Origin of the sequence: Mediterraneibacter sp. ICN-202921, from assembly GCF_037890075.1 — a bacterium.
Taxonomy (GTDB): Bacteria; Bacillota; Clostridia; order Lachnospirales; family Lachnospiraceae; genus Mediterraneibacter; species Mediterraneibacter massiliensis.
This window is the reverse complement of record NZ_JBBKBE010000008.1, coordinates 1-57,671: the sequence shown is the minus strand read 5'-3', so window position 1 is coordinate 57,671 and position 57,671 is coordinate 1. Positions and strand designations below refer to the sequence as shown.

General features: G+C 41.9%; 63 protein-coding genes (1 of these 63 running past the window's edge). 57 read left to right on the top strand and 6 right to left on the bottom strand.

From position 1 onward, the window contains the following. The 3 genes from WKT01_RS08425 to WKT01_RS08415 form a co-directional block, all read left to right on the top strand. On the top strand, positions 1–214 hold the final stretch of the coding sequence (locus WKT01_RS08425; RefSeq protein ID WP_317246562.1) for a type II secretion system F family protein. 302 nt of this gene lie to the left of the window's left edge; only the last 214 of its 516 coding nucleotides appear in the window; its start codon lies off the left edge, out of view; it ends in the stop codon at positions 212–214. 3 nt (positions 215–217) lie between these two features. Next, on the top strand, positions 218–1,462 hold the full coding sequence (locus tag WKT01_RS08420) for a secretion protein F (protein WP_340312028.1): 1,245 nt from the start codon (positions 218–220) through the stop codon (positions 1,460–1,462). Positions 1,463–1,698: 236 nt separating this feature from the next. Further along, positions 1,699–2,007 carry a hypothetical protein gene (locus WKT01_RS08415; RefSeq protein ID WP_340312026.1) on the top strand — a complete coding sequence of 103 codons (309 nt, stop codon included), beginning with the start codon at positions 1,699–1,701 and terminating at the stop codon, positions 2,005–2,007. A 76-nt stretch (positions 2,008–2,083) separates the two neighbouring features. Here WKT01_RS08415 and WKT01_RS08410 read toward each other — a convergent pair whose 3' ends face one another. Then, positions 2,084–2,341 carry a helix-turn-helix domain-containing protein gene (locus WKT01_RS08410; RefSeq protein WP_340312024.1) on the bottom strand — a complete coding sequence of 86 codons (258 nt, stop codon included), beginning with the start codon at positions 2,339–2,341 and terminating at the stop codon, positions 2,084–2,086. Positions 2,342–2,548: 207 nt separating this feature from the next. Continuing rightward, positions 2,549–2,785 (bottom strand): helix-turn-helix domain-containing protein, encoded by a 237-nt coding sequence (locus tag WKT01_RS08405; protein ID WP_340312023.1) that lies wholly within the window; start codon positions 2,783–2,785, stop codon positions 2,549–2,551. Between the two features lie 117 nt (positions 2,786–2,902). Between WKT01_RS08405 and WKT01_RS08400 the strand changes: the two genes are divergently transcribed. The 50 genes from WKT01_RS08400 (at position 2,903) to WKT01_RS08155 (ending at position 50,713) form a co-directional block, all read left to right on the top strand. Continuing rightward, the gene (locus tag WKT01_RS08400; protein ID WP_340312022.1) at positions 2,903–3,304 is read left to right on the top strand and encodes a hypothetical protein; all 402 of its coding nucleotides are present in this window, start codon (positions 2,903–2,905) and stop codon (positions 3,302–3,304) included. 39 nt (positions 3,305–3,343) lie between these two features. Continuing rightward, positions 3,344–3,655: a DUF5720 family protein gene (locus tag WKT01_RS08395; RefSeq protein WP_340312021.1), complete on the top strand. Its 312-nt coding sequence runs from the start codon at positions 3,344–3,346 to the stop codon at positions 3,653–3,655. Between the two features lie 117 nt (positions 3,656–3,772). Continuing rightward, positions 3,773–4,681: a ParM/StbA family protein gene (locus WKT01_RS08390; RefSeq protein WP_059066783.1), complete on the top strand. Its 909-nt coding sequence runs from the start codon at positions 3,773–3,775 to the stop codon at positions 4,679–4,681. Continuing rightward, positions 4,678–4,953: a hypothetical protein gene (locus tag WKT01_RS08385; protein ID WP_340312019.1), complete on the top strand. Its 276-nt coding sequence runs from the start codon at positions 4,678–4,680 to the stop codon at positions 4,951–4,953. The genes WKT01_RS08390 and WKT01_RS08385 overlap by 4 nt, the downstream gene beginning before the upstream one ends. Before the next feature lie 156 nt (positions 4,954–5,109). Next, on the top strand, positions 5,110–5,586 hold the full coding sequence (locus tag WKT01_RS08380) for a hypothetical protein (RefSeq protein ID WP_340312018.1): 477 nt from the start codon (positions 5,110–5,112) through the stop codon (positions 5,584–5,586). Positions 5,587–5,668: 82 nt separating this feature from the next. Next, positions 5,669–6,958 carry a DNA (cytosine-5-)-methyltransferase gene (gene dcm, locus WKT01_RS08375; RefSeq protein WP_340312017.1) on the top strand — a complete coding sequence of 430 codons (1,290 nt, stop codon included), beginning with the start codon at positions 5,669–5,671 and terminating at the stop codon, positions 6,956–6,958. A gap of 6 nt (positions 6,959–6,964) precedes the next feature. Further along, complete coding sequence (locus WKT01_RS08370; RefSeq protein WP_340312015.1) at positions 6,965–7,924, top strand: amidoligase family protein; 960 nt, start codon at positions 6,965–6,967, stop codon at positions 7,922–7,924. Positions 7,925–7,934: 10 nt separating this feature from the next. Further along, positions 7,935–8,432, top strand: a complete 498-nt coding sequence (locus WKT01_RS08365; protein ID WP_340312013.1) for a gamma-glutamylcyclotransferase family protein — start codon at positions 7,935–7,937, stop codon at positions 8,430–8,432. Between the two features lie 54 nt (positions 8,433–8,486). After that, positions 8,487–12,869, top strand: a complete 4,383-nt coding sequence (locus tag WKT01_RS08360; protein WP_340312011.1) for a SpaA isopeptide-forming pilin-related protein — start codon at positions 8,487–8,489, stop codon at positions 12,867–12,869. Then, positions 12,847–13,635, top strand: coding sequence for a class B sortase (locus tag WKT01_RS08355; RefSeq protein ID WP_340312010.1), 789 nt, complete (start codon positions 12,847–12,849; stop codon positions 13,633–13,635). Before WKT01_RS08360 ends, WKT01_RS08355 begins: the two co-directional genes overlap by 23 nt. 529 nt (positions 13,636–14,164) lie before the next feature. Beyond that, complete coding sequence (gene metK / locus WKT01_RS08350) at positions 14,165–15,325, top strand: methionine adenosyltransferase (RefSeq protein ID WP_340312009.1); 1,161 nt, start codon at positions 14,165–14,167, stop codon at positions 15,323–15,325. Beyond that, the gene (locus WKT01_RS08345; protein ID WP_340312008.1) at positions 15,325–16,293 is read left to right on the top strand and encodes a DUF3991 and TOPRIM domain-containing protein; all 969 of its coding nucleotides are present in this window, start codon (positions 15,325–15,327) and stop codon (positions 16,291–16,293) included. Before metK ends, WKT01_RS08345 begins: the two co-directional genes overlap by 1 nt. Before the next feature lie 5 nt (positions 16,294–16,298). After that, positions 16,299–17,072, top strand: a complete 774-nt coding sequence (locus WKT01_RS08340; protein WP_340312006.1) for a hypothetical protein — start codon at positions 16,299–16,301, stop codon at positions 17,070–17,072. A 27-nt stretch (positions 17,073–17,099) separates the two neighbouring features. Next, entirely contained in the window at positions 17,100–18,134 is a 1,035-nt protein-coding gene (locus tag WKT01_RS08335; protein ID WP_340312005.1) for a hypothetical protein, read from the top strand. An 18-nt stretch (positions 18,135–18,152) separates the two neighbouring features. Next, on the top strand, positions 18,153–18,959 hold the full coding sequence (locus WKT01_RS08330; protein ID WP_445299691.1) for a DNA-methyltransferase: 807 nt from the start codon (positions 18,153–18,155) through the stop codon (positions 18,957–18,959). A gap of 81 nt (positions 18,960–19,040) precedes the next feature. Continuing rightward, positions 19,041–19,367: a DUF7768 domain-containing protein gene (locus tag WKT01_RS08325; protein ID WP_340312002.1), complete on the top strand. Its 327-nt coding sequence runs from the start codon at positions 19,041–19,043 to the stop codon at positions 19,365–19,367. 124 nt (positions 19,368–19,491) lie between these two features. After that, a complete protein-coding gene (locus tag WKT01_RS08320; RefSeq protein ID WP_340312000.1) occupies positions 19,492–19,854 on the top strand; it encodes a DUF3789 domain-containing protein in 363 nt (120 codons plus the stop codon). 21 nt (positions 19,855–19,875) lie between these two features. Beyond that, positions 19,876–20,184 (top strand): plasmid mobilization protein, encoded by a 309-nt coding sequence (locus WKT01_RS08315; RefSeq protein WP_340311998.1) that lies wholly within the window; start codon positions 19,876–19,878, stop codon positions 20,182–20,184. Next, the gene (locus WKT01_RS08310; protein WP_340311997.1) at positions 20,185–21,459 is read left to right on the top strand and encodes a relaxase/mobilization nuclease domain-containing protein; all 1,275 of its coding nucleotides are present in this window, start codon (positions 20,185–20,187) and stop codon (positions 21,457–21,459) included. A gap of 14 nt (positions 21,460–21,473) precedes the next feature. Next, entirely contained in the window at positions 21,474–22,274 is an 801-nt protein-coding gene (locus WKT01_RS08305; RefSeq protein WP_340311996.1) for a PcfB family protein, read from the top strand. Positions 22,275–22,280: 6 nt separating this feature from the next. After that, entirely contained in the window at positions 22,281–23,231 is a 951-nt protein-coding gene (locus WKT01_RS08300) for an ArdC-like ssDNA-binding domain-containing protein (protein ID WP_340311995.1), read from the top strand. An 81-nt stretch (positions 23,232–23,312) separates the two neighbouring features. Beyond that, entirely contained in the window at positions 23,313–23,624 is a 312-nt protein-coding gene (locus WKT01_RS08295; protein WP_340311993.1) for a hypothetical protein, read from the top strand. A gap of 18 nt (positions 23,625–23,642) precedes the next feature. Further along, a complete protein-coding gene (locus WKT01_RS08290) occupies positions 23,643–23,921 on the top strand; it encodes a DUF4314 domain-containing protein (RefSeq protein ID WP_340311992.1) in 279 nt (92 codons plus the stop codon). Between the two features lie 32 nt (positions 23,922–23,953). Beyond that, a complete protein-coding gene (locus tag WKT01_RS08285; RefSeq protein ID WP_445299690.1) occupies positions 23,954–25,681 on the top strand; it encodes a VirD4-like conjugal transfer protein, CD1115 family in 1,728 nt (575 codons plus the stop codon). 8 nt (positions 25,682–25,689) lie between these two features. Beyond that, a complete protein-coding gene (locus WKT01_RS08280; RefSeq protein ID WP_173791244.1) occupies positions 25,690–26,058 on the top strand; it encodes a glutamyl-tRNA amidotransferase in 369 nt (122 codons plus the stop codon). A 63-nt stretch (positions 26,059–26,121) separates the two neighbouring features. Then, the gene (locus WKT01_RS08275; RefSeq protein ID WP_340311991.1) at positions 26,122–26,961 is read left to right on the top strand and encodes a hypothetical protein; all 840 of its coding nucleotides are present in this window, start codon (positions 26,122–26,124) and stop codon (positions 26,959–26,961) included. Between the two features lie 23 nt (positions 26,962–26,984). Beyond that, positions 26,985–27,431, top strand: a complete 447-nt coding sequence (locus tag WKT01_RS08270) for a PrgI family protein (protein ID WP_173791173.1) — start codon at positions 26,985–26,987, stop codon at positions 27,429–27,431. Then, entirely contained in the window at positions 27,424–29,754 is a 2,331-nt protein-coding gene (locus WKT01_RS08265) for a VirB4-like conjugal transfer ATPase, CD1110 family (RefSeq protein WP_379705112.1), read from the top strand. Before WKT01_RS08270 ends, WKT01_RS08265 begins: the two co-directional genes overlap by 8 nt. Before the next feature lie 67 nt (positions 29,755–29,821). Continuing rightward, a complete protein-coding gene (locus WKT01_RS08260) occupies positions 29,822–30,169 on the top strand; it encodes a hypothetical protein (protein WP_340311987.1) in 348 nt (115 codons plus the stop codon). A 28-nt stretch (positions 30,170–30,197) separates the two neighbouring features. Next, on the top strand, positions 30,198–31,907 hold the full coding sequence (locus WKT01_RS08255; RefSeq protein WP_340311985.1) for a lysozyme family protein: 1,710 nt from the start codon (positions 30,198–30,200) through the stop codon (positions 31,905–31,907). A gap of 153 nt (positions 31,908–32,060) precedes the next feature. After that, positions 32,061–32,423, top strand: a complete 363-nt coding sequence (locus tag WKT01_RS08250; RefSeq protein WP_340311984.1) for an MmcQ/YjbR family DNA-binding protein — start codon at positions 32,061–32,063, stop codon at positions 32,421–32,423. A gap of 355 nt (positions 32,424–32,778) precedes the next feature. Then, positions 32,779–33,282, top strand: coding sequence for an RNA polymerase sigma factor (locus WKT01_RS08245; protein WP_340311982.1), 504 nt, complete (start codon positions 32,779–32,781; stop codon positions 33,280–33,282). A 4-nt stretch (positions 33,283–33,286) separates the two neighbouring features. Beyond that, complete coding sequence (locus WKT01_RS08240; RefSeq protein WP_340311981.1) at positions 33,287–34,042, top strand: hypothetical protein; 756 nt, start codon at positions 33,287–33,289, stop codon at positions 34,040–34,042. Next, entirely contained in the window at positions 34,026–34,907 is an 882-nt protein-coding gene (locus WKT01_RS08235) for an ABC transporter ATP-binding protein (RefSeq protein ID WP_340311978.1), read from the top strand. Before WKT01_RS08240 ends, WKT01_RS08235 begins: the two co-directional genes overlap by 17 nt. Beyond that, the gene (locus WKT01_RS08230) at positions 34,908–36,119 is read left to right on the top strand and encodes an ABC transporter permease (protein WP_340311976.1); all 1,212 of its coding nucleotides are present in this window, start codon (positions 34,908–34,910) and stop codon (positions 36,117–36,119) included. A gap of 19 nt (positions 36,120–36,138) precedes the next feature. Continuing rightward, positions 36,139–36,876 (top strand): response regulator transcription factor, encoded by a 738-nt coding sequence (locus tag WKT01_RS08225; RefSeq protein ID WP_340311974.1) that lies wholly within the window; start codon positions 36,139–36,141, stop codon positions 36,874–36,876. A 390-nt stretch (positions 36,877–37,266) separates the two neighbouring features. After that, positions 37,267–37,698 (top strand): sigma factor-like helix-turn-helix DNA-binding protein, encoded by a 432-nt coding sequence (locus WKT01_RS08220; RefSeq protein ID WP_340311972.1) that lies wholly within the window; start codon positions 37,267–37,269, stop codon positions 37,696–37,698. 575 nt (positions 37,699–38,273) lie between these two features. Beyond that, positions 38,274–40,247: an ATP-dependent DNA helicase gene (locus WKT01_RS08215; RefSeq protein WP_340311970.1), complete on the top strand. Its 1,974-nt coding sequence runs from the start codon at positions 38,274–38,276 to the stop codon at positions 40,245–40,247. 179 nt (positions 40,248–40,426) lie between these two features. Continuing rightward, positions 40,427–41,545 carry a tyrosine-type recombinase/integrase gene (locus tag WKT01_RS08210; protein WP_340311969.1) on the top strand — a complete coding sequence of 373 codons (1,119 nt, stop codon included), beginning with the start codon at positions 40,427–40,429 and terminating at the stop codon, positions 41,543–41,545. Positions 41,546–41,563: 18 nt separating this feature from the next. After that, positions 41,564–43,540, top strand: coding sequence for a tyrosine-type recombinase/integrase (locus tag WKT01_RS08205; protein ID WP_340311967.1), 1,977 nt, complete (start codon positions 41,564–41,566; stop codon positions 43,538–43,540). After that, positions 43,537–45,030, top strand: a complete 1,494-nt coding sequence (locus WKT01_RS08200; protein ID WP_340311965.1) for a tyrosine-type recombinase/integrase — start codon at positions 43,537–43,539, stop codon at positions 45,028–45,030. Before WKT01_RS08205 ends, WKT01_RS08200 begins: the two co-directional genes overlap by 4 nt. Next, positions 45,020–45,442 carry a DUF6262 family protein gene (locus WKT01_RS08195; RefSeq protein WP_340311964.1) on the top strand — a complete coding sequence of 141 codons (423 nt, stop codon included), beginning with the start codon at positions 45,020–45,022 and terminating at the stop codon, positions 45,440–45,442. The genes WKT01_RS08200 and WKT01_RS08195 overlap by 11 nt, the downstream gene beginning before the upstream one ends. A gap of 27 nt (positions 45,443–45,469) precedes the next feature. After that, positions 45,470–45,841, top strand: coding sequence for a DUF6262 family protein (locus WKT01_RS08190; RefSeq protein WP_340311962.1), 372 nt, complete (start codon positions 45,470–45,472; stop codon positions 45,839–45,841). Between the two features lie 112 nt (positions 45,842–45,953). Next, positions 45,954–46,139: a Flp1 family type IVb pilin gene (locus WKT01_RS13760; protein WP_445299689.1), complete on the top strand. Its 186-nt coding sequence runs from the start codon at positions 45,954–45,956 to the stop codon at positions 46,137–46,139. A gap of 1 nt (position 46,140) precedes the next feature. After that, positions 46,141–47,511 (top strand): DUF5702 domain-containing protein, encoded by a 1,371-nt coding sequence (locus tag WKT01_RS08180; RefSeq protein ID WP_117974697.1) that lies wholly within the window; start codon positions 46,141–46,143, stop codon positions 47,509–47,511. 93 nt (positions 47,512–47,604) lie between these two features. Beyond that, positions 47,605–48,411 (top strand): pilus assembly protein, encoded by an 807-nt coding sequence (locus WKT01_RS08175; protein WP_117974695.1) that lies wholly within the window; start codon positions 47,605–47,607, stop codon positions 48,409–48,411. Then, positions 48,399–48,830 carry a prepilin peptidase gene (locus WKT01_RS08170; RefSeq protein WP_117974693.1) on the top strand — a complete coding sequence of 144 codons (432 nt, stop codon included), beginning with the start codon at positions 48,399–48,401 and terminating at the stop codon, positions 48,828–48,830. The genes WKT01_RS08175 and WKT01_RS08170 overlap by 13 nt, the downstream gene beginning before the upstream one ends. After that, positions 48,817–49,218, top strand: a complete 402-nt coding sequence (locus WKT01_RS08165; protein WP_117974691.1) for a TadE family protein — start codon at positions 48,817–48,819, stop codon at positions 49,216–49,218. The genes WKT01_RS08170 and WKT01_RS08165 overlap by 14 nt, the downstream gene beginning before the upstream one ends. Further along, positions 49,215–49,988, top strand: a complete 774-nt coding sequence (locus WKT01_RS08160; RefSeq protein ID WP_117974689.1) for a DUF6382 domain-containing protein — start codon at positions 49,215–49,217, stop codon at positions 49,986–49,988. Before WKT01_RS08165 ends, WKT01_RS08160 begins: the two co-directional genes overlap by 4 nt. 128 nt (positions 49,989–50,116) lie before the next feature. Further along, on the top strand, positions 50,117–50,713 hold the full coding sequence (locus WKT01_RS08155) for a rhomboid family intramembrane serine protease (RefSeq protein ID WP_117974687.1): 597 nt from the start codon (positions 50,117–50,119) through the stop codon (positions 50,711–50,713). Here WKT01_RS08155 and WKT01_RS08150 read toward each other — a convergent pair. Continuing rightward, a complete protein-coding gene (locus tag WKT01_RS08150; RefSeq protein ID WP_059067142.1) occupies positions 50,706–51,437 on the bottom strand; it encodes a sensor histidine kinase in 732 nt (243 codons plus the stop codon). The two genes, WKT01_RS08155 and WKT01_RS08150, sit on opposite strands and share 8 nt — an antisense overlap. Before the next feature lie 181 nt (positions 51,438–51,618). On the opposite strand from WKT01_RS08150, the gene WKT01_RS08145 reads away from it, so the two are divergent. Both WKT01_RS08145 and WKT01_RS08140 read left to right on the top strand, forming a co-directional pair. After that, positions 51,619–52,026, top strand: a complete 408-nt coding sequence (locus WKT01_RS08145; protein WP_117974685.1) for an HIT family protein — start codon at positions 51,619–51,621, stop codon at positions 52,024–52,026. A 13-nt stretch (positions 52,027–52,039) separates the two neighbouring features. After that, positions 52,040–52,585 carry an RNA polymerase sigma factor gene (locus tag WKT01_RS08140; protein WP_340311958.1) on the top strand — a complete coding sequence of 182 codons (546 nt, stop codon included), beginning with the start codon at positions 52,040–52,042 and terminating at the stop codon, positions 52,583–52,585. 67 nt (positions 52,586–52,652) lie between these two features. Here WKT01_RS08140 and WKT01_RS08135 read toward each other — a convergent pair whose 3' ends face one another. Then, positions 52,653–53,723: an undecaprenyldiphospho-muramoylpentapeptide beta-N-acetylglucosaminyltransferase gene (locus tag WKT01_RS08135; protein ID WP_117974683.1), complete on the bottom strand. Its 1,071-nt coding sequence runs from the start codon at positions 53,721–53,723 to the stop codon at positions 52,653–52,655. A gap of 284 nt (positions 53,724–54,007) precedes the next feature. On the opposite strand from WKT01_RS08135, the gene WKT01_RS08130 reads away from it, so the two are divergent. After that, positions 54,008–54,904 carry a DUF4367 domain-containing protein gene (locus WKT01_RS08130; RefSeq protein ID WP_340311955.1) on the top strand — a complete coding sequence of 299 codons (897 nt, stop codon included), beginning with the start codon at positions 54,008–54,010 and terminating at the stop codon, positions 54,902–54,904. A gap of 172 nt (positions 54,905–55,076) precedes the next feature. Beyond that, complete coding sequence (locus WKT01_RS08125) at positions 55,077–55,493, top strand: DUF6147 family protein (protein WP_340311954.1); 417 nt, start codon at positions 55,077–55,079, stop codon at positions 55,491–55,493. Positions 55,494–55,910: 417 nt separating this feature from the next. On the opposite strand, the gene WKT01_RS08120 is transcribed toward WKT01_RS08125, so the two are convergent. Both WKT01_RS08120 and WKT01_RS08115 read right to left on the bottom strand, forming a co-directional pair. After that, a complete protein-coding gene (locus WKT01_RS08120; protein WP_117974678.1) occupies positions 55,911–56,618 on the bottom strand; it encodes an MgtC/SapB family protein in 708 nt (235 codons plus the stop codon). 185 nt (positions 56,619–56,803) lie between these two features. Beyond that, entirely contained in the window at positions 56,804–57,385 is a 582-nt protein-coding gene (locus WKT01_RS08115; protein WP_340311953.1) for a 50S ribosomal protein L25/general stress protein Ctc, read from the bottom strand. Positions 57,386–57,671 lie beyond the last annotated feature (286 nt).

Below are 57,671 nucleotides of genomic sequence, written 5' to 3'. Positions count from 1 at the left end.
AGAAATTCAGACATTATTGGCTTCTAAAAAAATGGAGTTTAGAATCATGTGTTTTATCCCATTTTGTATCATATGCTATTTGAAATTGACATTTGGAGAATTTTTATCTGTTTTATATGGGAATACGGCAGGGGGTTTTGTCATGAGTGTATGTTTGTTCTTTTATATGATTGCTTATCAGATGGGAAAAAGAATTATACAGATAGAGGTTTGATCATTGAAAAGAGAAAAAAAGAAAAAGTCTGTCCATATAAAAGTTTGCTTTATCGTTTTTATGTCATTCGTGGTTTCGGGATGTATTTGGTTTACAGATAATAGAAAATCATTAGAAAAAGATGAAAAGGGAGAGGTAATCCTGCAGAGAAATGATCATGGTGAGGGCGATAAAAAAGAGTCATTGAATTTTCAGACAGACGGTATAAATGAGACGATAGAAATTACTGTAGAAGAAAAAGAATATGATGAAGAACAGTTAAAGAAAGTTTTTGAGCAGGCACAAAAAAAACTAGAGACTTATATATTAGGAGAAAATGAAAGTCTTTCGGAAGTACGTTCTGATTTAAATCTAATTACAGAAATTCCAGAAAACAATATCAAAGTATCTTGGGAACTTGATGATTATTCTATCATGGATGTACAGGGAAATCTTAAAGCAGAAAACGTAAGTGATGAAGGGACACTGCTGGGACTTAAGGCATTATTGACATATAAAGAAGAAAGTAGACTTTATGAATTTTACGTACATGTTTTTCCACCTAAAAGAACAAAAGAACAAAAAACAGCAGATAAGATAAAAACTTTAATATATGACGCAGATAAAGAAACAAAAGAAAAAGAATACTTGGTTTTACCTAAGGAAATAGAAGGAAAAGAAATTAAGTGGAGCTATCCTTTGAATTACAGAGCAGTAGCAATTTTAATTTTAAGTCTGCTGATGGCAGTACTTTTCTATTTTGCTGAAAAACAAAAGATCGTCAAAGAACAAAAAAAGAAAAAAATGGAACTGCAAATAGATTATCCTCAAATTATCAACAGTCTGGTTCTGTATATGGGCGCAGGAATGACAATACGGGCAGCATGGTTCAAAACCGTAGAGGAATATAAGAATGACAGAGAAAAAATAGGAAAAAGAGCAGCTTATGAAGAAATGATACATGCAATGTATGAAATGCAGAGAGGAAAGACAGAAAGAGAATGTTATGAAGACTTTGGAAGCAGATGTGATACCTCTTCCTATAGGAAACTTTCCGCAATACTTTCACAGAATCTCCAAAAAGGTTCAAAGGGACTAACAGAAATTTTAAAAATAGAAGCGGCAGATGCATTTGAGGAACGTAAAAATCTGGCACGAAAATCAGGGGAAGAAGCGGGGACCAAACTATTAATTCCTATGTTTATCATGCTGGCAATTGTGATGGCGATCATGATAGTACCTGCATTCTTTTCTATTCAAATTTCATAAAGGGGAAGTATCAAGGCAGTTATAAATGAAAGGAGAGAGTATAGAATGAAAAAAATAAAGAAAAAGATAGATGCTATGCTGATCAAGCGTAAATGTGTGTCTGGTGTGACGGTAATAGAAATGGTATTAATTTTAGTCAAAAATTATACTCCCTAATTTTAGTGGATAACTGGTGTATTAAGTATTGATTTTTAGGAAAAAAGAACGATAAACACATGGAAAGGTGGAAAATGTGTATGAGGTATATGGGAATAGATAACAAAGAAGTGGTCTTGATTCGATACTATAATGTTTTATTTTATTTGACATTTAGAAGTCAGTTGGATGAATATAAGAAGAATATCCTAATTAATCGGATTGATTCTGGAGAAGTATTGTTGATGAAAGACATTTACATATGGTGTGAACAACATCAGATACCAGTTGATATGAAATTTATATATCGTAAGGATTTTCCGGTAACAGCAAATTTGTGGAATTTATATTCTTTTCTTCGATTTCGTTTGGGATTAAGAAGATTAAAAAAAGAGACAGTTTTAGGGTGATTCGCCCTTTGTAAAATGTTACAGAAAATAGCAAATGTATTTGAAAAGAAAAGTCATAGACTTATACACATGAAAGCTATGACTTTTCTTCTTTTCCTTCGATGAGATATTCATAGGAAACATGGAAAATCTCAGTGAGTGCTTTTAATTCGATATCTGTGACGTAACGTTTATTGGTCTCAATTCTGGTAATTACATTTTTATCTATATCATACCCATTGAGCTGAAGTTGATAGGCTAAAAAGCGTTGTGACATATTATGCTGGCGGCGGAGTTCAATAAGTCTTTGGCTGATCAGATTTTTCTCCCCAGTTGATGTTTTCGGTTTTGGCATATCTCTAATCCCTTCTGCAAATAGTGGGGCAGATTTGTCTCACTTTTTGCACTTTTTTATTGATTTTACATGGGATTAGGAATACAATCGGTTGTAAAAGTGAGACAAAAAATATACCAAAATAGAATAATCAAATCAATTAAAAAAAGGAGAGAATAAGAAAGTACGGTATTACAAAAGAATTTAAGAGGTGGATACTTTTCCGGTTTAGAGAAGCCCGGAAAAGAATGCGTTGATATCCGTATGAAAAATCTTGGCAAGGGCAACAAGTTCGGATACCTTGATGTTCATGCGGTTGGTTTCCAGCTTGGCATAGGTACTTTTGGACATGGAGATACCCATCAGGTTTAATTTTGCAATGACTTGGTCTTGCGTAAGTTTATTTTGATAACGGATGGCTTGGATATTTTTGCCGATATCCATGTCTGGTCTGATCTTCTGCATGATAGAATCCTCTCATTTCTCAATGTTTCGTAATAAAGAAACTTTATATTGATTTTACTGATTTCACTTTTTATAATGTTTCGTAATAAGGAATTATTTGTGCAAAGGGGAAGGATTATGCATCAGAGAGATATAGAACGGTTTGCTTTCCTGTTTTTATGCGGAAAGCGTGACAGGGCAATCCTGCTGGGAAAAGAAAAAATGACATTTTCTGATTTGGAAAGGCTGACTTATGTTACCGATTTCCTTGGTCTGACAAGATGGAATCTGGATATCTGGAATCATTATGGAGAGCAGTTCCAAGAACACTTTCAAAGACTGGAACAGATATATGATGAAACCTGCAGCATCGTTTCTTGTGATAAAACCGAAATTGATTTATATTTGCAGGATAGATGGATACAGGAATTTTGTAACAATGTACCAGATAGAAAGATCCGGAAGGAACTAAAAGAATTAGTCAAAAAGATCTATAAGGAAAAGGGAATGGAAATCCCGGAAGAGACAGGCATCATTTAGATGTCTGTCTTTTCTTTTGGAAGGGAGGTGATAGCAAACGTGAGTATCAGTATTCATGAGTTATTGGCAGTAGCCAGGGAGTCGGAGGGTGTGAAGGCAGTACAGGGTGATGCCATGCTATGTGAAAAACGGTTTGCACCGGACACCCGGTATATGGTGGAGTTTTTGGTGTTGAAGCAGACGGAGCAGTTTGGGAAAGTGGGAATATATCATCGTTACTTTTTAACAAAGAAAGCATATTACGAAATGGTGGAGTTACAGAACCAAGGAATCCTTCGTTTTCAAAGACAGGCGCTTGTTTTGGAAGGAACACTGCATTATCTTCCAGTCCAAACATTTTTTCAAGACTAGAAGTAGGAAGAAAAACAGGCTGGAAAGAAAAGAATGCCTGCCGGGGCGCGCCTTTGGGGGCAAGGGCTCTTTCACCGGAAATTTAACATAGAATAGAAAAGAAGGGAGTGGTAAGTGATGATTATCGGAATCGACCATGGATATTACGCCATTAAAACAAAGCAGGTGTGTTTCCCCACAGGGATCATCCGGTATGAGTATGAACCCTATACCATGCAGAATGTCCTCCAGTACCGGGGAGAATATTATGTGTGTGGGACTGGGAGACAGACCTTGGTAAAGGACAAGACTGCCAACGACAATTATTATCTTTTGACGCTGGCAGCACTGGCACAGGAGATTCGAAAGCGAAAGGGGGAAAGGACAGCGAAAGTTGTTCTTGCAGCCGGGCTTCCCCTTACCGGATTTGGAAGGGAAAAACAGAAATTCAAGGAGTATCTGTTTCGGAAGGAACAGCCAATCCGTTTCTTATATGAAGGGGAACGCTATGAGATCCAGATTGAGGATGTAAAACTGTTCCCCCAGGGATATTCAGCCCTGGCTCTTTATCCAGAGTATTTAAAAGATGAGCCTTCTGTGCTTCTTGTTGATATCGGAGGCTGGACGGTGGACTTGATGCGGCTTGATAATGCTGTTCCTAACGCAGCTACCTGTAGAAGCCTGGAACTGGGTGTCATCCGTTGTATGGATGAGATCAGGGAACAGGTAAGGAGAAATACAGGGCTGTCGGTAACGGAGACGCAGATCGAGCGTGTCTTACATGGAAAACCCAGCAGCATGCCTGCGGAAGTGGTGTCTTTGATTGAGAGGCAGGGCAGGCTTTATATTGAAAAAATCCTGTCTGCGATCACCGAGGCAGGCTTTGACCTGCGGGCAGTCCCTTCCGTTTTCATGGGAGGCGGTGCTGCTATTTTTAAACACCGTGTAAGCGAGCAGGACCGCCTGTGTCGCCCAATTTACCTGACGGACGTCCATGCCAACGCTGCCGGATATGAACGGATTGTGGGGCAGATGAGGACGCTGTGAGCCGCCCGGTCTTTTCCTTCCGCCCAAACCTTAAGAACCCGGAACATGAAAAAGCGTGGCAGCTTTTGATGGAAATTCCGACAGGGCAGAGGAACCAGTATCTGGTGGATGTGATCCTGGAACAAGAAGAGAGGGAAACTTTAAAAAGACTCATTCAGGAGGCTGTCCGGGAAGCGTTAAAATGTGGCGATGTGGAACGGATGCCAGCACAGGAAAAGGAAGAAATTCCCGGTCAGATGCTGGATTTTTTATTTCAGATGGAGCAGGAGTAAAGGGGGTGAGGCCTATGGGCAAGGAAAGTATGGCATTGTTGGATATGCTTTGGTTTTGCATACATTTGACATGGATTCTTTAGTGGGTATTGTGAATAGCTTTCTTTCAAATTTTGGAGTATGTTGTGTATAACAAAACGAAAGGGGAAAACGCTTATGGCAGAGATGAAGAACATATGCGGAAAGATCCCGGTGGAATTACATGAGAAGGTACGAGCCGAGATCGAAGAAAAGGAAACGAGTACACAGATATTTATCCGACAGGTGATCGAAGAACACTTTAACAGGTTGGAAGGCAAAGGAGAAGAAAGCATGGAAAAAAGAACATTAGCAGTACAGGTAACAGAGGAATTATTCCAGAGAGTCAAATGGGCAGTCACAAAGGAAGGCATCAAACAGAAAGATTTTATCATCCGCATCATCGAAAAAGCGGTGGAAGAGGTAGAAGCCAAATGGAAGGAACTGGAACAGCCGGAAGAAATCGAAGAAACAGATAATCTGGAAGAAGCGGAAGATCCTAGTGAAGAAGAGGTGGTGGAAGCCGCAGAGGAAGAGACGGATGCAGAAACTTCTGAGGATGCAGAGGAAGAAGAGATTCCAGAATCAGAAGAAGAAACTGAAGAGATCGCATAATGCCAAACAAATAGAACTATAAAACCAGCAGGCAGTGTGGGAGAAAAACCATGCCGCCTGTTTTTTTATTCAGCAAAGGAGGTTGATAGCCGCAACCATTCGATTTTTTGATTTATTCAGCGGGATCGGGGGATTCCGGGAAGGGTTAAGACGTGCAGGCGGTTTTACCTGTGTGGGACACTGCGAGGTGGATGCTTATGCGGATAAGAACTACCGATTGCTGTTCGACACAGAAGGGGAGTGGTTTTGCAATGACGCAAGAACAATCGAAACTGAACGAATGCCGGACTTTGATCTTTTGTGTGCAGGATTTCCTTGCCAGGCATTCTCTATCGCCGGAAAGCGGGAAGGATTTGCGGATGCCAGAGGAACTCTGTTCTTCGAGATTGCCAGACTGGTTGCAGACAAGCGACCTGCGTATTTCATCCTTGAAAATGTTCCCGGACTGCTTTCGCATGACAAAGGCAGGACGTTTCACACCATCCTCAGTACGTTATCTGAGCTGGGGTACGGTGTGGAATGGAAAGTGCTTAACAGCAAGGATTTTGGAGTCCCCCAATCCAGAAAACGGGTGTATCTTGTCGGATATCTTGATCGAAGATGTGCCGGAAAAATATTACCTTTCCCAGCAGCAAATGGAACGTCTCTTGTACAAATCCAAACAGGAAGGCAAGGGGAACGGATCTACAACGCCGAAGGATTAAGCTGTACCCTGACTTCCGGAGCCGGAGGCGTGGGTGGTAAGACAGGGTTATATGAAGTAGGTGTTCCCATCAAGGAGAATACCAAGCAGGGATATAAGATGGCGTATCCGGGAGACAGCATTGACTTAGGATATGCAGACATGAATACCAGAAGAGGGCGTGTGGGGCATCAGATTGCCCATACCCTTACCACAGGGATTCAGCAGGGAACGCTTCATTTTGTGGATCTGTCTCCTCCGCCTCTTGTCACAGAGCAGTGCAGGTGTCTGAATACCAGACAGTCCGGCATCCATAATCATAAAGGGGAATGCTCCGGTGTCTTAAAAGAAGAAGGCGCCAGGGCAGTGCTGACTCCGGGTAGGGAAGAAACCCGGCAGAATGGCCGGAGGATGAAGGGGCCGGAAGAGCCGATGTTCACCATTACTGCCACAGACCGGCATGGAGTTGCCTATCGGGGCAGAATCCGGAGGCTGGTGCCGAGGGAGTGTCTGCGGCTGCAGGGGTTTTATGACTGGCAGATTGACCGCATAGAACAGGATACTTCGGACAGCCAGCTTTATAAACAGGCTGGAAATGGAGTGACCGTCAACGTGATCGAAGCCATCGGAACGCTTCTTCGGCAGGCAGATGCAGAGATCCGGGCAGAGGATGAAAAGACAAAGAGGTAAGGCAGCATGGCAATTGGAATTCAGGATCAGTATTTTGGTACAGAGATTGAGATGACAGGGATCACCAGGCAGAGGGCTGCGGAGAAAGTGGCAGAGCTGTTTGGAACAAGGGCGGTTTGCAATGGCGGATATTATGGCGTCTGGTCGGTGACAGATCAGGAAGGAAAGAAATGGAAGTTCATGTATGATGGGAGCATCTATACGGAACGAAGGGAGCGTGGACGCATGGTTCCTGCCGAAAGAGAATATAGCACCGAAATGGTCAGTCCGAAACTTTCCTATGGAGAAATGGGAAAACTGCAGGAAGTGGTGCGGTGTCTCAGACATCATGGGGCGAAGGTAAATGCATCCTGCGGGCAGCATGTGCATGTAGACGCTTCCAATCACACCCCAAGAAGCCTCAAAAATGCCATGACCATTATGTATTCCAAAGAGGACATCCTGTTTAAGGCATTGAGGGTACAGACATCAAGGGAACAGGAGTATTGCCAGAAGGTGCGTCCCATTGTGTTAGAAAAGATCCGCCGGATGCCAAACAGCACCATTTCCATGGAACAGTTGAAACGGGTATGGTATGGGGGCAGGGATAGAAGCCATGATCATTATGACAGTACCCGGTACTATGCGTTGAACCTTCATGCAGTGTTTTCCAAAGGAACTTTGGAGTGGAGATGTTTTGAGAGTACCCTCCATGCAGGAAAAGTGCGGGCAAATATCACTTTGGCTCTTGCCATCTCTGCCCAGGCCATCAATCAGAAATGCACCCAGATGCGGAAAACGGAGATCACGGAGAATCCGGCATTTACCTTCCGTACCTTTTTATTGCGGCTGGGACTCATTGGACCGGAATATAAGAATGTCCGGGAACATCTGCTTGCCAATCTGGAGGGTGACAGAGCATGGAGATATGACCGCAGTACCTATGAATGTTTGAATCGAAATCATCGGGCAGAGGATGCCCGTTAGGAGGTAAGAGATGAAAGAAACCTATTATTTTGCCTATGGCAGCAACATGAACTTAGACCAGATGGCGTACCGCTGTCCGGCAGCTTCCGTAGTGGAGAATGTCAAGCTGGAAGGATACCGCCTGACCTTTTGTGGCAGGGGGAAAGGAAGCGGTGTTGCCACCATTTTGCCGGAAGAGGGCAGCCAGGTGGAAGGGGTGCTTTGGAAGATCACACCGGAGTGTGAAAAAAGCCTGGATTTATATGAAGGGTATCCCCACCTGTATGGGAAGGAGCCTGTTCTTGTTCAGGGAAAGGATGGTGTGAAACGGGAAGTCATGGCATATACCATGAATGCACTCTATAAGGATCAGCCTGCCATCCCCTCGGATCTTTATTTTATGGGAATCGTGGAAGGCTGCCATCAGAATGGGATTTCCAGCCGATCTGTGACCGATGCGCTAAAGCGTACCAGACAGGAAGTGGGAAAGCAAAAAGCCAGTCACAAGAAAACAGAAGTCAGTAGATAACAAAGCCGCAGGGGAAAGCCTCTGCGGTATTTTTAACGAAAAAAGGAGAATGCAATGAAGAACAGGAATATCAAAACAAGACTTGCAGCCTTTGGGCTCGCACTGCTCATGGGGCTTAGTCCGCTTGGGAACTTAGCGGATGTCCATGCGGCAGAAACAAAAAATCCGTCAGAGCCAGTGACGGAGAGCGCAGAAATATCTAAAACGGAACAGACAGAGAAAGTTTCAGAAGCTGCGAAACATTTGGTAACAGCAGAAGACATCACGAAAGATATTTCCGACAAGGATTTTATGGCAGAGACTTGCATGGAGGGCATCCATTACGATCAGGAAAAAGAAGATGTTACAATAGAGCGTATCGAAGCGGAAGATGGAGGGAACTACCACCCTGACCAGGCAGGAACCTATATTGCAACCTACTGGGTTGTGCCAAAGGATGCGCGTGACAGCTATTCTGTGAGCAGAAAGATCATCTTGACGGATACGGAAGGGCAGGCGCATACAGAAGAAAATGGCGGTCAGAAACAGAAGGAGGATACGAATTCTGAAGAAGATTCGGAGACGCCTGTGCAGGAGATCCCGGATGTGGAAGTGACGGTATCCGGGGAAGATGCAGATGCACAGGCAGCAAGGGAACTGGAAGAAAAGATTGAGGATGGGGAAGTGATGATGCTTTCCGGTGCGGAAAATACTTTCCGAGCAAGGGAAACCGTACATCTGGAAAAAGGAGAGACCATCTACTATCCAAGTTATATTGGAAATTACCTGACCTGCTGGTTTACGGTCAATGGAAAGATTGCTTACTGTCTGGAATCCCATCGTGCTTCACCCCCCAGTGGTGACTATGTGGCACAGGTACTGGATAGCAATAAGAACTTGCAGAAGGTGCTGTATTATGGTTATGGCGGTGCCGGGGATATTACAGGCAGTTACCTGTCCGGGAAAAGTGCGGAAGAGAAATATGTATATACCCACATCGCAGCCAGCTATGCCTATGCAGGTGAGGCAGGATTTACAGGATGTAAGTATGAAGATCTGGTAAACGCAGGCGTGATCGCCTATATTGACCACCTATTTGCTATGGAAGAGCCGCCGAAGGGGGAAATCTCCCTTTCCAAGACTTCTGTAAAAGCAGTCCGAAATGGAAATGTACAGAAAACACCGGATATCACATTGTCCGGGGATCACCGAAACTACATTTCAGTCAATGTACCAAAAAACATCACCATTTATAACAAGACAAAGGGAACTTCCGCAGAGAATGGTGCGCTGAAGATCTATGGCGGGGATACCTTTTATCTGACTGCCCCAATGCTTCATACCGGAAAATATTCCTCCGGGGAGCTGCATGGTTCTGTAGGGGAAACCTGGAGAACACTGGTATTATCCACAGGAAACAGCAATCAGGACATTGGAGTCTTTGAATCGGAGAAAGCCAATCCGGTAAGCTTTACGGTAGACTGGCTGGAGATGACAAGAATCGAGCTTTTAAAACAGGATGCGGATACCAAGAATCCTTTAGACGGTGCAGTGTATGGCATTTATACAGACAGCAAGTGTGAGCATCTTTTGATGGAAATGCCAGTCACCGGGGAAGAGGGAAAAGCAGTCAGTGATTATTTTGAGGCAGCCATCAAAACAGTATATGTGAAAGAGATCAAGGCTCCAGACAAGTATGCACAGAGTGATGTGATCCATAAGGTAGATGTGGAAGCCGGAAAGACGGTCACCATCTCAGCAACCGATGAGAGGGTGAAAGGTGCTGTCCATATCCAAAAGATCGATAAGGAGACACAGGCTTTTCTTCCCCAGGGAGATAGTTCCCTTGCCGGGGCTGTGTATGGTCTGTATGCCAGAGAGGATATCGTCCACCCGGATGGAAAGACGGGGGTTCTGTTCAAAAAAGACAGCCTCATCGCACAGGGCGTGATCAAGGAGGATGGTACCTTAGATTTTTCCGAATTGTATCTGGGAAAAATGTATGTGAAAGAGATCACTCCGCCGGAAGGTTATACGGTAGATCCAACAGAGTATGAGGTGGACCTTGCTTACGAAGGACAGGAAGTGGCAGAGGTAACCAGGGACCTGACGGTACAGGAACAGGTGAAAAAGCAGGCGTTCCAGCTGATCAAGATCAGCGAAGATGGAGACCAGACAGAAACAGACCTTGTGGAAGGGGCAGGTTTTCAGGTGTATCTGGTCAGCAGCCTTTCCAAAGTAGAGAGTGGGGAATTACAGCCATCCAATGGGGATCAGTTTACTGCGGAAGATTTCCGAGGTTATGATTTCAGTAAGGAAGAGGTGGCAGTGACCTATGTGGATGGCAAGGCTATCCCGGTACCGGAGCTTATTACAGATAAAAAAGGATATGCCCTCAGTCCGGAGCTTCCGTATGGTCTTTATGTGGTAGAGGAAAGCACCGTACCGGAGAACTTGAAAGCCATCGATCCGTTTTTGGTGAAGGTTGATGAGGACAGCAGAGAACCGATGGTATGGCGTGTGTTCGATGACCGTCCGTTTGAGTTTTTGTTAAAAATCGTGAAAAAGGATGCACAGACAGGCAATCCGGTTTTAAAAGCAGGCGCTTCCTATAAAATCTTTGACATGGAAAAAGAGGAATATGTAGAGCAGACGGTATTCTATCCGAAGAAAGAGACCATCAGCGTTTTTAAGACCAATGAGGAAGGCTATCTGGTAACACCGGAAGAATTGAAATGTTCTACTTACCGGATTGAAGAAGTGAAAGCACCGGAAGGGTTTGTAAGACAGGGATATGAGAGTTCCTTGTATGAAGGGGAAAAAATAATTTCTCCATTGGAAGTGACCGGAAAAGGCAGTTACAAAGAGAACCCGAAAAAGGGGATCGTGATCACGGTTTCTTCCGATACCGCCCATCAGATCGATCCGGATACCGGGGCAGTCATCGTGGAAGTCGAGCAGCCAAACGATGAGCAGGTGGGAAGCCTGACACTGACCAAAACTGGAGAACAGCCAGTGGAAGTGAAGGGGGATTCCCTGCTTGCAAAGGCAAAGAGACTGGCAGGAAAGATCAAAGATGCAGTAACCGGAGAGGATACCGATATCGGAGTGTTCCATGATTTTGTCTATGAAGAATCCGGTGTGGAAGGGGCAGCCTTTGAACTGTATGCCAAGGACACCATTTATTCTCCGGACGGAGCAAAGGATGAGCAGGGCAATCCGGTCATCCGTTATGAAAAAGACGATCTGGTGACAACTTTAGTGACTGATACAGAAGGAAAGGCAGTGGTAAATAATCTTCCATTGGGTTCTTATTATATGAAAGAAACCATAGCAGGCGACCATTTCGTATTGAACCCGGAACAGAAAGAATTTACCCTAACCGCAGAGGATGATACTCAGGCAGTGGTTTATGAAGGGGTTGCTTATAAAAATGAGCGACAGAAGATTTCCATTTCTGTAGAAAAGAAGGATGCAGTCACAGAAGAGAAGCTGGAAGGCGTGATCTTTGGATTGTATGCAAAAGAAGATATCCTCTCCCAGCAGGGTGAGGTTCTTGTAGAAAAGGATACTCTGCTGGAGAAGAAAGCAACGGATGAGAAGGGACAGCTTACCTTTGACAGCGACCTCTATCATGGGAAATATTATGTGAAAGAGGAAGTGAGAAAGCCGGGGTATCTTCCGAATGAGGAAATCTGGGAGATCGATGCCTCTTACACAGACCAGAACCTTGCAGAAATCAAGCTGACAAAAGAAGTGGAAAATCAGCCAACGAAAAGCCAGTTTACAAAAACCGATGCCACAACTGGGGAAGAACTGGAAGGGGCGAAGCTTCAGATCATCGACCAGGATGGCAACATCGTGGAAGAGTGGATCAGCACAAAAGAACCGCACGTAGTTTATGGACTGCCGGAGGGAACGTATACGCTCCATGAAGAGCTGCCGCCTTATGCAGAAGGGTATGTGTCTGCGGAAGATATTGAGTTTGAGATAAAGGAAGATGGCAGTGTGACCAAAGTGGAGATGAAGGATACCTATTCCAAAGTGGAAATCTCCAAAACAGACCTCACCACTGGAAAGGAACTGGAAGGAGCCAAGCTTCAGATCTTAAATAAGGATGGTGAAGTTTTGGAAGAGTGGGTAACAGATGGGAAACCGCATCTGGTAGAGAAACTTCCGGTAGGGGAAGAACTGATCCTGCGTGAGATCACAGCGCCGGAAGGCTATGAGATCGCAGAAGATGTGAAGTTTACACTGGAAGATACCATGGAAGTCCAGAAGGTGGAAATGAAGGATGCAAGGACACCGGAAACTCCGGGTGTACCGCAGACAGGAGATGACCACTGGAAACCAATCCTTCTGTTTGCACTTTTAGGTGTATCAGCAGCCGGACTTATGGCAACTATGCTCTATAAGAAGAGACATAAAAAAGCAGATGAAGCGAAAAAAGAAGAATAAGCTGTGGATGCTGCAGGCAGTCTTGTGTGCTGTCTGTATCCTCAGTGCGGCACTAATTTATCATGATTATGTGGCGATTCCCAGGCAGAACCGAGAACTGGTGGAAGAGTTAAAAACCTGCTTCCCGGAGGACATCCCTCCGGGCGGGGGCTCTCCAGGAGAGAAAGAGGAACAGGCTGGAAGAGAACCGGAAGTGTCTGCCGTTGACCTTCGATCCCTCCAGCGCCAGTATCCGGATGTTCGGGGCTGGCTTACGATCCCAGAAGTTGGGATCGATTATCCGGTCATGCAGAGCAGCCGGGAAGAGCCGGAGTATTATCTGCGGAGGGATTACCGGGGAAACTACGACATCAATGGAAGTTTGTTCCTCCAGGCAGACTGTATTTTGGGAGAATCAAAGAATCTGACTATCTACGGTCACAACATGAACAGTGGGGCGATGTTCGGGAATCTGGACCGGTACGTTGCCTATGATTACTGGAAAGCACATCCCAGGGTGTTCTTTCAGACGCCGGAAGGCATGGAAGAGTACCGGATAGCGGCAGTATTGAAAGCTGATGTGTCCATGTTTGACTTCCAGCAGGCATCTTTTCACAGTCCGAAGGAATTGGAGGCTTATGCAGCACAGGCGAAAGCGCTGTCGCTGTTTGAAACAGGGATAACTGGTGCAGGTTGTGAGACAACCCTGACGCTGGTAACCTGTTCTTATGAGTGGAAGGAGGCCCGGAACATCCTTGTGGCAGTAAAAGCAGAACCTGAAAGGTGAAAAGTGTTCAAAGATGGGTACTTTCTTCAGCTCTCTGGATGTATCATGGTGTACTCTGGATCACTCTCCTGCCGGAAGTGTTCAAAAGTACCCGAAAAGTGCAGAATGTGAGACAAGGTGGAAACTGGGAAGTGGCGATACGGAACAAAAAGTGTTCGAAGTTAAGGGATGTGCAACAGGTCGTGGCATCTTGTAGTATTGGGAAGTGTTCAAAGGCAGGTGCTTTTCCAGCTCTTTGGTGGCTTTCTGGAACCGTATATTCCGGGGAGTGTTTGAAAGTACCCGAAAAGTGCAGTGTGTGACTGCGAGGGATAGTAAAAAGTGTTTCTAGTTACAAAAGATGAAATGGAGCATGACACAGTGTAAAGCAGGGAGAGTGTTCAAGGATAAGAGAGCTTGTGACTATCTAAAGAGAGCTGAAGTTTATTTAAAATTACATTATTTATCAAATAAAAAGAAACCAGGCAGGATATGTTCCCGTAAAAAGGAAGGTATCCTGCCTTTTTTGCATGAAAGAGAGGAAATTCATATGAGAAAATTTTATACAGCAGAAGCAGTAACAGAAGGACACCCAGACAAAGTGTGCGACCAGATCGCAGATGCGATTTTAGATATGTGTCTGAAAAATGATGCAGATTCCAAGGTGGCTTGTGAAGTGCTTGCCACGAAGGGAACTGTCATTGTGGCAGGAGAGATTACCAGCACCTATGAACCGGATGTGTTTGGTGTGATCCAGAAAGTATTGTCTGAAGTGGGATATTCCAGCGAAGGGGTTGCCATGGATACGTTTGTCCATCAGCAGAGTCCGGACATTGCCAATGCGGTTAGGGAATCCAAAGAAAAAAGGGAAGGGGTGTCTGACAATCAAATGGATTGGTTTCAAGGTGCCGGGGATCAGGGCGTCATGATCGGATATGCCTGTGATGAGACGCCGCAGCTTATGCCTATGCCTGTGGTGCTTGCAAATAGGATTGTCCGGGAACTGTCTGCCTGTAGAAGAAGCAGCTATATTGAAGGAATCTGCCCGGATGGGAAAGCACAGGTGACGGTAGAGTATGAAGATGGGAAGCCTGTCCGTCTGGATAGTGTGGTTGTATCCTGTCAGCATACGGAAGATAAGAATCTGAAGAAACTGGAAGCAGAGATCCGAAAAAAAGTGCTTCTTCCGGCACTTCGTCTTCTTCCACCGGATGAAGATACAAAGATCCTTATCAATCCATCCGGACGTTTTGTCTGCGGAGGCATGGATGCAGATACGGGACTGACTGGGAGAAAACTGATGGTAGACAGTTATGGCAGCATGGTTCCCCATGGAGGCGGGGCATTTTCCGGGAAGGATTGTTCAAAAGTGGACCGTTCTGGGGCATATATGGCAAGGTATATTGCCAAAAATATGGTCGCAGCCGGACTTGCCAGCAGGTGTCAGGTTTCCCTTGCCTATGCCATAGGTGTTGCCCAGCCTGTTATGGTTCAGGTAGATACGTTTGGCACAGGAAAAGTGTGTGCGGATGACTGTCTGGAAATGGCGATCCCCCTGGTGTTTGGGCTGACACCAAAGCAGATCGTAGATACGCTTCGCCTTACCCGTCCGATTTTCCGGCAGACAGCAGCCTTTGGACATTTTGGAAGAAAGGAACTGCCATGGGAACGCACCGATAAGGCAGAACGGCTCCGTAATGCGGTGATCTGATGGCTTGGGTCACAGAAGAAGAATACCAGGCAGCCAAGCAGGTGCGGGCATATGAGTATTTGCAGACATACCAACCGGGAAGGCTGAAAAAGACAAGGACAAGAAACGAATGGCAGCTTCAGGACCATGACAGTTTTAAGATCAATGAGATCACCAGTAAATGGCATTGGAAATCCAGGGATATCGGTGGAATGTCTGCCCTTCGGTTTTTGATGCAGGTAGACGGCATGGGATATACGGAAGCCGTAAAGATCTTGTGTGAGCAGAAGCCTGTGTATGTTCCCAGAGCAGAACCAGCGCCTAAAAAGAAGCCCTTTGCCCTGCCCCTGCCCAATGACAGTTTTTACCGGGTGCGGAGATATTTGAACCAAAGGGGAATCCGGGATGAGGTACTGGATTACTGTGTGCAGCTCGGAATCCTGTATGAGAGCGCCCCCTACCATAACGCTGTTTTTGTTGGCATGGATGAACAGGGACATGCAAGGTATGCGTTCCTGCGGGGAATCTATGACAACCGGGGAAAGAGTTTCCGGATGGAACAGGAAGGCAGTGAAAAACAATACAGCTTTTGTGTTCCGCCTCTTGGGAAAAGCTGCCGGGTGGCAGTATATGAAGCCTGTATTGACGCCCTGGCTCATATGACACTGGAAGGGAATGCGGATAAATACCGCCTGTCTTTGGGCGGTGTCGCTGCACCGAAGGAAGGGACCAGGCAGAACGTCAGAAAGATGAAAATACCGGATGCATTGGAACATTTTCTAAAAGAACATCCGGAGGTGACAGAGATAGAGATCTGCACCGATCATGATTTTGCCGGACGATGGGCGTGTGCTCAGTTAAAAGAGCAGTACGAAAAAGAATATGCTGTTTTCTGCAACCTGCCCCCAATAGAGGGTGCTGATTATGGGGACCTGGCAAAGCAGGCGTGGGAAAAACAGCAGAAACAGCGAAGAGAACGTGGGAGGTGAAGCGAATGGAAGATACCATAAAAATAGAATTGTTGACACCACTGACAGGGAATTTCACATCCAGAGAATTGGAAAGGCAGTGGGAAGAGGGGGAATACGAGTACGATGTTTATGAGGGACTGCCATTGGAAGGAGCAGACTTGTCACAGTATGAATCGGAGATCAAAGAAGCAATCGAAAAATATAATGCCATTGGAAATGAGGAAGGAAAGCCCTGCAATTTAATGGATTATTTTCATGGCAGTGCAGCCATCAAAGAGAAAGTGATTAGTGCAGTCCCTTCAGTGAAACAAAAAGAGGGTGTTTTGTATGGATGTACCACTTTGGAATTAACTACATTTTTAGAACAGCCGGAAACAGAAGAACTGTATGAATATGTTACCGGGCAGTATAGTGACGGATGGGGAGAAGGGTTTGAACAGCAGGAAATCCAAGTCGGAGATGGAGAAATCTATGTTCATTTTTGGCAGGGCGATGACTATGAAATTCAAATCAGGGATCCCGATTATCAACAGAAGGAAACGGAAATGAGACGTCCGAAGATGCAGCTTGTGGGACAGGATGGAAATGTGTTTTCTATTCTGGCAAGGGCAAATAAACTGCTTCAGGCAAATGGACAGGGGCAAGAGGCAAAAGAAATGATTGCACGTGTCCAGAAATCAGATAATTATTATCAGGCTCTTCATATCATCAGTGAATATGTAGAAACAGAACTGAGCGAAGATTTTCAGAAAGCCACCAAGCCGCCAAAGAAACGTGGGAAGGAAGAATGCCGATGAAGTACAGCCAATGATAAGGGAGGGTGCATGGAGAAAAGACTGCAATTATGGAGTCCTGTGAATGGATGGTTTGTTACAGAAAAAGGGGAATCGATAGACTTGAAAAAATCAGACCTTCTCCTTTATGAAACAACGGTACAGGAGGCGTTGGAACAGGAAAAATTGTATTACAGAAAAAATGCGGCACCATTTAATTTGATGGAACGCTATGCTGCAGATGATTCTGTAAAAGAAAAGGTAAAGAACCTCGATGTCCAGGTGAAAAAAGAGCAAGAAGGTTTGTATGTTTGTGCCAGTCTTGCATTAAAAGAACCTCTGACACCGAAGGAGTTGGAAGCAGTCCAGAACTTTCTCAGCATGCAGTACGAAGTGGGAATCTTTGACACCCCTCATCTTCGCAGCCATTCCGTAGAGGAAGGAGAAGTCGTTCTTGATTTTTCAGTAGATACGAAAGAAAAGTTCTCTCAAAAAGAAGTCCAATGCGAAACGCAGAAGAAATATGAAATCACATCCCTAGCCCATCCGCAATTCCCATGGCTTCATAGAATCCGGGCGTTGGTAAATATCAATGAAGAGGTTCCTAAAGGAGCCTGGGGTGGATTTGTGGAACATGAGCAAAATCTTTCTCAGGAAGGAACCTGCTGGCTCTATGACCAGGCAATCTGTTGTGAACATGCGGTTGTGGAAAGAAGTGCAGCATTGTTTCAGGAGTCTGTTGCCAAGGGAAATGCATTGGTTACGGGAGACGCAGTGATGTATCAAACAAGTGTCGCAGAGGGAACTTGCCGTATCCAGAGTGGTGAGATTTGGGACAGAGTTCGGATTCAAGGAACTGCACAGGTTGCGGCGTCCTGGAAAACGGGATATGCACCTTTGATCCTTGGTGATAGCCAGGTTTATGGAAATGTATGTGGGAAAGTATTGGTAAAAGGGAACGTTCTGCCAAACCGGAGTGTGGAGAATCAGACACAAGACCTGTTGGTTTTTAGAGGAGGTGATTCCATTCGTAAAGTAAATGAAAGTAAGAAAAAAGTAAAACAGAAGAAACAGCCAGAGCGCTGATAAGAAAGGATGATGCCTATGGAGAATACCCTGCAGTTAGGGAACTTGTTGAAAGAAGGAACATACCCGGAGGAATATACCAGAGGGGAGAAGTGGACGATCTTGCATGGAGATACGCTGAAACTGGTGAAGGCATTTCAGCCGGGAATTTTTGATGCAGTGATCACCGATCCGCCGTATGCGTCCGGGGGAACGAAGCAGAATGAAAGAAACCGTACTACCAATCAGAAATACAGCAGTATGAAGGCTGAAAATGCCCTGCCGGATTTTGATGGGGATAACAAAGACCAGCGTTCCTGGACACACTGGATGGCAGAGTGGCTTTATGATGTGCGGAAGGCCTGCAAGATCGGAGCTCCTATCTGTCTTTTTATTGACTGGAGACAATACCCGTCCATTACCGATGCCCTTCAGTGGGCAGGTTGGATCTGGAGAGGGACTGCGGTGTGGGATAAAGGAAACTCCCGTCCGCAAAAAGGGCGTTTCCGCCAGCAGGCTGAATATATTGTGTGGGGCAGTAACGGACCAATGCCTATCAGCCGTCCGGTGTCCTGTCTTCCCGGTGTGTTCCGTTATGGAAATCCCCAGAACCGTATCCATGTGACAGAGAAGCCTTTGCAGCTTATGAAAGATGTGATCCAGATCTGCGAGCCAGGTGGAAGGATCTTAGATCCTTTTGCCGGAGCAGGGACAACCATCCTTGCAGCCGTAGAGGAAGGATATGAGGCAGTGGGCATCGAGGTAACGGATGCTTATTATAAGCTGGGAAGTGACCGGGTGAAGTTTGCACTGGAAGCAAAGGAAAAAGAAGAAAGCGAGAAATAACAAGGGCATCCACATGGATGTCCAAATTTATTTCAGAAGAAGAAAGGTGCATCCACATGGATGCAGGAAAGGAGTGAGGCGATGGAACAGGCGATGGCGTATGTGTGCTGTCCGGCAGAAGAAAGCAGGGTGAAGGTGCAGAAATACTGCCGGAAGATTTATGAGCTGGGGTATGTACCGATTTGTCCGAGGTTTGGGTTTCTGCCATTTTTGGATGAAGGGGAAGCGGAGGATCAACAGGCATATAACCGGATGTCCCACTTGATCTTAAAACGGTGCCGGATGGTAGTGGTCTGTGGAAAAGAAGTGACCGGAACAATGAATACAGATATCAGCACTGCTGACCGACTGCATATCATCTGCACTACATTGGATGGTTTGATCAAGATCAAAGAAAATGAATCGTAATCGATTTTATAGGGGAGTCGATTTTAATCGATGGAACTGGTTTTGCAAGCATAGCGTTTGGATATCCAAACGCACTTTGGGGAGAACCCCAATCCCCCGGCAGTCGAGAAAGGAGAGAAGAAATATGTTTTTTGCAGGAGTAACTCTTGGAGCAATGGCAGGCGCAGCCTTTGGTATTGGACTGATGTGCTGTGTAGTTGCAGGAAAGAGAGAAGATCAGCAGATGGAGCAGATGCGGATACGCAGACAAAAGGAGGGAGAACGGAAAACAATCCATTTCCGGGATATGGAAGGGACAGAACAGTTCTCCCTTTTGGATGGGGAAAACCTTTGCATGATGGCAGAGGATGGAACAAAAGAGATTGGGCTCTGCCGCTTTGTAGATGAAAAGCAGGTGGATGTGAATGGGCAGGTCTGGGAGATTGGGGAATTCCTCTGGCAGATGGAGCGCAGAGGAATCCAGGTGTATCCTTTACAGACAGCATAAAAGAAAAAGGTAGGTGGTCGAATGAGAAAACGAAACCATGTGGTTCCGGTACGATTAAATGCAAAGGAACTTCGGCATCTGGACGGTCAGGTAGCAAAGAGTGGATTAAGCAGGGAAGAATTCTTGCGGTCTCTAATTTTAGGCGCACAGCTGCAGACCAAGCCCTGTGAGCATCATGCAGAACTTCTGAGAAAGATTGCGGGGCTTTGTAACAATGCGAACCAGCTGGCTCATGTTGCCAATGGAACCGGGATGGCAGGAGAAACCAGCGTACAGGAAATGCTCCGGATTTCCAAAGAGACCTGGCATCTGGTGAAAGAGGAATGGTAGATGGCATATACCAGCGTCCTCCCCGTCCACCGCCTGGACCGTTCCATTGATTATGTGAAAGACCGGACAAAGACCACCAAAAGTGCCGGCTCCTTGGAAGAAGCCATTGATTATGCATTCAACCGGGAAAAAACAGAGCAGACCATTTTTGAGAATGCTATGGGGTGTACCTGTGAAACTGCCTATGCGGATATGGTAAAGACCAAAGAGCGTTTTCATAAAAAAGAGGGAGTGCAGGGATATCATCTAGTACAAAGTTTTGCGGAAGGGGAAGTGTCCCCGGAACTGGCACATCTCATTGGACAGGAGCTGGCAGAGCAGCTTTTGAAAGGACAGTATGAGGTGGTGATCACGACCCATTTGAATACCAGTCATTACCATAACCATCTGGTATGGAATTCGGTGAGTATGGTGGATGGGAGAAAATACCACAGCAATGCCAAAAGTTATTTTACCGAAGTGCGTCAGATTTCCGACCAGTTATGCAAAAAATATGGTCTTTCTGTGATTCAGACGAATCAGGGAAAAGCCATGCACTATGCCCAATGGAAAGCAGAAGCGGAAGGAAGACCTACCTGGAGGACAGCGATTCGCATGGATATCTGGGAAGCCATTGAAATGAGTTTTTCCTGGAGTCAGTTTGTAAAAGAAATGGAGAAGCGGGGCTATACGTGGAAACTGAACCGGAAGTACCCGGCATTAAAAACACCGGGGATGGAGCGATATGTGCGCCTGCGCTCTTTGGGAAAAGGCTATGGGGAGGCAGAGATCCGGGAGAAGATCCTGCGTCCAAAGATCCGGCAGGTGTATGGAAAAACGCAGGTGCAGATTCCAAAAAAGAAACTTACAGGCTTGCAGAAACTCTATTACTCCTATTTATATCAGATGGGGATATTCCCAAAGAGACTGAAGCGAGTCCCCTATGCAGTACGTTCCGATATCCGAAGGCTGGAGCAAAGGATCTGCCAGATGGAATTTCTTCAAAAGGAAGGGATTACCACCAGGGAAGAACTGGTAGCTTACCGGAAGCCATTGGAAGAGCAGATACTTTGTCTGATGAAGGAGCGCAGGGAATTATACCGGAAAGAACCGGGATGTATGCGTATTCAGGACATCAATGGGGAATTAAAAGAACTTCGGAAGAAAATTCGGTTAAGCCGGCAGATAGAAGTGCAGTCTAAAGAGCTGGAGGAACGGTTAAGGCATGCAAAAGAACAGGAGCAGATACAGGAGGTGTCCGGGAAACAGCGGAAAGAAGCAGAACGGAATCGGTAAGGAGGTGAGAGCGTATGAATTATGGCGGTGATGCGGCAGATCAGATTGTCCGGTATTCTATGGAAGGCATGGAACATACGCTGCGGATCAGCGGGAGCATTGCAAAAAATCTGGCAGTACTGATCGTAGCAGTCATGAAGGATCAGAAAAAGACCAGGGGAAAAACCAACCTGCTTCGGATGTTAAAGGAACAGCGGGCAATGAAGTTTTTTACCATTCCCCATGACAGGCTGCGGGAGTTTGCCGGGGAAGCCAAATCCAGGGGACTGTTGTATGTGGTCATCCGGGATAAGAAAAATCCCAAGTCAGCGGAAATCATGGTGTTTGCCGATGATGCAGCAAAGGTGAACCGGGTGCTGGATAAGATGAATCTGGACTTTGTCAAATCCGAAGCCGGAGAAGCGGTGGTGGAGCAAGCGCCAGTACGGGAAGCAGAGCGTGTGATCGATGCAGAGTTTACCGAGAAAACCGAAGGAAAGGAGGAGTTTCCAGTCAAGACCGAAAAGGTGGTACTGCCGGAAGGAACCATTGAATTTGAATTAGACGAAGAAGAGCATCTGTTTGATGTGGGGGAAATCTACCCTCCTGACAGAAATTTTACCCAGGCGGAGAAGGCAGGGAATCTGTCCGGACCTTCCTCGCACAGCAGCGCTTCTTTTTCCGGGCAGGAAACTAGCTGGAAAGGAGAGAAACCCTCTGTCCGGCAGGAACTAAAGAAGATCGAAGCCGACCAGAAACAGCGCAGGCAGACACAGAAGAGTCGGAGAAAACCAAGAAACCAGCAGAGAAAGAAGAAAAAAGTGAAAGGCAGGTAAGGTGATATGGATTTAACGAATATGATCCCAGGTGGAGCTGGGGAAGAACAGGCGGCAGAGCAGCGTCTGTCAAAAGAAGAATATGCGGCCATGAAAAAACAGCAGAGGGAAGAAGTGTGGGCAGAGGTGGATACCCAGGCACAGGCGGTGTTCCAAAATGGAGAATCATTAAAAGGATTCCTGGATTTTATGGCACAGTGCAACACACAGAAAACGCCCAACCTTCTGTTGATCTATGGACAGAATCCACAAGCAACGGTAGTCAAGTCTTATGATTACTGGAAAAAAGAACACCGTTCCCCAAAATCCGGGGTGCATGGCTATACCTATATGGTCAGCACCGAATACGAAAAAGATGGGGAGATGCGCACAGGCTATACCATCAGCAAAGGTTTTGACATCAGCCAGATGAGCGGAAAACCGTTGGAGGAACGCCCACAACGTCCGATGGAAGAACTGATCCATGCAGTGTTAAAGGACCAGTCAGTGCGGATGCAGATCGCAGACAATCTGCCGGAGGGTATCCAGGCACAGTATATCCCGAAACAGCGCACAGTCTATGTACGCAACGGAATGGATGAAATGACCACGTTCCATGCAGTAAACCGGGAGCTGGCGTGTGCTGCTTTGGATCAGCACGATGGCAGCTATGTAAGGAAGAAGGTAAATGCCCAGGCGTACTGTGCCGCTTATGTAATCGGCAAGCGGTATGGGGCAGACGTGTCCGGTTTCCAGTTTGGAAAAGTGGTAGAGATGAATGAAAATGGACAGAAGGATTCTCAGGAGCTGCGTGGCTTTTTAAATGATGTACGGCAGGCAGCCTATACCATCCGTAACCATATGGAACGGAACTTCGGGGAACAGGAGCAGACTTTTTCTAAGGATGATTTTTCCTTTGAGGAACCGCCAAAGCAGACACCGAAGAAGGAGAAAAAAGAGAAACAGCCGGAGCGGTAGGTTCTTAAAAAAGTTCCGCCGTTGGGATAGCTATTGCAGGGTTCTTGTGGTATGTTGGGTGTAACAAAGGAGGTGCCGAAGATGGCAGATTACTATTTAAAAACGGACAACATCATGAAAAATATGTTTACGGTGGCATTAAAAGATGAACTGGCAGCCCAGAGTCAGATGGGAGAGGTTCGTCCGGCTACAGAAGCCATGCTGCAGAAAGTCCGGGACTATGAACTTTCTGAGAAAAGGCTTCCCATCACCACCGAGGAACAACGGGAACTTCGCAATGCCCTCAACCGGCTGCGGGACAAGTATCTTGCCATGGGCAGGTACAGTGATGGCATTGACAGCGTAATTTTAAAGGTCATGAAACCAAATACCAGCAGGCACTTCTTCTGGTAGCAGAAGGGAGGGATGTCTATGAGGATATACAATCGAGAACAAGTGGAGCAGCTGCGAAAGCAGTATCCTGAAGGAACAAGACTTTGCCTGGATTTTATGGATGAGGTAGGAATGCCATCGGGATTACAGGGAACGGTAGCATTTATTGACGATGCTGGGCAGATCCACATGCATTGGGAGAATGGGCGCAGCCTTGCCCTGATCCCCGGAGAAGATTCTTTTCATAGGGTAGACGGACCAGCAAAGGAAGTGTCAAAAGATAAAAAAGTGAAGAAGGAGCGAAGCCTGCAGAGATAGCATGGAAACGTTCTGACCTTTGGGTATGGCTGTTGTTTCTGCCTGTTGTCTGGTGGGCAGGCGCGATCACTGCCTGTGCCATCGAGCCGGATACCGATCTGTTACAAATCATACAAGTGCTGACCGAAAAACTGGATCAGCCTTTTTCCATTTCTTATACACCGTACACGTTGCGGTGTGTATTCACATTCACAGTTGCCTATGTGTTAGGCATCAGTATTTATTGCTCCCAGAAGAGAAATTATCGAAGAGGGATGGAGCATGGCTCTGCCAAGTGGGGCGATGCCGCTTCCATCTGCAAACGTTATCGGGATAAGCGGTACACCCAGAATCTGATCTTAACCCAAAACTTCCGCATGGGATTGGACTGCTATAAGCACAAACGAAATTTGAACGTCCTTGTGGTGGGTGGTTCCGGCGCGGGAAAAAGCCGGGCATATGCCGTAGTCAACATCATGCAGTGCAACTGTTCCATGGTGGTTACTGATCCCAAGGGAGAGCTTCTTCGGAAAACCGGAGGACTGTTGGAACGGGAAGGATATGAGGTGCGGGTGTTTGACCTGATCAACCCGGAAACATCCTTTTGTTATAATCCCTTTGCCTATGTACGGGATGACAAGGATGTGCTAAAACTCATCAACAACCTGATCCGAAACACCACCCCGAAAGGGGCGCAGAGTTCGGATCCGTTCTGGGAGAAAAGTGAGACTGCCTTGTTGCAGGCGTTGATGCTGTATCTGTTGCATGAAGCTCCGCCGGAGGAACAGAACTTCTCCATGATCATGGAAATGCTAGGTTCTGCCCAGGTGAAAGAGGACGATGAGGAATACCAGTCACCTTTGGATATTTTGTTTGAACGATTGGAGATGCGCAATCCGGAAAGCATTGCGGTGAAGCAGTATGCCATTTACAAACAGGCGGCTGGGAAAACCGCCAAGTCCATCTTAATTTCCGTGGGTGTCCGTCTGGCTGCGTTCAATTTAAAACAGATCGCCAATCTGACCTGTATCGATGAACTGGATCTTTACAGCATCGGAGAGAAAAAGGTGGCATTGTTTTGTTGTATCCCGGATGCAGATACCAGCCTCAATTATTTGGTGGGCATGATCTATAGCAATCTCTTTCAGACTCTTTACTATGTGGCAGACCGGAAATACCATGGGAAACTGCCCATTCCGGTACACTGCATCATGGATGAGTGGCCAAACGTGGCATTGCCCGATGACTTTGACAAGCTGCTGGCAACTATGCGGTCGCGCGCAATTTCCTGCAGTATTATCATTCAGAACATCGCCCAGATGAAAGCCTTGTTTAAGGATAGCTGGGAAAGTCTGATTGGAAATTGCGATGAGTTTTTATACTTAGGCGGCAATGAAAAAGAGGGGCATAAATATGTCTCAGAACTATTGGGAAAAGAGACATTGGATACCAATACCTACGGACAGACCAAAGGAAGGAGCGGCAGTTATTCTGTGAATTTCCAACAGTCCGGAAGGGAACTTTTGACACCAGACGAGGTACGCCTTTTGGATAATCGGAAGGCAGTATTGTTGGTGCGTGGGGAACGTCCCATTTTGGATGAGAAGTATGATCTGCACAAGCATGTGAATGTGAAATATACGGAGGATGGCGGTGCGCCTCCTTATGATTATGCGAAAGCACCTCTGTCCCATGAAGATGTAACCATTGATACCAGGAGACTGGATGATTATGAACTGCTCTCAGCTGAGGAAATCCTCGGTGGGGAGCAGTCTTTTTGATTGGAGGAATGCTATTGAAGAAACGAAATGAAATGCCAAAGAAGCAAACAGCAAACCATACTACTGCACCGATGTCCATGGGGAAAGGACCAAAATATCCCTTTGCCCTTTATGTGGCGCTGGTATTGTCCATGACCGTAGGGGCAGTCCCGGTGCTTGCCGCCGGGGATCCGCTGGCAGTCATCAATAACCTGTCCACCTTTATCTTTTCCCTGATCCGAGCCATTGGTCTGATCTTATTGGGATTTGGTGTGGTACAGGTGGGACTTAGTTTAAAGAGCCACGATCCCAGTCAGAGAGCCAACGGGTTTCTGACACTGGCAGGCGGTGTCATCATCACCTTTGCAAAAGAGATTCTGGACCTGATTGTTGGGTAGCGGGAAGAGACAGAAGCGGGCAGGGAGGACATCTTCCTGCCCCGGCAAAGGAGGTGAGACTGTTTGAGTGATAACTGGATCGTGCAGAACTTAAACTCTGCACTGAACACCTGGAATGAGAAGCTGGCAGAAATCTGGACACTTCTTACCCAAAGCCCGGAATCCTTTAAGGGCGGGACGATCTGGAGTGTCATAACAGGAATCAACGGGGCACTGACTGCCATTGGGTATGGACTTTTAGTACTGTTTTTTGCAGCCGGGATCGTAAAGACCTGTGGCAGTTTTACAGACATGAAAAAGCCGGAACATGCCCTCAAAGCCTTTATCCGGTTTGCACTGGCACAAGGCGCCATCATGTATGGCATGGAATTGATGACCGCCTTGTTTTCCATTGTACAGGGGATCGTATCGACCATCATGGCACAGTCAGGAATGGCAGACGGAGGTGTGACAGAGCTTCCGGCAGAGATCGTGGAAAAGATCGAAGCGGTAGGGATGCTGGAATCCATTCCCTTGTGGATCGTGACGCTGCTGGGAAGCCTTTTGATCACGGTTTTGTCTTTTATCATGATCCTTACGGTATATGGAAGGATGTTCAAGCTGTATATGTATACTGCCATTGCGCCCATCCCCATTTCCACCTTTGCGGGAGAACCCTCCCAGTCGGTGGGAAAGAACTTCATCAAGTCCTATGCAGGTGTGTGTCTGGAAGGGGCGATCATTGCACTGGCCTGTATCATCTTTTCCGTCTATTCTGCCAGTCCGCCGGCCATTGGGGATACGTCCTTAAGTGCAGTGACCATTGTGTGGAACTATGTAGGGGAATTGGTGTTCAACCTGCTGGTGCTGGTGGGTGCGGTGAAAGCATCTGACCGGATCGTGCGGGAAATGATGGGATTATAGAAAAAAGAAAGAGAGCAAGAAAAATGGAAGTAAAAATGAATAAAGAAATCCGCAACTATCAGGAGTCCATGTTTATGGGGCTGAACCTGCGGCAGTGTATTTTTTCCCTGCTTGCCATTCTTGTGGCGGTAGGGATTTATTTTGGTCTGGGAGACTATGTAGGGCAGGAGATGACCGGGTGGCTATGTATCCTTGGTGCTGCTCCGTTCGCAGCCTGTGGGTTCTTTCAATACCATGGCATGAATGCGGAGCAGTTTGCCTGGGCGTATCTGAAGTCCGAGTTTTTATATCCAAAGCGGCTGCTGTTTCAGAGTGAGGATCTGTACCATGCCTGCATGGAAGAGACCCTTGCCTTGGGAGAAAAGACACAGGGGGATGGCACAGCTCTTATGAAAAAGCGGGAACAGCGGGCAATGAAAAAACAGATGAAGCAGAAAAAGAAATCAGGAAGGAGTGGTGCGTTTGATTAAAACCTTACAGCAGGCATTGAAAATGGACCGGGAGAAGTTCAAAGTCCCAAGGTCTGTCCAGCAGGCAATTCCCATCCAGCGGATCTGGCCGGATGGGGTGTTCCAGTCCGGGACAAAGTTTTCCAAGTCCTTCCGGTTTTCGGATATCAACTATGCCATCGCAAGCAAAGAAGATAAGACGGAAATGTTTTTGGATTATAGTGAACTGTTAAATGCCTTAGATTCCGGTGCAGCGGCGAAGATCACCTTAAATAACAGAAGGATTAATAAGGAAGAGTTTGAAGCCTCCCTGCTGTTGCCCATGAAAGAGGACGGGCTGGATGAATACCGAAAGGAATATAACGAAATGCTGTTGTCCAAGGTCAGCGGCACCAACAACAGCATCTATCAGGAACGGTATCTGACGGTCAGTGTCCATAAAAAGAACATCGATGAGGCAAGAACCTATTTTGCACGTGTGGGAACAGATATCATCACCCATTTAAGCAAGCTGTCCTCCATTGGGGAAGAACTGGATGCAGAACAGAGGTTACAGATCTTCCGGGATTTTTTCCGGGCAGAGGAACCCCAGTGCTTTCCCTTTGATATGAAGGCGTTTGCAAAAAGGGGAAGTAGCTTTAAAGATTGGATCTGTCCCCAGTCCATGGAATTTTCTAAAGACTGTTTCAAGATCAATGAGCGGTATGGACGGGTGCTGTATATGCAGGATTATGCCAGTTATGTCAAGGATGACATGATCTCAGAACTGTGTGATTTGAGCCGGGATCTTATGCTGTCCATTGACATTCTTCCGGTGCCGACAGATGAAGCGGTGCGTGAGATCCAGAACCGTCTGCTGGGAGTAGAGACGAACGTGACCAACTGGCAGAGACGCCAGAATGCCAATAATAACTTTTCAGCCATCGTGCCTTATGATATGGAGCTGCAGAGGAAAGAGACCAAGGAAATGCTGGATGATTTGACCACCAGAGACCAGCGGATGATGTTTGGCATCCTTACCATGGTGCATATGGCAGACAGTAAAAAACAGTTGGATTCGGATACGGAGAGTATCCTGTCGGTGGCAAGAAAGCATCTGTGCCAGATGGCAACCTTGAAATGGCAGCAAGTGGACGGACTGAATACGGTGCTGCCTTATGGCATCCGCAAGATCAATGCCCTGCGTACCCTGACTACAGAATCTACCGCAGTTCTGATCCCCTTCCATACCCAGGAGATCATGCAGCCGGGCGGTATTTATTATGGGCAGAATGCGGTGAGCAAAAACATGCTGGTGGCAGACCGAAGGAAGCTATTGAATGGAAACTCCTTCCGTCTGGGTGTCAGCGGTTCGGGAAAAAGTTTCTCAGCAAAAGAAGAGATCGTGGACCTTGCCCTGTCTACGGAAGATGACATCCTGATCTTAGATCCGGAGTCGGAATTTGGCTCCTTAGTGGAAGCACTGAACGGGGAAGTGATCTCCATTTCTGCAACGTCCAACACCCATCTGAATGCGCTGGATATGGACTCTGCCTATGGCAATGACAAGAATCCGCTGATTGAGAAGTCGGAGTTTATTTTGTCCCTGTTTGAACAGCTGGTAGGAGCTGGCAATCTGTCGGCAAAAGAGAAATCCATTCTGGACCGCTGTACCGCAGATGTGTACCGGGAATATATCCGAAGCGGTTACCAGAGCGAAGTACCGACCTTGAAAGATTTGTACCGCCAGCTCATGCTCCAGCCGGAAGAGGAAGCCAGAGGGCTTGCATTGTCTTCGGAACTGTTTATCAACGGAAGTCTCAATACCTTTGCACAGAAAACCAATGTGAATACGAAGAACCGTATCATTGCCTATGACATCCGGGAACTTGGAGAGCAACTCATGCCTTTGGGTATGCTGGTTACTTTGGACAGTATCTTCAACCGTGTGATCCAGAACTGGAAGAAAGGAAAGACGACCTGGATCTTTGCCGATGAGTTTTACCTGTTGTTCCGGTATCAATATAGCGCCGACTTTTTCTATCGGCTCTACAAGAGGATCCGTAAATACCAGGGATTTGTGACAGGTTTAACGCAGAACGTGGAGGAACTTTTGAAATCTGATACGGCAAGGCTGATGCTGGCAAACAGTGAGTTTTTGATCCTTTTGAATCAGGCCACTACAGACCGGGACGAACTGGCATCCCTTTTGAACATTTCTGAGAACCAGTTATCCTATATCACCAATGTAGGCGCAGGAAAAGGATTGATCCGGTGTTCCGGAAATCTAGTGCCTTTTGAGAACAGTTTTCCGAAGAATACGAAGCTGTACCGCTTGATGACAACGAAGCCTGGTGAACGTTAGTGAAAAAGATATCTTTTCGGGTGTCGCTGAGATTTCTTAGGCAACACCCGTTTGGGAGGTGAGAGCCATGAAAGAAGAAACAACCATTACCTTTTTTGCATCCGAGTGCGGGGAGTTTCCTGGGATGGGAGAGCGTATCGAATGCACCTCTTTAAAAGAGGCATTCCGGCATTACCAGAGGTTTTGCAAACGCTCCCCTCAGATGATCCCGTCTTTGGAATTTGCCCTGCACCATGCAGACGACCCTTTGTATAACGAGGGGGAATATCCACTGGCCACGGGAGAAAAAGGAAAGGAATTATTGTCCTACGTTCCCTATTATGCCAACCATCCATTGGTGCAGGAAGCGGTAAGGGAACTGGAAAAACTGGAAGAGCAACGGAAGAAACAAAAAAATCGGGGAAGGGAACGCTAGAACGTTACAGAAGATGGGAGGTGTGTGATTGAAGGATATCAAAGAAAAAGTGCGGGATCAAAGTCCGAAGATCCGCAATCCTGCCTCCCGGCTACCCAAAGAACTGGTGCGTTCTGCCATGCTGGAAACTAAAGAAAAGTCCAGTATCATGGCAGATAAGATCGGAAGAGAAACGGGAGAGGAATCTCCGGTAGAATATGCCGGAAACCGGATAGAGCGTGTGGAACAGCGGGCTGGAAAGGAAAGTGCTTCCGCAGCCTATCGTGGGGGAAAAAAGCTGGCAGTGAAAACCCGTGAAAAGCTCACAGGGCAGAAACAAAAGCAGAGAGACGCCGCTGCAGCCCCTGTGGACGGAGAAACAGGAGTGGGTGGCACGTCTGCCCAGTCAGGACAGAGGAAGGCAAAGAAAGGGCGCACAGAAGCCGGAAGAAGCATCAAGGTCAAGCCGGAAGCAGAGAAAAGTATCAAGGAAGCCGGCAAGCGGACGGTAAAAACAGCGCCCCGTGTGGTGAAAGCGTCTCCGGTTTCTTCAGAGAAAGTGAAAACCCAGGCAATCCTACAGAAGAAACAGGCACTAAAATCCATGAAAGCAGCCAGGGAAGCGAAACGGGCTGCCATGCGTTCTGTGCAGACTGCCAGGCAAAGTGCAAAGACCGCCAACACAACTGCGAAAGGAGTAAAAGCTGTGGCGGAAGCCGCTGCCCATGCAGTGAAGGCTGTGTTTGCGGCATTGATGACAGGCGGTGGTGCGGTGCTTGTTATTCTGATTTTGATTGTAGGGATTATTGGCGGTGCTGCCTTTTTGGGAAATTCCCAAAGTAGTGAGGCTTTAAGCGCAGAAGTGCTGGCACATACGCCTGCCATTCAAAAGTATGCCAATGAATTTGGTATTCCGGAATATGTCCCGGCAATCCAAGCCATTATGATGCAGGAAAGCGGAGGCAGGGGAACAGATCCCATGCAGGCCAGTGAGTGTCCGTATAACACCCAGTATCCCAATATCCCCGGTGCGATTCAGGATGCAGACTATTCTATCAAAGTGGGGGTACAATACTATGCGGATTGTGTCCGGGAAGCCGGATGCCAAAGCCCTCAGGATATAGACAGGCTCAAACTCAGTTGGCAGGGCTACAATTACGGGAATGGGTATATCTCTTGGGCATTGGAAAAATTTGGCGGTTACAGCGAAGCCAATGCGTTGCAATTTTCTCAGGAGCAGGCTGCCGCCCACGGCTGGTCGGGTTATGGAGATCCGGAGTATGTGCCTCATGTGATGCGGTACTATTCCGGCGGCGGATTGTTTGCCGGACTCTTTGGAAACGGACAGCTTGTTACCATTGCGAAAAGTCAGCTAGGAAATGAAGGCGGTCAGAAGTTCTGGTCATGGTATGGATTTGACAGCCGGGAGGAATGGTGTGCATGCTTTGTGTCCTGGTGCGCGGATCAGGCAGGACTGATCCAAAGGGGGGCAGTTCCAAAGTTTTCTCTCTGCACTGATGGAAAGAACTGGTTTCAAAATCAGGGAAGATGGCAGGGGGCAGGGAGTATGCCGAGTCCCGGTGCAATCATCTTTTTCGACTGGGATCATGATGGAACGTGTGACCATGTGGGTATTGTGGAACGCTGTGACGGGACAACTGTTTATACCGTGGAAGGAAACTCCGGGGATGCGGTAAGAGAGAGAAACTATGCCATCAGTTCCGATTCCATTATGGGATATGGAATGGTGGTTTATTAAAAGGGCATATAAAAACGAGTTGTAGATTGGATTGTAGGAGCAGAGAAACAATGTTATAATACAAAGGAAGGCAGGGCAAATGTCCTGCCTGTTACAAAGTTGAAAAGTACAATCGTCAGATTGAGAACATAGAGTCATTGGGGAGTGGAAGATTTGAAACGGGAAGAGATATTTGAATATGTAAAAAAGCAATACGGAACAATTCCAGAGTATCTCTGGAAAACGTCACCAGAGAGTGCAGTACTGCGGCACAAGAATGGGAAATGGTATGCAGTATTGATGCAGGTAGAAAAATCCCGGCTGGGATTGGGAGAAGAGGGCATGGTAGATGTCATCAATGTGAAATGCGAACCGGATATGGTTGGACTTCTGACACAGACTTATGGTTTTCTTCCAGGGTATCATATGAATAAAAAGTATTGGATTACGATGTTGTTGGATGGAACGGTGAGTGAAATGAAAATCTTAGATTTTTTGGATCTGAGTTATGATTTGATTGATGGGAAGAGAGCCTGATTCGTAAATAAAATGGAATTGTATACAGATAATGAGAGTATATAAATGAATAAATATGCATTTAACAATACAAGGAGATGGGTTTCAGAGACCTCTCCTTTTTTCATTCTACTAAAGTTTTAAGATTTGGAAAAGAAAATTATAAATTTTTCAATATATAATATTTCCAGGTTTTTGTTGTAAAATATATTTTTAATTATAACAAAAGATGTCAAAGGGAATAGATAGGGGCAATAGAATATGGGGTGTGACTTGTGAGGGGCTATCATGTTTTTGATATTTTTCAAAAAATTCTTATAAATTATTTAATCCTTTTGAGTTCTTCATGCGTTATATATTTTTGAAAGGAGGATTGATGCCATTGAATGACGAAAAAGTGATTTTACAAATTCAACGAGGAGACACAGAATATGCAAACGAATTGATAGAAAAGCATTATCCCTCCATTCTTCGTTATTGCACTTGGCATTGTTATAATACAGACCGAGCGGAAGATTTAACACAGGAAACATTTTTAAGAGTGTTCCGTGATATAAATTCCTATGAACAGCGAGGATCATTTAGAGCTTATTTATACACGATTGCTCATCATTTATGTATTGATGAAAATCGTAAACAAACCACGTTTGAAATTGAAGATAATATATCCATAGAAGATAACAATTTGAAGAAGGTTGAAGATCGTGATCAAATCAATTTTTTGCTCAATTTATTAAATCCCGCACAACGGGAAGTCATCATACTTCATTGTGGAGAACAACTTAGCTTTCGTGAAATCTCGCAAATTCTTGATATACCTGCTCGAACTGTGCAAAGTCGTGTTAGAGCTGCGTTGACGATATTGAGAAAGGAGAAATGATAATATGAAAAAACACGAATTGCAGTCTATATTACAAAATGGCCCTGAACCAAAACGCATAAAAGAAACTCAACAGATATGCACTACAATATTAAATCAGCAAAGGCAGTTAAATCTTATACCTGAAGAGCGAACAAAATTTTGGAAATTCTTGTCAGACGTTATGCCCTATATAGGCTGGCGATTATGGTTAGCTCAGGGAATTGTATCATTATTCATTTGTGCAGGCGTTTTTTCAATTCCTGATACGCCGAATGTTATTTCAATGTTTATACCGTTGTTCATTTTAGCATGTTTACCATCTTTTTATCAAAGTAGCACTTTTGGAATGGAAGAAATTGAAGCAGTAACAAGAGCCTCTGGCGCTCAGATTATTTTAGCAAAACTTATATTAGCCGGAGCTGCTCAAATTGTCTGTTTAACGATAATATGTTGGCTTGCTATTGTCGTTGTAGAATATCCAGTAACACTAATTCAGCTCATTATGTATGTCATCGTTCCATTTTTAGGATGTTTAATATTGACACTTTGGAATATGAGAAAAAGAGAACGGTACGCAATACAGTGTAGTGTTGTATCTTGCTTAGGAGTAAGTGCTTTTGCAGGTACGCTTGCACATTGGTTTCCTGCTATTTATGACATTTCTGCAATAGGAATTTGGTTTACAACATTTGTATTATTTATGGGATTTTTTATAAAAGAATTATCTTTACTGATAAAAACGTGGAAAGAAGGTAAAATGTATGGAATTATCGCTTGACAGATTAACAAAGCATTATAAATCTAAAATTGCGGTAGATTGTATTAGTGCTACAATGACACCGGGAGTTTATGGACTTTTGGGAGCGAATGGTGCCGGAAAAACTACTTTAATGCGTATGTTATGTGGCATTTTGGAACCAACAAGCGGAGCTGTTCTTTATAATGGACACAGTATTTTTGAAATGGGAAATGCATATCGTAATCTCCTCGGATACCTACCACAAGAATTTGGTTATTATCCAAATTATACTGCACAGGAATTTTTGCTTTATATTTCAGCGTTAAAGGGTATTCCAAGTCGTAATGCAAAGAAACGATCACGTGTATTGCTTGAAACTGTTGGCTTAGAAAATGTGGCAACAAAAAAAATTAAAACTTTTTCTGGTGGAATGAAGCAGCGACTTGGGATTGCTCAAGCCCTATTGAATAATCCGAAAATTTTAGTTTTAGATGAACCAACAGCAGGTCTTGATCCAAAAGAACGAGTTCGTTTGAGGAACATTTTATCGGATTTTGCAAGTGATAAAATTGTACTGCTTTCAACGCATATTGTATCAGATATAGAAGCTATTGCAGATGAAGTGTTTTTGATGAAAAAAGGCACATTTATACTTAAAGGCTCTATTGAAGAAATTGTGTCGTATGCAAAGGGAAAAGTATGGGAATTAACTGTGCCAGAACATGACTTGAAAAAATGGGAGCTTCAATATACAGTTGCCAATCTTCATCATTCAGATAGAGGTTTTGTAACATTAAGGATTGTATCTGATGAACGTCCATCTTTGGAAGCTATACCATGTATGGCAACCTTGGAGGACTTGTATCTGTCCTTTTTTCCAACAGAAGATGGAGGTAATAAATAAATGGAATTATTCAAATATGAACATAAAAAACTATGGAGGAGGAAAAGTGTTCAAATAGGTGTACTGCTTTGCTTTCTTTATATTGTGATTTTTGGAGGATTACTTTCTTATCAATGGTTTACATTTGGTTCACAAGATGATTTTACCAGTTCATTTGGGAATAATTTTGACGGATATTCTAATATTCGTCAAAAACAGGAATATGCCAAACAGTGGGAAGGTGATTTAACAGATGAAACTTTGCAAGCAATGGTAAAGGACTATCAGACACGAGCAAAAACAGACAAAATTTCTGATTATGAAATGACAGATTGGCATAGCTTAGAGTCATGGGTTAAAACTCTTTGGCCGGAACTTGAAAAGTCAGATGAACCATATATTATGCTCAAGTATGTTGACCCAGCACAATTAACAAATTTTGAAGAACGACGGGAAAAAGTTTTAGAAAATTTTCTTGATATAAACTGGCAGACGGATAAGGAAAAAGCATATTTTTTAAATATGGACGAAAAGGTAGAGCAACCTTTACAATATCGTTGGAGCGAGGGATGGGCTTTTATTACATCTGATTTTATAAGCGGTTGCGGTGTTGTTTTTGCTATTTTTCTTGCAATTGCGATTGCACCTACGTTTTCAGGAGAATGGCATAATAATACAAAAGCACTTATTTCAACCACCAAAAACGGTTGGAAGAAATTAGCTGGTGTCAAGGTACTTGTTTCACTCTTATTTGCATTAGAATTATATGCAATTATTGTATTCAGTTCTGTTTTTTTGCAAATTATTTTTTTGGGTACAGGTGGTGCAGATATGCCGATACAGTGCATTAAGTTAATTGCCACTGCGCCTTGGACTGTATTACAGGCAGAAATATATGAATATGCTTATTTGCTGTTAGCGACACTTGGGTATACAGGCATTATTTTATTGTGTTCAGCCCTTACACGCTCGAACTATGTTTCACTTTTACTTAGTTTGTCGATTGTTTTTGTACCGATGTCGATTGCACAATTTTTGCCGTTATGGGGACAAAAAGTCCTTGAGCTTATTCCATTTGTAGGTAGTCCGACAGATATTTTCCGAACAAATGCGTATCATTTATTTGGTAAAACGATATGGTCACCATATTTGTTGATTACAATTCCTGTCGCTTTAGGAATAATCAGTTTGCCTTTTGCAATTCATGCATGGGCTAAACGACCAAAGGCATGATATACTATGTTGTGGAGGAATGAATCAGAGAATATTACATGTGAGAATAGGTGTGAAGGAAAACAAAATTATAGTGATTGAAGATGAGAGTGGATTGCCATGGGGAAACATGACCTTGTTGGAACAACAGGCAGAGCTTTATCAGGCAAAAAATATTCAGGATGCCCTTTCCCATTTGACTGTATTCTCGTATCATTTGATTCTGATTGCAGTAAAACAAGAACCAGAAATGATATGTCAGCTTGTAGAAACGATCAGAAAGCTTGTGATAACACCTATGATAGTTTTATTACCGGAACATCCTGAGACACGAAATAAAATCATTCAGTCTGGTGCGGATGTCGTATTGATTCAGCCATATACAGCAGAAGAAATCAGCCTACAGGCGTATGTATTGATTCGGCGTTATACAGAATGGAAATCTAAAAGAAACGAGGATCTGCATATTCTGATTGGACAATTGGAGATTTTTCCATTTCAAAGAACGGTAGAATGGGATCATAACAGAGTCCCGGTTGTAAAAAGAGAGTTTGATTTTTTGTATTTGTTAGCGTCTACACCGGGAAGAGTGTATACATATGGGCAGATTTATCAGCTGGTGTGGCAGGAGTACCCACATGGAGATATTACAAATATTATTTACTGTATGGTACATCGATTGAAACGGAAATTGAAACAAATTGATGTAAATGCAGAGCATATAATCATTAGCGTGAAAGAGGTTGGATATTGTTTAAAAGTATATAACGAATCATAAAGGGCAGGTTTCTGAAAAATGGAACCTGTTTTTTATATGGCGGAATCTGCTTGTAACTGCAATAGAAAAGAAATGATAGAAAAACTGACAGTTACTTGACAGACAACTGACAGTCCGCTGACAGATTGATTTTGTATACTACTTCTTTATGTAAAGAATGGGATTCGTTCCATGACATAAAGGAGCAGTGTATGTGCCGGAAAGAGCTACAAAAGGGAAAAACCTAACTTCATATCGAGCGTTTGGTGGTGTCGCAATTCAAAACAGGATTGCGGCATCTTTCTTTTTGTGGAGAAAATTCCGGCTAACACAGCCTTTTTCTTGTGGGAAGGCAAGGTCACCGCCACTCCGATTTGATTTCAAAAAAATTCAGATCGGAGGAAAAGAAAGGTGACATTTCATAAAGCAAAAGAAGAGTATAAATGGAAACAGTGGAAGGAACAGGAAGAGCGGATTTTGCGAAAATCCGGTGTCAGTGAAGAGGTGATCCAAAAAATCCGGGAATTGGACTGGCAGGATTTTAATGCAGAGCGGAGATTTTGGGAACATTTTTCTTCCAACCAGGAAGAACTGTATACGCAAAAGACGGAAAAAGAACCTTCAGTTGTACTGAATATCCAACAGCTGCTTGACAGTATTGAGAACGAACAGCTCTTACACATTTTGATGGAAACAGATAAGAAAACATTGCAGATTTTACTGCTGAAGATGTGGGGGTTCTCTGTGCGTGAGATTGCAGGTCAGATGGGGATGCCGGAAAAGACGATTTATACACGAGTGGAGCGGTTAAAGAAAAAAATTAAAAAAGTTTTGAAGAAGTGAAGAAAAATGGAGGCTCTCATCGGCTCTATATATGAAAGGGGTAATAGCCCTTCGTTCCTTGACAACCGCATACCAGCATTACAGGTACGTTCCCAAAGATAGAAGCGTGACAGCGTAAGCGCCAGGACGGATGGGAAGAAACACTACAGGACTTTTACGGAACTGTTTGGTCAGAGACTATGACAAATATTTTCATAGAAGAACTGTCGGTGTTTGTTCTCATTTTGAGCGAATCCTTACAGCTGTGAATGGACTTTTGCAGGTCTTTCGCCAGGATCATCGGAGGGGGATAATGATACGAATTTCTTCCCAAAAGGAAGATGATGGACTCCAAGTTGTAATCAGCAAGACTTTCAGGAAATCTGCGAGCGGTGCGAAGCGAAGCATCCGCCTGTAATGTTCCCAGCCATAGATATGGTGCGGCAGCCGGGGAGTCGAGGACAAATACGGTGCCAAAGAAAAAAGAAATGATAAGAAATCAAAAAAGAGTGTGTCGTTGATATCAGATATATGCGGCTGTGGGAGATTCCACAGCCGTATCCTTGTGGTATTAACGCCATGCGGAAAGAAGTACTATGTTTTATAAAGTTGAATATCAAAAAAGAGCGCATCAGGAAATAGAGAAAATCTTCCGGGTGTTCTTTCCTGAACAGGGATTGGCAGTCCGGGAAGAGCAGATCCGTTTATGCCATGAAATGCTGGATACTCTGCTGGAAGGTGAGATTGCCTTGTGTGACGCAGGGGTGGGGATTGGAAAGACCTATGCCTATCTGGTAGCCTGCGTATTATTGCGGAAATATTCCATGTTGATAGGGAGAAGGAATCCGTTGGAGCAGCGTCCGGTGGTGGCGTCTACTTCCAGCATCGCATTGCAGAAAGCCATCTTGACGGAGTACATTCCATTTTTATCCAGGGTGTTGCTGGAACAAGGGATCATTCAGTCCCCTCTTCGGGCAGTGGTACGAAAAGGGAAGGAACACTTTGTCTGCGACAGCAGGCTGGAAGAACGAATGGAAGCAATCCGCCACAAGCAGAAGAATGCGGCACAAAAAGAAGCGTTATTATCCTTGCGAAAACAGTATGATATGGATACGGTAAAGGACTTGAGTGGATTTGACAGAAGGCTGGTCTGTGTGCCGAAATTCTGTCCAAGGGAATGTCCGGGCAGGCAGATGTGCCGCTATCAGAGATATTTAGAAGAATCCAGGAAACAGGATGTGTTCCTTCAAATCTGTAATCACAATTATTTACTGGCAGATGCGTATCACAGAGCGGAAGGGTACAAGCCTTTATTGTCTGATTATCGGACCTTGATTGTAGACGAAGCCCATAAGTTACCGGAAGCGGCCAAGCAGATGTTCGGGAAAAACCTGTGTATGGATGATATAAAGGAAATGGCATATTATCTGGAACGGGAGCATCAGAAAGAAGAGGCAAGAATCCTGCGGACAGTGCTGGGGGAGGCGCTGCGTGTTGTGGGAGAAGAACAGCGGATTGGAAAAGGACTCCGGGAAACATTCCGTCATACAACCGATAGTGTGGTTTCCCTGTGGGAGGGAGTAGAAATGTTGGAATTCCTTTTGGAAAAGTTGGAACGAAGTGTTCCAAAGTGGATCAGGAACCGGCTGGAAGAAGCCAAGGATGTGCTGGAGTGTTTTTGCAGCAGCGATGAGAAATATGTCCGCTATCTGTATCTGGATAAAGAACAGCTTCCTATTTTGTGCGCAGCCAGCCGGGAAATCCCGGAATTACTTCGGAAGATGTTATGGGACAGAGAAGAAGGCGTGTCTGCCATCTTAACCAGCGGAACGCTGAAAGCCGGAACAGGATTTTTGCGCACCCGGCAGATCACCGGGCTGGAAGAAAGGACAGGAGTACAGGAGTATGTGGCAGAATCCCCCTTTTCCTACGAAAAGAATTGTCTGCTATACCTGCCCAAAACGCTGGAGCATTGCAGGAGAGGAAGCCGGGAAGAGGCAGTGATGGTAGCAAACCATATCCATTCCCTGATCTGTTCTACTTACGGACATACGCTGGTACTGTTTACTTCTTATACACTAATGGGAAGTGTGTACCAGATTTTAAGAGACAGTCTGCCCTTTCCCATGGTGGAAGTATGGAGGCACTCCCAGGAGGAAATCCTGCGGTTTAAGACGATGGAGAATGGAGTGCTGTTTGCAGCAGGCTCCTGCTGGGAAGGGGTGGACTTTCCGGGAGATATGGTATCTTCGCTGATTATTGTGAAATTGCCTTTTGCAGTACCAGATCCTATCAGTGAAGCAGAGAAAGAAACGTATGACTCCTTGGAAGCCTATATTCAATCTATCATTGTGCCGGATATGCAGAAGAAACTGCGGCAGGGATTTGGACGTGCCATCCGGACAGAAACCGATACCTGTGTGGTGTCTATCTTAGATATCCGGGCGGTGAAAGGTGGTAAGTATCATGAAGAGGTAATGTGTGCGCTTCCGTCTTGCCCGATAGCAGAAGAGTTGGGAGAAGTACAGGATTTTATCCGCAGCCGGAAAGGTGTGGAGTATTATCTGTAACAGGAAAAGTTTCTTTCCAGCCTTGTTGGTTGTGCTTATTTTCCGGATATGTATAAGGGAAAAGTTTAGTACAGTTTTCTGGACGGTTTTGGAGGGATTGTTGGTATTGCTGAATAGCTATTCGAGCATGAAGTGGGTATAATGTGTATAGCGTTAAAGAGTTGGAAGGAGGTGCAGAGATGGCAAAATATATAATGGATATGCAGATTGATAAAAAGGAAGAATTCTATTTTATCCGGGAAAAAGAGAGTCATGATATTGTATATTTACCTTCCAAGTATTTAATGCATAAGAAACGGTCAAAGTTATCACCGAATACCATACGAAGGAGTGCCTTCATACTATCCTATTATTTAAACTTTATGGATGAACTGGAATTGCATTTGGATGATATCTATCAGATGAATTACATGGAACAGCATGAACATTTTACAGATTTTCTGATCTGGTTACAAGCAGGTGAGCATAGTAGGGAAGATTACTCAAAACTTCCGAACAATGAAACGTGCAATGCATACTTAAAAGAGGTATTCCGGTTCTATACTTTTATGGATCAGGAAAACAAGCAGTCAGAAAGTCTAAAGGTGCTGTCGGATGCACAGATGATTGTAAGAAATTCGATAGGTCTTAAAAGAGTGCTAAACCGAAAGAGCTTTCGAGGGTATTTAAAAGAAAAAGGACATCAAGGAAAAACCATTGAGCAGGACAAGATTGTAGGCTTGTTGCAGGAATGTGCAAACAGCCGCGATCAGGTTCTGCTTTTATTATTAGCAGAAACGGGATTTCGAATAGGGGAACTCTTAGGCGTCCGATATGCAGAAGATATAGATTATGAGAAACATATCATTTATGTCAACTTCCGAGAAGATAATGAAAATAGGGCAAGAGCAAAAAATGCGGAGTTCCGCAGAGCAAAAATCAGTGATGCAACCTTTGATATTTTAATGTTCTATATAGAAGATTACAAAGAACTGATCTTAGGGCAGGAATACCTGTTTATCAATGTCTCAGGCGACTATGTCGGACAACCCTTTAAAGGAAGCGGAGTATATGCAATGCTGCGCAGGCTGGAAAGAAAGACTGGAATTAAAGCATCACCTCATATGCTTCGACACTATTTCGCAAATGCAAGACGAAAAGATGGCTGGAAATTAGAAATGATCAGCCAGGCACTCGGACATCGGAATATCGAGACGACCATGAAATATTTAAATATAACAGAGGATGAACTAATAGAAGTCAGCGATGCATTTTACAATAAGCATCAGGCAATGTATGGAGTTCAGAATTTGTTATAAAAAAGAGGAGGCGATTAAGTGTCTGTAATTCGATTGCTGCAAGCAGAATGCCAGGAAGAGATACAGCATCTTCATAGGCAGCTTATGTCAGGCGGAATATTGCAGAGAGAATTATGGGAAGAAGCAGAGAAATTCCTTATCCAAAGAGAAATTTATGATGTGATTTTAGCAGAAGAACAAGATTTGCGGGAATACAAACAAAGTTTGTTGGATAGTGGGAATTATACGAAAAAGCAGGTGAAAGAGCAGTCATCCGCATTACGGAAGATACAGAAGTATTGGATAGAAACAGAATATGGAGAACTGCTATCAGAAATCCGAGAATGTCAAGTGTCAGATGAAGCATTGAAGGGAAACATCAAACGGTTCCTAATCCGGCAAGGAATACATCATATCAAAGAGATTGATTATACGGTACGAAGTCATTATGAAGCAGAATTGCAAAAAATGTGGGATGAAGCGAGTGTGATGAGATACTTAAAGGTCTTTGATCATATCAAGCAGTATAGTATCCAAAAAGAAATAGAAAGTCTGCCAGGAAAAATCGAATACCGGAGAAAATATCAAGCACAGGTTGTATTCCTGTCATACTTACCAGATTTGGAGTTGGTTAAGGATTTTGAATATGTCCGAGATAAACAGGAACTGGTGTGGGATTTTTCAAGAAGAGCATCTGAAAAATTAAAAAAGCAGGTTTTCTTACTACTGAATCATATCCTAGATAATTTGTATCGAGACGATCCCAAAGAGAGAAGGGTTCGCTATTTACTGCCATTACACTGGTTATATGATTTTTGTGTGGAGGAAGAGATTGATGATCTGGAAGGATTGGAATTAGAACAGATCCAGCGATTTGAGAAAATCGTGGAACAGAAAGTGGTCAATGTGAAAAATTCTATGCAGATTATTGATAATAGTCGGAAAATCTTATTTTTAACAGCACCAGAAATTCATTGGCACGCTAATGTGTGGTATATGGAACGATTTCACCTGTCAGAAGATCGGCTTAACCCAAGTAATCCGGTACAGCGATTGAGTTTTATAGAAGTTACCAACAAAAAGAACAGGGACCTGTTACAGGAATATGCAAAATATCATGTTGGAATTGGTGGACTGACGATAGCAAATATCCGAGGACAACTATATGAGGTGAAAAGACTTCTGGAATATTTTAAGGAAGAAGAATCCATATGTCAGGTAGATAAAAATCAATTGGAAACTTATTTTCAGGAACTGGAAGATAAGGATACCAAAGATGATACATTCAATAAAAGAATTGTGCATTATTTGAAATTTTATCAGTTTTTAACTGTCCGAGGATATATGAAGGAGATACCTTTTAAACCGGAGTATTATCTGAAAAAAACGTATCCAGAACATCATGACAGAACGGTAGAAGAACAAGTTTATATGGAAATTCTGCATAAACTGTATGCATTTCCACTGGTCTCAAGGTTGATATTTTTACATTTATGGTGTACCGGACTGAGAATCAGTGAAGTGTGTACGTTAAAAGGAGATGCTTATTACTGGGATGGAGAAGATGCATGGCTAAAAGTTTATCAGATCAAGATGAAGGCAGATAAAATGATACCGATACCGCTTGTGATGTATAGAATCATGCGTAAGTATATTGAACAGGAACATATTTGTCCGAAAGACTACATCTTTAAAGGAAAGAATGGTGGAGCATACCGTATAGGAACATTCCGACAGGAATTTCAGCAGCACTGTGATAAGAATGGGATTGCGGATGGAGATTATATTTTCAAATCCCATGATTATAGACATACGTTGGCAACTCAATTTTATGATGAGGATGTTTCTATACAGACAATCCGAGATTATTTAGGACATTTTTCAGAAGAGATGACAAAACAGTATGTGGACTTCATGCCAAAGAGAATTGAAAAAGCAAGTGATACATACTTTAAGAAACCAGAAAATGATTTGGCTTCTACCATTGAAGTTAAGAAGCGTGGTGACAGAAAGTGAAAAAAAGAATTTACATATATGAGATGGATTGCTACAAGGCAGCATCCGAAGATCAGTTGCAGAGAATGCGTATCAGTCCGGTACGATATTTTAATTTGGAAGGGTTGCCATCCGAAGAACTTGCCGAAAAGTTGGAAGAATTTATATGGGAAAGAGGGAAAATGCTCGCTCCGTCCAGCATGGCAAGTGAAGTGACCTATTATAATAATATTCGGAAATTTCTGATTGATCGGAAAATACAAAGCCTAGATTCCAGAGAAGAAGAAAAAATCATCCTTATGCTAAAAGGTTGGATGTTGGAACGAGGATATGCTTTATCAAGCAAAAAATACCGTCCAGCATATGACAAGGTAGGGATTGAAAGTCCTGGCATTGTGAGACATATGAAAAAAATCTTGAAGTTTCTGGAAGAAGAGGATGACAGGGACGAACAAGAAAAAGACATCTGGACTCTTAAAAATTTCGATTTTCCTATTCAAGGAAATCCAATTTTGAATACAGAAACAATTAACTTTACTAAAATTGTACAGCCAGATATCCGAGAAGAAGTAAAAAAAGTAATTTTTATGCATTTGAAATATTCTCCTTTAGGAACGATTCACAGTGAAATGACTGCGGTAAAAAGGTTCGCAAAATTTCTTAAAAGAAAATATTTGGACATTCAATCGCTGCAGGAGCTGGAACGGATGCATATAGAAGAATATTTGATATATCTTCAAACGGAAGCACATGACCGGAAAAATTATAGATCTGACCTATATGCACTACGAAGGGTAATAGAAGATGTTGGGAATTTATACGAACGACAGCACATGGGTGAGTTATTTCTGAGTAATGACTTTCCAAGTACACCAAGGCATGTATTCAAATTTTACTCCGATGCAGAAATCAAAAGATTAAATGAACACATTTTTAAAATGGATGAGCAGATATGCAGAGCATTAATTATCCACCAATTATTGGGAACGAGGATTTCAGATACGCTGACCTTAAAGACAGACTGCTTAAGTATGCGGAACAATCGGTATTTTATAAGGATTGATCAGGTGAAGTCAGTCACCTATGAAAAAGCTATCAGTAAAGAAGTGGCACAACTGATTATGAAAGCAATTGATTATACAAAGGAGCGGTACGGAGAAACAACCTACATTTTTGTAAAGAAAGATGATCCAACAAGACCTTATCAGTATAGCATGATTCAAAATCAGATTATGACAATGATTCGCCAGGAAGATATCCGGGATGATAATGGAGAGTTACTGAAGTTTGGAACTCATATTTTCCGACATTGCTATGGAAAGAAATTGACAGAAATGCATGTGGACGATTGGATGATAGCCAAGTTACTGGGGCATACCTCTATATATTCGGTACACCATTACCGGAAAATAGGAAATAAACTGATGGCGGATGAAACGAGAGCTGCAAGAGAAAAAATGGATATGATCCTATTAGATATCATAGAAGGATGGGATGATTATGAAATATGATAAGATGGTAGAAATTACGCAGGCTGAGAGCCAAAGAAAGATGGAAATTGCAAGGAAGGCTATCGAAGAGATGTTAAGTAATATGGAGCGTGTGACTGTCGCAGGATTGGTTCGTAAAACAGGTTTATCAAGAGGATTTTTTTATAAGAACCCACTGATTAGAGAAGAACTAGATAACGCAATAAAAAACCAAGGTGCTTGCTATAATCCGAGACAAGTGATTATCGATAAAGCTATGAATAATACGCTTATGATTTTAAAAAGTGAAATTCGAAAGGTAAAGGCGCAGAATGAAGAATTACAGCTGAAAAATCAGGAATTATGTGAGCAAAATGAGTGCCTAAATAAGGAAGTAGAAAATCTGAAAAAGCAACTGGGAAGAAAAGAAATCGGATTATTAAAGAAACTATAACGGCTATGAGAGAAAGGATGAAATCTAATGAAATATGATAAAATAGTAGCTATAAATCAAGAAAAGAGCAAGAAAAAAGCAGACATAGCAATTACTCAAATTCAAAAGATGCTTGAAAATCAAGAGAGGATAACTGTGGAAACACTTAGGAAACGTACTGGTTTTGCAAAATCTTTCTTTTATAGAAATCAAGAAGTGCGGAGAGCGTTAGAAAATGCTAGAAGCAAACAGCAAATGCCATGTAACAGCATGGAAGTGATAAGAGCAATCGAAGCGGAAGATGAGATAATAAATTTAAAAATTCAAATTACAAAATTAAAGAGTGAAAAACAGAAGCTGTTGGAAGAAAATGAGAGACTTAGGCAGAAACTGAGAGAGTTAAGCCAAATGGGTAATTAGTAATTAGAAATCTATAATATAAGAAAATTAAAGAAGAAAATAATCAAGGCAGTGGGCTACAATTTGAGTCTACTGCTTTTGTATATATAAATAAGCTGAAAAAGTACGATAAATGCACAGAAGAAACAGTTTACATAGAGTGCGTATGAGGAAGAAAAGGCTTGTACTAAGGGGTATCAGCAAGGGGGCTAAATTTATAGTCATTATTATAGCACTTTTATTAATTTTTAAATCACAGCTTATCAGTCTGATTAATACAATATTTGATAAGGTGACGAGTGAAAGTGCAGGAATCTGATATGTTTAAGGGAGAAATAACTGCCTTTTTAAGTCTGATATTTGTATTTCTTATTTCATTTGTCATGGGAACAATGGAAGCGGCAGTTATACAGCAGCAAAAGAGTCAGAGTAGATTAGATACGGATGCGGCATTGTATTCTGTTTTTGGAGAATATCAGAAAGAGCTTTTTGAAGAATATCAGATTTTTGGATTAGAAGGGAGTTATGAAACTGGAGATTTTTCAGAGCAGGCTATGATAAATCGCTTACATTATTATGGGACGGAAAATATACACCATGAAGTAGAAGGGATTCAATTTCTGACAGATAACAAAGGACAGGCTTTTAGAGAGCAGGTAATTACATATATGGAACAAAAGAATGGAATAGCAGCGGTAAAAGAAATTATAGATATAGCAGAAACATGGGAAGAACAGGAGATAGAAGGAGAAAAAGCGGGCAAAAAAGAAGAAAATCTATTAAATGATTATCAGGAATTGTTTCCGGAAGGAGAAGCGATTCCTGATCTAGGGGATGAAAATCCCTTTGTCTGTATAGAAGAAATAAATAAATCTGGCATTTTGGTTATGGTACTTCCTGAAGAATTTTCGCTGTCAGGAAAAAATGTGGATTTAAGTATTATGTCGTCTTACAGAGGATTAATGACAGGAAAGGGAAAATTTCCGGCAAGGCAAAATATGAACGGGATAGAAGAAAAACTGCTTTTTTCTGAGTATATATTGGAAAAATTTCAAAATGCAATGTCGGAGGAAGAAAAAGACCGTTCTCTATCTTATGAAATAGAATATATTTTGTCCGGAAAGGAAAGCGATGAGAAAAATCTGGAGAGCATTGTACAGAAAATTTTTCTTATACGGTTGGGTATTAATTATTTATATTTACTTACAGATACCGGGAAACAGGCGGAAGCGGCAGCCCTGGCATTGACAATCTCAACATTGTTATCGATTCCTTGGGCAGAAGAAGCTGTAAAACAATTAATTTTGATTGCCTGGGCAGCGGGGGAAAGCATTATAGATTTAAGAACAATATTATCCGGTGGAAGAGTTGCTCTTGTAAAAACGGCAGAAAATTGGCAGCTGTCTTTATCAGGTCTGATGACTTTGGGGACAGATTCGGATTCTTTGGAAGGTGCAGATTCTAAAGAGGGTTTTTCTTATGAAGATTATCTGAGAGTACTTCTTTTTTTACAGGACAGTGGAGAAAGCGCCATAAGATGTCTTGACCGAATAGAACAAAATTTAATTTATGAATGTGATCTTGCTTTTTTTCGCTTAGATTTTTGTATTACTAAAATAAAATTAAGAAACCAAGCCAGGGTTGGCGGAAATTTTACATATGATTTTCCGGTATATTTTGGTTATGAATAAAAAGCAGAAAAATGCCTTTGGTCCTGACACAGATACCCTTTCCTTTTATCATCCCCCAATGAAAACATTAATCTTAAGAAAGGAGAAGCTGTGATGTACAAACAATCGAATAGAAATAGAATGATATCCAATCCGCAATCAGAAAGGGTATCTGTGTCAGGACCAAAGGCAAATGTGACGATCGAAGCAGCCTTTGCAATTCCATTTTTTTTATTTGCATTTTTATGTCTTGTTTATTTAATGGAAATCCAGGCAATCAAAGCAAGTATTCATTTTGCGGCGTTGAATGCAGGAAAAAGTGCAGCAGAGGAAGTAGCAGTATATAATAATTTTCATCCGGCAAGTTTTCAGGCAGATCTGATAAATTTAATTGGTGCAGAACGAATAGACAGAAGTTTGATCGAAGGGGGAAGCAGCGGGATTTCTTGCACAGGATCTTATATATCATCGCATAATAAAGAAATACATATTCAATTAAAATATAAAGTCAGGCTTCCATTTCCTTCTTTTGGAAATCCTTCTGGTAAATTTACAGAGAAACTACGAGTAAAAGGATGGACAGGATATGAAAAAGGGCAGTTTGATCAGGAAGATGATACGATCGTATATATTACAGATACAGGATCGGTTTATCATGAAGATTATCAGTGTTCCTATCTGCAGCTTTCCATAAAATTTGTACCCTATACGGGAGTATCTGAACTGAGAAATAAAGATGGAGGTAAATATTATAAGTGTGAAAAATGTGTACATGGAGATACATACACGGGGGTATATATAACAGAAAGTGGAAATAAGTATCATAATTCTATTCAATGCAGCGGTTTAAAAAGATCGATCCGTGCAATTAAAAAATCAGAAGCAGGAGGTAAAGGAGGGTGTTCCAGATGTACGAAATAAGTCAAGGTATATGTTTTATATATTTATTAATTTTATCATTTATAGATATAAAAAGCAGAAAAATTCCTGTATGGACTTTGATCATAGGAATGATGTTATCCGTTATTTTTCAGTATATGACCGGAAATACAGATTATATTTTAGTCGTCTTAGGAGGCATAATAGGAGCAGTATTTATTATAACAAGTAAAGCGACAAAAGAAAAGTTTGGATACGGGGACAGTATTTTAATTTTTATACTTGGAATTTTTCTGGGATTTTGGAATATACTGTATCTGCTTTTTATAGCGTTTTTTGTATCTGCTGTGTATTCCATTATCCTTCTTAGTATATTTAGGAAGGGGAAAAAAGAAAGTTTTCCGTTTATTCCCTTTCTGGCAATAGGATATTTAGGAGGAGTATTATTTGGAAAGTTTTAGAAAAAAGGGGAGAAAGAACAGTGTAACAGGAATTACGAGTATACAGATGGCATATATCATGCCAGCCTTTTTCTTCCTTTTTATATTGATCCTTCATACAGTTTTTTATTTCCACGATAAAATTATATTAAATGGTGCGGCATGTGAAACAGCTGTTTTGGGAGCACAATTGGAAAGAAAACAGGATGAAACGGAAAAAACAAATCTAGAACAATTTTTTAGAGAGAGAACGGAAAAAAAGCTAATACTATTTTCAGAATATACGATATCTATAGGTAAGACAAATAGCGAAATAACCGTGAAAGCAGAAGCTAAAAAAAATAAAATGAAACTTAAGATTGAACAAAAGGCAAGGATAATGAAAACAGAAAAGAGGTTGCGGAATTGAAAACGACTTTAGAAAAAGAATGGGACAGATCATATCTCCATATTGATATAGAAGAAGAATTTCAAGAGAATTATCAGCTTCAGATGATAAGAAAAAATAAAATACCGGGAATATTGAAGATGAAGGGTATGGAATTTGATAAAGGGAGCAGATATACGTTTACGATCAGCGGAATGCAGACAATAAATCAGATCTATGAAAGAAAAAATATAAAAAAAGAGGATATTCTAAAATTTGTATTTTCTTTGATAACAGTGACTGATACTTTGAAAAAATATCTTCTGAACCCGGATTGTTTATTAGTGAGTCCGGAATATGTATATGTAATGGAGGAAAAATATTCGTTTTGTTATCTTCCGGTAAAGCAAAAGATATTGAGCGAGTCTTTTCATGAGATGACAGAGTATTTTGTAAAAAATTTAGATTATGAGGAGACGGAAAGTATTTTTCTTGCCTATGAATTACATAAAGCGACTTTGCAGGAAAATTATAATTTGGAACAAATAATAAAGAATTACGAAGAACAGGAAAAGGATAGAATGAATGAAATAGAAGAATTAAAAGAAGGAAGGGGAAGGTTTACAGAAGATAATGTATTTATAGAAGAAGATATATATAAGCTGAATAAAGATATAGAAACAATTCGTGAAATAGGAGGATGGAAGAAACCATGGCGAAAAGCAGCAGACAAAATTAGAAAAAAACGCTGGGGAAATTGGGATGATCTGATCCTGGAGACAGATGGACAAGAACAGGATCCTCAATTATAATAGAAAGAGTATACCTATCCGGGCATCCACAATACATGCCTTGCAGGCAGGTGTGCTGCGCATGGTAAGGTATATTATAGATAGTATGTTAGAAGCTTTATAAAATAAAGCAGAAAAGAGGAACCGCTTTGAACAAAAATCAAAAAGCAGTCTGTACTACGGGTCTTATCATCGTAAATATTGCGGTATTTCTGTTACTTACATTATTCGGAAGAACAGAGGATGCAGCATTTATGTTAGATCATGGAGCTATGTATGAACCATATATTATAGAAGGACATGAATATTATAGGATTTTTACAAGTTTATTTCTGCATTTTGGAATCAATCATCTTTTAAACAATATGGTAATATTAGGGGCAATTGGATGGAATCTAGAAATGGAAGTTGGAAGAATAAGATTCCTTATCATTTATTTTATAAGCGGAATTGGAGGAAATCTTGTATCCTTATATTTTAATATTTTACAGGAAACAAATGTGGTTTCCGCAGGAGCGTCCGGTGCAATCTTTGGTCTTATGGGGGCTTTGCTCTATATAGTTATTATAAATAGAGGAAGAGTAGGGAGACTGACCGGACGAGGGATGCTCTTTATGGTCATATTGAGTTTATATTTTGGCGCAACAAGTTCAGGTGTTGATAATTTTGCACATTTTGGAGGATTAGTATTTGGTTTTTTAACGGCGGTCTGCTTATATTATAAAAGAAAGAAATGTGCTAAATAGGAAGTTTAATTGTAAAAGTTGTTTCTTTTCCCGGAATAGATTCTACAGAAATCGTCCCATTGTGGGCTTCGATTATCCTTTTGGAAAGGGGAAGTCCTAATCCTGTGCCATCTTCTTTTGAAGTCATAAAAGGTGAAAATATATTGTCTATATTGTCATCCGAAATACCACATCCATTATCTTTACATTGAATAAGTAGAGTGTCTTTTTTTCGTTCTGCGGATAGTGTGATACTACCTTTTTTATCTACAGCTTCTTTTGCATTTTTCAAAACATTTAAAAAAACTTCTTCTAATTTTACCTTATCACCGGTAAAATCACCGAGAGGTGATGAGATGGAAGAAGAAAATTCTATAGGAGAATCTTCAGAATCTAGAGAAATAGCAAAAGAAACAGCAATATTTTTTAATAATTTTTCTATTGAAAAAACTGAATGGTGAAGCTGATGTCCATTATTAAAAGAAGAAAGTTCACTGAGCAAATTACACATAAACGTAATATCTTCCATAGTCTGCTTCCAGTGAGAGTACTGCTTAACTTCGGGATGCTGAATTTCCATAACCTGTAATGAAGAAGATACCAGAGTAAGAGGATTACGGATTTCATGTGCAATAGAGGATACTGTGGTTTGATAATTTTCTAAAAGCTGGCTGATGATCTGTTTTGCATCTTTATTGTTTTCCATCAACTGATTCATTTTATTAATATCTATGTTATGAAGCATGTATAAACCTCTCTTTCAATTTTGATATATTTTAGTCTATCACGATGAAATATGGTGTTCAATAAAATCAACATGACATGTTTCGACAAACGCAGGAAAGAAAATATAAATGAAAAATCTTCTCTTTTTACAGAAAATAGTCTATACTACTATATAAATAAATTGGGAAAGAGGTCTTATTATGAAAGATAATAATTGCATTTTTTGTAAACTTGCTTCCGGAGAAATACCATCAGCTACTATTTATGAAGATGAAGATTTCAGAGTGATTCTTGATTTAAGTCCGGCATCGAAAGGGCATGCACTTATTATACCCAAAGATCACTATAGAAATTTATATGATTTAGATAATGAATTAGCTTCTAAGGTGTTTATTTTAGCAAAAACAATGATCCGGAAGATGACAGATATTTTAGGATGTGACGGATATAATATTGTTCAAAATAATGAGGAAGCAGCAGGACAGACGGTATTTCATTTTCATATGCATCTAATTCCAAGATATAAAGGAGATAATGTCGGTATTGGGTGGAAAATGGGTGAATTATCAGAAGCGGACAAAAAAGAAATTTTAGAAAAAATAAAGTAAATTCGGAGAAAGAATGTTGACAGGCAATCATGAATTTGATGAGATTTACAATAAGTATAAGAATCTCATTCTTAAGGTAGCGTATAAGTATTCAGGAGATTACAATGCGGCGGAAGATATTGCACAGAACACATTCCTTCAGTTATACATACATTATCATAATATGGAAAAGAAGAACATTTCTTCGTGGTTATATACAACGGCTAAGAACGATGCTTTGAATTACAAGAGGAAAATAGTAAGAGAAGTTTATGAAAATGAAGATGATACAGTCAGTATATTAGAACAAGTAAGAGAGAGTACAGAAGATGAATATATGAAAGAGGTGCTTGAATCAGATCGTAAAGAACTTCATGAATTTATATTTCTGGCATTAATGGAAAAGAATCAACGGTGGTATGAAGCCATTATGCTGGCATGTTATATGAAAATTCCACAAGCTGAGATTGCAGAAAAGATGGGGATAAGTGTTGAAGTTCTGCATAGTATTTTACATAGAGCCAGAGAATGGATCAAGAAAAATTTTGAAGTAGAATATAAGGAACTAAATCGGTTTTGACAAATACTGAATGTAAGATATGCCCAAAAATCGAACATTTTACATTCAGTATTCGTGAATTATTATATTATGATTTTAGACTGACTTCTTCGATAAGATCAATGATCGTGTGAATGGAATCCTGCTGATCAGAATTTTGCATAGCATCTATAAATGCATTTTGATTGTTGTAAAGCTCTTGAACAGAATCTAATAGGGTTTTTGCAGAAAGATTTTCTTCTTCAAGCACCATACTGAATCCTTGACGTTCAAAAGAGTGCGCATTTAGTATCTGATCTCCACGGCTGGCATTTGCAGATAAAGGAATCAAGAGATTTGGTTTTCTTAGTGCAAGTAATTCACAAATAGCGTTGGCACCGGCTCTGGAAATAACGATATCAGCAAGTGCGAATATGTCACGCAGTTCATTTTTTATATATTCAAATTGGCAGTATCCTTTTGTATGAGAAAGGGAATCATCCAGTTTTCCTTTTCCGCATAGGTGGATAACCTGAAATTTTTTCAGAAGTTCTGGAAGAGACTGGCGTACCGCTGTATTGACAATTACAGAGCCAAGACTTCCTCCGATTACAAGGATTACTGGTTTATCAGAAGAAAAACCACATAGATCCATAGCTGCGATTTTATTTCCGGATAGCAGTTCCTGTCGAATGGGAGAGCCAGTCAGAATAGCTTTTTCTTTCGGAAGTGCTTCTAATGTTTCTGGGAAATTACAGCATACTTTGGCAGCAGAGGGAATTGAAATTTTATTGGCAAGTCCTGGGGTCATATCTGATTCATGTATAATTACAGGGATTTTATTTTTTTTCCCTGCAAGTACAACCGGAACAGAGACAAAACCACCTTTAGAAAAGATAATATTAGGCTTTAATTTTTTTATAAGAGACTTGGCTTCACCAAAACCTTTTAGTACACGAAATGGGTCAGTAAAATTTTGTACACTGAAATAACGCCGGAGTTTTCCGGAGGAAATGCCGTGATAAGGGATTCCAAAAGGTTCTATCAACTCTTTTTCAATTCCTGTATAAGAACCTATGTATTGAATATCATAACCCAACTCTTTAAGTTTGGGAATCAGGGCGATATTCGGAGTAACATGACCGGCTGTCCCTCCACCGGTAAGAATAATACGTTTCATAATGAAAACCTCCAAATTTAAAATAATCATATAGACAATAGGGCATATATCTGATAAAACCAATTCAGGTTATCTGCGAGATTTGATATGGATCAGGTAACTGTAGAACAGAGAATTTTTATTACTGCATATTCTCGCAGAGTATATAGTTAGATAATAATGGATACAAATTTATTGCTCATTATATAATAGAAAAGGAAAGCACTGCTCCATTAGATATATTTTCATATTAACCTTATTTAATAAAAAGTCAAGGAGAAATAAATATAAAAAGAGGCAGATGAATGAATAAATATAAAAAATTATCACTGCAGAAAGAAATAGAGAAAGAGGCGAAGAAAATAGAAAAGGAAGTATCAGAGGATCCGGCTTTAAAAGGTATACAAGTTTCGGATGAATTTGATGCAGCATTTTTAAAAAAAATAGAAGAGTATGAGAAGAAAAGGGCAGAGAAAGAGAATAGAACAGTTATTCATGCAGATGATACGGAATTTGCAGGAGAACTTATGCCTGAGCCAGATAAACTGCTTGCAGAGAAAAATAACAAAAAATATTTTACAAAAGATAATAAAGATATCTCAGATACTGTTACCATTTATCGAAGAAAAAAGAAAAAGTATCTATTTATAGCGTTTGCAGCTGTGCTGATACTTGTTTTGGGAAGTGGACTTACAAGTATAGGAAGTAAATCGTATTGGAAAGTACTGTGGGAAAGAGCTGTAGGTGATGAAAAAGCGGCAGTTATAAATGTGGAAGATATGGAGGTACAAAAAACAGAAGATGTAGAAGAAATAGATGCATTTAAGGATATTGATAAAGAGCTTGGAATATCAATAGTAAGATTATTTTATAAACCGCAGGGAATGGTATTAGAAAATTATAATTTAGATATAGAGCAAGGCAGAGCACAATTATTCTATAAATATAATGATAAAATCATAAAATATTCGATTTATTTAAATGATGAGGATTCATCTTTAAGTCAAAAAAAATTAGATGAATTGATAAATGAATATAGTATAGAAAATGGAGATAAGAAAATCCAAGTTGAGGAATATAAAAAGGATAATGAATTTAGATATATAGCTAATTTTCAATATCGCGGAATTCATTATCAGTTGAAAGGAGTCATGGAAAAAGAAGAATTTGAAAAAATCATAAAAAATTTAAGATTTTTATAAAATATCGCGTAAGTTTTTAGAACTTCAGTTGTTTACTTATTAAGAAGAACAAATTAGGACAAATAAGTAATACAAATGAGGTGGAAAAGTGAAAAAAAGAATTTTATCTATTGTAAGTAGTGTTATTGTGTTATGCTTTGTATTTACAGTATCTATCTTAGATGTACAAGCTATGGATAATGAAGTAATACAAGTAGATGGTTCGTATCTGACCACGCAAGAAACTTCTATAGGAAAAAGTCCTTCAGATCTACTTAGAGGTGAGTATCTGATGGACGGAGAGTGTTCCATTACTAAAGCAGGGAGAAATCGTATATATGTATATGCGGCGACAACAGCAGATAGTTATGTTGATTATATCGCAGTAGATATTTATGTGGATCAATATAACGAAGAAACAGGAAATTGGGAGCAGATTGATGCGTGGTATGTAGAAGACACAGATAATTACTTTGTGGCGACTTCAAAATCGATTATAGTAGAACGTGGATACTATTATAGAGTACATGCAGAACACTTTGCTGGTATGAAAGATGAGTATCCTTATGAAGAGACAACATCTTATACTGACGGTATCTTAGTCCCATAATTTTTCTAAGATTAAAACGCCCCTTCTCTTGAGTTTTGAAAGCAGATGCTGTGATGCAGCGTAACAGGAACTATTAACCATTGATTATAGAAAACCTGTACCGAGAAAACACCACAAACTATACGCAAGTTACAGCGTCTGCTTTCAGAATTCAAGGGAAGGGGCTTTTCATTTGTTCTATTCTTTTGACAGACATACTTGTCTCATCAGTTATTCCTTGTGTAATTGCCTGGCATATCTACCATATGGTATATGTAGAAAAGTGGAAACTAAAAGAAAGTCCATATTGTTCCGCTGGTTTTAATAGTCCAAGATTTTCTTTTTGGATCAAATCCAATAGATTAATAGGGAGGCATTGTTGGTATCGTTTTTTAACGATAGTAAGAACCAATTGTAATTGAGGCATATCAATTTATATTAAGATAGTTCCCTGACATATTCAACGCCTTTTATAGTGTAAAGGCTTTTTAATACGTCTTGATGATTTGTTCTTTTAAGGAGACCTAGGGAAAAGATAAGTGTTCCCAGTTCTTTTTTTAAACTCTTTACATTACCTCTTTGTATATCAAATAATTCAAAGCCCTGTTTTTCCACAAATTCAGATAAAGTACGTATAGAAAAAGATGAATCATATTCTAAATAGATTTCCATACTTTTTGCGTGCTGCTTAATGTAAATATCAATTCTCTTTAGGCTTACAAGCACAAAAACAATAAACAAGCACCCAACAATAGAGCCAACATAAAATCCAACGCCTACTGCTAATCCGAGTCCAGCGGCAACCCAAAGCCCTGCGGCAGTTGTTAGTCCGCGTATTTCATCTTTTCTTGTAACGATGATTGTACCGGCTCCTAAGAAACCAATCCCACTGACTACTTGCGCACCAAGACGAGTAGGGTCGGTTCCCGGGATAATACTGGAAATGTATTGATTTGTAAGCATAATCAAAGTAGAACCCGAACATACTAATACATATGTCATAAAGCCGGCGGGACGGTTTCTGAGTCCACGTTCTGTTCCAATGATTCCGCCTATTAAAACAGATAAAGCAAGCCGTATAATTACAGAAAGCAAGGAAATCTCCTGCAGCAGGCTGACAGTTTTTGCAATTTCACGTGTATTCAAACTTAGCTTTCCTCCTGTATAAATAGATATTTTGTTGTGTTTACTACAGAAATCAATCTCTGCGTAAAAGCCAGGAATATATGTTTTTTATCATATATGAAAAGAGCTTGTACTATCTGTACCAATGATGGCGAGACGGTCCAAGCTCTTTAACTGTTCATTTTGCTGTGATCATTACAAGCCGTTTATGCGTTTGTGACTTTTTGTTCTGCATCTTTTTTGACTGTGTACTTTTTATCACTGATCCTAAGGATGATGTCCTTTTTATCAACTTGTAAGTCGATTTTTTCATTCATCAGTTCCGGAATATCGTCAACAGTTATAACAGTACCTACGCTCATTCCGTCAACATCAACAGTGATTGTATCGATCATATCTTCAGGGAAAGAAGAATAGGGGATTTCCAGCAACATACTTTCCAGCATTTCTGTAATTTTCTCTGTATTTTTCAGAATGATATGGATTACACTATTGACCTTTTCATCTACCTTCAGAGCCTGAAAACTTATATGAAGGATTTCATTATTTAGTGTATTTATAGTTTTTTCTTTGATTTGTACGGGGATTATCTGACCATCGAGGTCAAGTTTTAATTTACTGCCTTCCCGCTTATTACGAATTAATCTACGGGCAGTTCTCTCGTCTATCTGAATGGAGATAGACTCTGGCAGAGATTTGCCAAATACACTTCCCGGAACCAATCCAATCTGTCTCATTTTTTTCGCTTTTACGGTGAAATCTCGCTTTTGAACATAAATATTTTCCATTGTCCATTTCCTCCTTATAATTTGAAATTTTATATTAAATGCACCCTTGATCGGTACGTTTAATACCATAAAGCAGTTTTTTAAATATCCAAAATCATTTTTTGACAGATAGAATAAGCACTAAGTTAGTATAAAATAAAAAAGAAGAACTCTTCATATAACGCTGGTCAGCGTAATACCAAAAGCCCTTCTTTAAGACGGTTCTTTTTAATATTTAAATGTTTTATTTACAATAGCACACTTTATTAGAAAAAGCAAGTTAAGCTCAGGAGTTTGACAAACCAGT

Excerpts from the sequence above, each read along its gene's own strand:
- WKT01_RS08415 (WP_340312026.1), top strand. The coding sequence starts at position 1,699 with ATGAGGTATATGGGAATAGATAACAAAGAAGTGGTCTTGATTCGATAC.
- WKT01_RS08410 (WP_340312024.1), bottom strand. The coding sequence starts at position 2,341 with ATGCCAAAACCGAAAACATCAACTGGGGAGAAAAATCTGATCAGCCAA.
- WKT01_RS08405 (WP_340312023.1), bottom strand. The coding sequence starts at position 2,785 with ATGCAGAAGATCAGACCAGACATGGATATCGGCAAAAATATCCAAGCC.
- WKT01_RS08400 (WP_340312022.1), top strand. The coding sequence starts at position 2,903 with ATGCATCAGAGAGATATAGAACGGTTTGCTTTCCTGTTTTTATGCGGA.
- WKT01_RS08390 (WP_059066783.1), top strand. The coding sequence starts at position 3,773 with ATGATTATCGGAATCGACCATGGATATTACGCCATTAAAACAAAGCAG.
- WKT01_RS08380 (WP_340312018.1), top strand. The coding sequence starts at position 5,110 with ATGGCAGAGATGAAGAACATATGCGGAAAGATCCCGGTGGAATTACAT.
- WKT01_RS08370 (WP_340312015.1), top strand. The coding sequence starts at position 6,965 with ATGGCAATTGGAATTCAGGATCAGTATTTTGGTACAGAGATTGAGATG.
- WKT01_RS08365 (WP_340312013.1), top strand. The coding sequence starts at position 7,935 with ATGAAAGAAACCTATTATTTTGCCTATGGCAGCAACATGAACTTAGAC.
- WKT01_RS08360 (WP_340312011.1), top strand. The coding sequence starts at position 8,487 with ATGAAGAACAGGAATATCAAAACAAGACTTGCAGCCTTTGGGCTCGCA.
- WKT01_RS08355 (WP_340312010.1), top strand. The coding sequence starts at position 12,847 with ATGAAGCGAAAAAAGAAGAATAAGCTGTGGATGCTGCAGGCAGTCTTG.
- metK (WP_340312009.1), top strand. The coding sequence starts at position 14,165 with ATGAGAAAATTTTATACAGCAGAAGCAGTAACAGAAGGACACCCAGAC.
- WKT01_RS08345 (WP_340312008.1), top strand. The coding sequence starts at position 15,325 with ATGGCTTGGGTCACAGAAGAAGAATACCAGGCAGCCAAGCAGGTGCGG.
- WKT01_RS08340 (WP_340312006.1), top strand. The coding sequence starts at position 16,299 with ATGGAAGATACCATAAAAATAGAATTGTTGACACCACTGACAGGGAAT.
- WKT01_RS08335 (WP_340312005.1), top strand. The coding sequence starts at position 17,100 with ATGGAGAAAAGACTGCAATTATGGAGTCCTGTGAATGGATGGTTTGTT.
- WKT01_RS08330 (WP_445299691.1), top strand. The coding sequence starts at position 18,153 with ATGGAGAATACCCTGCAGTTAGGGAACTTGTTGAAAGAAGGAACATAC.
- WKT01_RS08325 (WP_340312002.1), top strand. The coding sequence starts at position 19,041 with ATGGAACAGGCGATGGCGTATGTGTGCTGTCCGGCAGAAGAAAGCAGG.
- WKT01_RS08320 (WP_340312000.1), top strand. The coding sequence starts at position 19,492 with ATGTTTTTTGCAGGAGTAACTCTTGGAGCAATGGCAGGCGCAGCCTTT.
- WKT01_RS08315 (WP_340311998.1), top strand. The coding sequence starts at position 19,876 with ATGAGAAAACGAAACCATGTGGTTCCGGTACGATTAAATGCAAAGGAA.
- WKT01_RS08310 (WP_340311997.1), top strand. The coding sequence starts at position 20,185 with ATGGCATATACCAGCGTCCTCCCCGTCCACCGCCTGGACCGTTCCATT.
- WKT01_RS08305 (WP_340311996.1), top strand. The coding sequence starts at position 21,474 with ATGAATTATGGCGGTGATGCGGCAGATCAGATTGTCCGGTATTCTATG.
- WKT01_RS08300 (WP_340311995.1), top strand. The coding sequence starts at position 22,281 with ATGGATTTAACGAATATGATCCCAGGTGGAGCTGGGGAAGAACAGGCG.
- WKT01_RS08295 (WP_340311993.1), top strand. The coding sequence starts at position 23,313 with ATGGCAGATTACTATTTAAAAACGGACAACATCATGAAAAATATGTTT.
- WKT01_RS08290 (WP_340311992.1), top strand. The coding sequence starts at position 23,643 with ATGAGGATATACAATCGAGAACAAGTGGAGCAGCTGCGAAAGCAGTAT.
- WKT01_RS08280 (WP_173791244.1), top strand. The coding sequence starts at position 25,690 with ATGCTATTGAAGAAACGAAATGAAATGCCAAAGAAGCAAACAGCAAAC.
- WKT01_RS08270 (WP_173791173.1), top strand. The coding sequence starts at position 26,985 with ATGGAAGTAAAAATGAATAAAGAAATCCGCAACTATCAGGAGTCCATG.
- WKT01_RS08260 (WP_340311987.1), top strand. The coding sequence starts at position 29,822 with ATGAAAGAAGAAACAACCATTACCTTTTTTGCATCCGAGTGCGGGGAG.
- WKT01_RS08245 (WP_340311982.1), top strand. The coding sequence starts at position 32,779 with ATGCCATTGAATGACGAAAAAGTGATTTTACAAATTCAACGAGGAGAC.
- WKT01_RS08240 (WP_340311981.1), top strand. The coding sequence starts at position 33,287 with ATGAAAAAACACGAATTGCAGTCTATATTACAAAATGGCCCTGAACCA.
- WKT01_RS08235 (WP_340311978.1), top strand. The coding sequence starts at position 34,026 with ATGGAATTATCGCTTGACAGATTAACAAAGCATTATAAATCTAAAATT.
- WKT01_RS08230 (WP_340311976.1), top strand. The coding sequence starts at position 34,908 with ATGGAATTATTCAAATATGAACATAAAAAACTATGGAGGAGGAAAAGT.
- WKT01_RS08225 (WP_340311974.1), top strand. The coding sequence starts at position 36,139 with ATGAATCAGAGAATATTACATGTGAGAATAGGTGTGAAGGAAAACAAA.
- WKT01_RS08215 (WP_340311970.1), top strand. The coding sequence starts at position 38,274 with ATGTTTTATAAAGTTGAATATCAAAAAAGAGCGCATCAGGAAATAGAG.
- WKT01_RS08210 (WP_340311969.1), top strand. The coding sequence starts at position 40,427 with ATGGCAAAATATATAATGGATATGCAGATTGATAAAAAGGAAGAATTC.
- WKT01_RS08195 (WP_340311964.1), top strand. The coding sequence starts at position 45,020 with ATGAAATATGATAAGATGGTAGAAATTACGCAGGCTGAGAGCCAAAGA.
- WKT01_RS08190 (WP_340311962.1), top strand. The coding sequence starts at position 45,470 with ATGAAATATGATAAAATAGTAGCTATAAATCAAGAAAAGAGCAAGAAA.
- WKT01_RS13760 (WP_445299689.1), top strand. The coding sequence starts at position 45,954 with ATGCACAGAAGAAACAGTTTACATAGAGTGCGTATGAGGAAGAAAAGG.
- WKT01_RS08180 (WP_117974697.1), top strand. The coding sequence starts at position 46,141 with ATGTTTAAGGGAGAAATAACTGCCTTTTTAAGTCTGATATTTGTATTT.
- WKT01_RS08175 (WP_117974695.1), top strand. The coding sequence starts at position 47,605 with ATGTACAAACAATCGAATAGAAATAGAATGATATCCAATCCGCAATCA.
- WKT01_RS08170 (WP_117974693.1), top strand. The coding sequence starts at position 48,399 with ATGTACGAAATAAGTCAAGGTATATGTTTTATATATTTATTAATTTTA.
- WKT01_RS08150 (WP_059067142.1), bottom strand. The coding sequence starts at position 51,437 with ATGCTTCATAACATAGATATTAATAAAATGAATCAGTTGATGGAAAAC.
- WKT01_RS08145 (WP_117974685.1), top strand. The coding sequence starts at position 51,619 with ATGAAAGATAATAATTGCATTTTTTGTAAACTTGCTTCCGGAGAAATA.
- WKT01_RS08140 (WP_340311958.1), top strand. The coding sequence starts at position 52,040 with ATGTTGACAGGCAATCATGAATTTGATGAGATTTACAATAAGTATAAG.
- WKT01_RS08135 (WP_117974683.1), bottom strand. The coding sequence starts at position 53,723 with ATGAAACGTATTATTCTTACCGGTGGAGGGACAGCCGGTCATGTTACT.
- WKT01_RS08130 (WP_340311955.1), top strand. The coding sequence starts at position 54,008 with ATGAATAAATATAAAAAATTATCACTGCAGAAAGAAATAGAGAAAGAG.
- WKT01_RS08125 (WP_340311954.1), top strand. The coding sequence starts at position 55,077 with ATGGATAATGAAGTAATACAAGTAGATGGTTCGTATCTGACCACGCAA.
- WKT01_RS08115 (WP_340311953.1), bottom strand. The coding sequence starts at position 57,385 with ATGGAAAATATTTATGTTCAAAAGCGAGATTTCACCGTAAAAGCGAAA.